The sequence below is a fragment of the Streptomyces amritsarensis genome, from assembly GCF_001953875.1.
GTDB lineage: Bacteria > Actinomycetota > Actinomycetes > Streptomycetales > Streptomycetaceae > Streptomyces > Streptomyces amritsarensis.
In genome coordinates, this window is the sequence record NZ_MQUR01000061.1 from 1 (window position 1) to 48,311 (window position 48,311).

43 protein-coding genes and 1 pseudogene are annotated in these 48,311 nt (G+C 71.0%); 27 read left to right on the forward strand and 17 right to left on the reverse strand.

Features of this window, described 5'->3' with window-relative positions; all coding sequences use genetic code 11:
* Positions 1–53 precede the first annotated feature (53 nt).
* Positions 54–458, reverse strand: a complete 405-nt coding sequence (locus AVW11_RS23510) for a hypothetical protein (RefSeq protein ID WP_076045732.1) — start codon at positions 456–458, stop codon at positions 54–56.
* Complete coding sequence (locus tag AVW11_RS23515; protein ID WP_076045734.1) at positions 458–1,600, reverse strand: molybdopterin-dependent oxidoreductase; 1,143 nt, start codon at positions 1,598–1,600, stop codon at positions 458–460. Before AVW11_RS23515 ends, AVW11_RS23510 begins: the two co-directional genes overlap by 1 nt.
* Positions 1,601–1,714: 114 nt before the next feature.
* Between AVW11_RS23515 and AVW11_RS23520 the strand changes: the two genes are divergently transcribed.
* The 5 genes from AVW11_RS23520 (at position 1,715) to AVW11_RS23540 (ending at position 6,607) form a co-directional block, all read left to right on the forward strand.
* Positions 1,715–3,130: a glycosyltransferase 87 family protein gene (locus AVW11_RS23520; protein ID WP_167389243.1), complete on the forward strand. Its 1,416-nt coding sequence runs from the start codon at positions 1,715–1,717 to the stop codon at positions 3,128–3,130.
* 42 nt (positions 3,131–3,172) lie between these two features.
* Positions 3,173–3,616 (forward strand): SRPBCC family protein, encoded by a 444-nt coding sequence (locus AVW11_RS23525; protein ID WP_060177361.1) that lies wholly within the window; start codon positions 3,173–3,175, stop codon positions 3,614–3,616.
* 132 nt (positions 3,617–3,748) lie between these two features.
* Entirely contained in the window at positions 3,749–4,966 is a 1,218-nt protein-coding gene (locus AVW11_RS23530) for an NAD(P)/FAD-dependent oxidoreductase (RefSeq protein WP_076045736.1), read from the forward strand.
* Between the two features lie 117 nt (positions 4,967–5,083).
* Positions 5,084–5,515: an NfeD family protein gene (locus tag AVW11_RS23535; RefSeq protein WP_030844095.1), complete on the forward strand. Its 432-nt coding sequence runs from the start codon at positions 5,084–5,086 to the stop codon at positions 5,513–5,515.
* A 3-nt stretch (positions 5,516–5,518) separates the two neighbouring features.
* Positions 5,519–6,607 (forward strand): SPFH domain-containing protein, encoded by a 1,089-nt coding sequence (locus AVW11_RS23540; RefSeq protein WP_079250746.1) that lies wholly within the window; start codon positions 5,519–5,521, stop codon positions 6,605–6,607.
* Between the two features lie 190 nt (positions 6,608–6,797).
* Here AVW11_RS23540 and AVW11_RS23545 read toward each other — a convergent pair whose 3' ends face one another.
* The 3 genes from AVW11_RS23545 to AVW11_RS23555 form a co-directional block, all read right to left on the reverse strand.
* Complete coding sequence (locus AVW11_RS23545; protein ID WP_076045738.1) at positions 6,798–7,355, reverse strand: hypothetical protein; 558 nt, start codon at positions 7,353–7,355, stop codon at positions 6,798–6,800.
* Between the two features lie 638 nt (positions 7,356–7,993).
* Positions 7,994–8,491: an RICIN domain-containing protein gene (locus tag AVW11_RS23550; protein ID WP_060177338.1), complete on the reverse strand. Its 498-nt coding sequence runs from the start codon at positions 8,489–8,491 to the stop codon at positions 7,994–7,996.
* Between the two features lie 128 nt (positions 8,492–8,619).
* Complete coding sequence (locus AVW11_RS23555) at positions 8,620–9,255, reverse strand: NlpC/P60 family protein (protein ID WP_076045740.1); 636 nt, start codon at positions 9,253–9,255, stop codon at positions 8,620–8,622.
* Between the two features lie 393 nt (positions 9,256–9,648).
* Here AVW11_RS23555 and AVW11_RS38545 point away from each other — a divergent pair.
* Positions 9,649–9,864: pseudogene (locus AVW11_RS38545) on the forward strand (helix-turn-helix domain-containing protein); the annotation flags it as partial.
* A gap of 186 nt (positions 9,865–10,050) precedes the next feature.
* Positions 10,051–10,512, forward strand: coding sequence for an RICIN domain-containing protein (locus tag AVW11_RS38550; protein ID WP_060177336.1), 462 nt, complete (start codon positions 10,051–10,053; stop codon positions 10,510–10,512).
* Positions 10,513–10,560: 48 nt separating this feature from the next.
* Here AVW11_RS38550 and AVW11_RS23565 read toward each other — a convergent pair whose 3' ends face one another.
* Both AVW11_RS23565 and AVW11_RS23570 read right to left on the reverse strand, forming a co-directional pair.
* Positions 10,561–11,925, reverse strand: coding sequence for a family 43 glycosylhydrolase (locus AVW11_RS23565; RefSeq protein ID WP_079250747.1), 1,365 nt, complete (start codon positions 11,923–11,925; stop codon positions 10,561–10,563).
* A 78-nt stretch (positions 11,926–12,003) separates the two neighbouring features.
* Positions 12,004–13,281 (reverse strand): cation:proton antiporter, encoded by a 1,278-nt coding sequence (locus AVW11_RS23570; protein ID WP_076045744.1) that lies wholly within the window; start codon positions 13,279–13,281, stop codon positions 12,004–12,006.
* A 204-nt stretch (positions 13,282–13,485) separates the two neighbouring features.
* Between AVW11_RS23570 and AVW11_RS23575 the strand changes: the two genes are divergently transcribed.
* Positions 13,486–13,806 carry a hypothetical protein gene (locus tag AVW11_RS23575; protein WP_143568882.1) on the forward strand — a complete coding sequence of 107 codons (321 nt, stop codon included), beginning with the start codon at positions 13,486–13,488 and terminating at the stop codon, positions 13,804–13,806.
* Positions 13,807–13,967: 161 nt separating this feature from the next.
* Here AVW11_RS23575 and AVW11_RS23580 read toward each other — a convergent pair whose 3' ends face one another.
* From AVW11_RS23580 to AVW11_RS23590, 3 genes are all read right to left on the reverse strand, one after another.
* Positions 13,968–18,830, reverse strand: a complete 4,863-nt coding sequence (locus tag AVW11_RS23580) for a DNA repair ATPase (protein ID WP_076045784.1) — start codon at positions 18,828–18,830, stop codon at positions 13,968–13,970.
* A gap of 97 nt (positions 18,831–18,927) precedes the next feature.
* Complete coding sequence (locus AVW11_RS23585; RefSeq protein ID WP_076045748.1) at positions 18,928–20,988, reverse strand: flotillin family protein; 2,061 nt, start codon at positions 20,986–20,988, stop codon at positions 18,928–18,930.
* Positions 20,989–21,049: 61 nt separating this feature from the next.
* Positions 21,050–21,655: a hypothetical protein gene (locus AVW11_RS23590; RefSeq protein WP_060177331.1), complete on the reverse strand. Its 606-nt coding sequence runs from the start codon at positions 21,653–21,655 to the stop codon at positions 21,050–21,052.
* A 196-nt stretch (positions 21,656–21,851) separates the two neighbouring features.
* Between AVW11_RS23590 and AVW11_RS23595 the strand changes: the two genes are divergently transcribed.
* Positions 21,852–23,345: an FAD-dependent monooxygenase gene (locus AVW11_RS23595; protein WP_076045750.1), complete on the forward strand. Its 1,494-nt coding sequence runs from the start codon at positions 21,852–21,854 to the stop codon at positions 23,343–23,345.
* Positions 23,346–23,379: 34 nt separating this feature from the next.
* Positions 23,380–23,967: a TetR/AcrR family transcriptional regulator gene (locus tag AVW11_RS23600; RefSeq protein WP_076045752.1), complete on the forward strand. Its 588-nt coding sequence runs from the start codon at positions 23,380–23,382 to the stop codon at positions 23,965–23,967.
* A gap of 59 nt (positions 23,968–24,026) precedes the next feature.
* Here the strand turns inward: AVW11_RS23600 and AVW11_RS23605 are convergent, their stop codons facing one another.
* Both AVW11_RS23605 and AVW11_RS23610 read right to left on the reverse strand, forming a co-directional pair.
* Positions 24,027–24,401 carry a hypothetical protein gene (locus AVW11_RS23605; RefSeq protein ID WP_076045754.1) on the reverse strand — a complete coding sequence of 125 codons (375 nt, stop codon included), beginning with the start codon at positions 24,399–24,401 and terminating at the stop codon, positions 24,027–24,029.
* Positions 24,398–24,985 carry a TetR/AcrR family transcriptional regulator gene (locus AVW11_RS23610; protein WP_076045756.1) on the reverse strand — a complete coding sequence of 196 codons (588 nt, stop codon included), beginning with the start codon at positions 24,983–24,985 and terminating at the stop codon, positions 24,398–24,400. Before AVW11_RS23610 ends, AVW11_RS23605 begins: the two co-directional genes overlap by 4 nt.
* A 324-nt stretch (positions 24,986–25,309) precedes the next feature.
* On the opposite strand from AVW11_RS23610, the gene AVW11_RS23615 reads away from it, so the two are divergent.
* A complete protein-coding gene (locus AVW11_RS23615; protein ID WP_076045758.1) occupies positions 25,310–25,597 on the forward strand; it encodes a hypothetical protein in 288 nt (95 codons plus the stop codon).
* Positions 25,598–25,829: 232 nt separating this feature from the next.
* Here AVW11_RS23615 and AVW11_RS37175 read toward each other — a convergent pair whose 3' ends face one another.
* Both AVW11_RS37175 and AVW11_RS23625 read right to left on the reverse strand, forming a co-directional pair.
* On the reverse strand, positions 25,830–26,048 hold the full coding sequence (locus tag AVW11_RS37175; protein ID WP_143568883.1) for a multidrug efflux MFS transporter: 219 nt from the start codon (positions 26,046–26,048) through the stop codon (positions 25,830–25,832).
* 32 nt (positions 26,049–26,080) lie between these two features.
* The gene (locus AVW11_RS23625; RefSeq protein WP_076045762.1) at positions 26,081–27,157 is read right to left on the reverse strand and encodes a class I SAM-dependent methyltransferase; all 1,077 of its coding nucleotides are present in this window, start codon (positions 27,155–27,157) and stop codon (positions 26,081–26,083) included.
* 812 nt (positions 27,158–27,969) lie between these two features.
* On the opposite strand from AVW11_RS23625, the gene AVW11_RS23630 reads away from it, so the two are divergent.
* Positions 27,970–29,214 (forward strand): NAD(P)/FAD-dependent oxidoreductase, encoded by a 1,245-nt coding sequence (locus AVW11_RS23630; RefSeq protein WP_076045764.1) that lies wholly within the window; start codon positions 27,970–27,972, stop codon positions 29,212–29,214.
* A gap of 118 nt (positions 29,215–29,332) precedes the next feature.
* Here AVW11_RS23630 and AVW11_RS23635 read toward each other — a convergent pair whose 3' ends face one another.
* Together AVW11_RS23635 and AVW11_RS23640 are read right to left on the reverse strand one after the other, a co-directional pair.
* A complete protein-coding gene (locus AVW11_RS23635; RefSeq protein WP_030844164.1) occupies positions 29,333–29,542 on the reverse strand; it encodes a hypothetical protein in 210 nt (69 codons plus the stop codon).
* Positions 29,543–29,544: 2 nt separating this feature from the next.
* Positions 29,545–29,937: a carboxymuconolactone decarboxylase family protein gene (locus AVW11_RS23640; RefSeq protein ID WP_030844167.1), complete on the reverse strand. Its 393-nt coding sequence runs from the start codon at positions 29,935–29,937 to the stop codon at positions 29,545–29,547.
* Between the two features lie 549 nt (positions 29,938–30,486).
* Here AVW11_RS23640 and AVW11_RS23645 point away from each other — a divergent pair.
* The 9 genes from AVW11_RS23645 to AVW11_RS23685 all read left to right on the forward strand — a co-directional run bounded on the left by AVW11_RS23645 (position 30,487) and on the right by AVW11_RS23685 (position 42,625).
* Positions 30,487–31,488 carry an ABC transporter substrate-binding protein gene (locus AVW11_RS23645; protein ID WP_060177322.1) on the forward strand — a complete coding sequence of 334 codons (1,002 nt, stop codon included), beginning with the start codon at positions 30,487–30,489 and terminating at the stop codon, positions 31,486–31,488.
* 64 nt (positions 31,489–31,552) lie between these two features.
* Positions 31,553–33,112 (forward strand): sugar ABC transporter ATP-binding protein, encoded by a 1,560-nt coding sequence (locus AVW11_RS23650; RefSeq protein ID WP_076045766.1) that lies wholly within the window; start codon positions 31,553–31,555, stop codon positions 33,110–33,112.
* Positions 33,109–34,221 (forward strand): ABC transporter permease, encoded by a 1,113-nt coding sequence (locus AVW11_RS23655; protein ID WP_076045768.1) that lies wholly within the window; start codon positions 33,109–33,111, stop codon positions 34,219–34,221. The genes AVW11_RS23650 and AVW11_RS23655 overlap by 4 nt, the downstream gene beginning before the upstream one ends.
* The gene (gene yjfF, locus AVW11_RS23660) at positions 34,218–35,306 is read left to right on the forward strand and encodes a galactofuranose ABC transporter, permease protein YjfF (protein ID WP_234330964.1); all 1,089 of its coding nucleotides are present in this window, start codon (positions 34,218–34,220) and stop codon (positions 35,304–35,306) included. The genes AVW11_RS23655 and yjfF overlap by 4 nt, the downstream gene beginning before the upstream one ends.
* A gap of 82 nt (positions 35,307–35,388) precedes the next feature.
* Positions 35,389–36,435: a LacI family DNA-binding transcriptional regulator gene (locus tag AVW11_RS23665; RefSeq protein ID WP_060177319.1), complete on the forward strand. Its 1,047-nt coding sequence runs from the start codon at positions 35,389–35,391 to the stop codon at positions 36,433–36,435.
* A gap of 488 nt (positions 36,436–36,923) precedes the next feature.
* Positions 36,924–38,630: a ribulokinase gene (gene araB / locus AVW11_RS23670; RefSeq protein WP_076045770.1), complete on the forward strand. Its 1,707-nt coding sequence runs from the start codon at positions 36,924–36,926 to the stop codon at positions 38,628–38,630.
* A gap of 105 nt (positions 38,631–38,735) precedes the next feature.
* Entirely contained in the window at positions 38,736–40,244 is a 1,509-nt protein-coding gene (gene araA / locus AVW11_RS23675) for an L-arabinose isomerase (protein WP_076045772.1), read from the forward strand.
* Between the two features lie 35 nt (positions 40,245–40,279).
* Entirely contained in the window at positions 40,280–41,029 is a 750-nt protein-coding gene (gene araD, locus AVW11_RS23680) for an L-ribulose-5-phosphate 4-epimerase AraD (RefSeq protein ID WP_076045786.1), read from the forward strand.
* Positions 41,030–41,149: 120 nt separating this feature from the next.
* Positions 41,150–42,625 carry a non-reducing end alpha-L-arabinofuranosidase family hydrolase gene (locus tag AVW11_RS23685; RefSeq protein WP_076045774.1) on the forward strand — a complete coding sequence of 492 codons (1,476 nt, stop codon included), beginning with the start codon at positions 41,150–41,152 and terminating at the stop codon, positions 42,623–42,625.
* Between the two features lie 127 nt (positions 42,626–42,752).
* Here the strand turns inward: AVW11_RS23685 and AVW11_RS23690 are convergent, their stop codons facing one another.
* Positions 42,753–43,718, reverse strand: a complete 966-nt coding sequence (locus tag AVW11_RS23690) for a pirin family protein (protein ID WP_076045776.1) — start codon at positions 43,716–43,718, stop codon at positions 42,753–42,755.
* A 104-nt stretch (positions 43,719–43,822) separates the two neighbouring features.
* On the opposite strand from AVW11_RS23690, the gene AVW11_RS23695 reads away from it, so the two are divergent.
* From AVW11_RS23695 to AVW11_RS23720, 6 genes are all read left to right on the forward strand, one after another.
* The gene (locus AVW11_RS23695; protein WP_076045778.1) at positions 43,823–44,173 is read left to right on the forward strand and encodes a tetratricopeptide repeat protein; all 351 of its coding nucleotides are present in this window, start codon (positions 43,823–43,825) and stop codon (positions 44,171–44,173) included.
* 80 nt (positions 44,174–44,253) lie between these two features.
* Positions 44,254–45,447 carry a methyltransferase gene (locus AVW11_RS23700; RefSeq protein WP_078096415.1) on the forward strand — a complete coding sequence of 398 codons (1,194 nt, stop codon included), beginning with the start codon at positions 44,254–44,256 and terminating at the stop codon, positions 45,445–45,447.
* 28 nt (positions 45,448–45,475) lie between these two features.
* Complete coding sequence (locus AVW11_RS23705; protein ID WP_240528243.1) at positions 45,476–46,267, forward strand: MerR family transcriptional regulator; 792 nt, start codon at positions 45,476–45,478, stop codon at positions 46,265–46,267.
* 108 nt (positions 46,268–46,375) lie between these two features.
* A complete protein-coding gene (locus AVW11_RS23710) occupies positions 46,376–47,005 on the forward strand; it encodes a DUF6230 family protein (RefSeq protein ID WP_051699864.1) in 630 nt (209 codons plus the stop codon).
* Positions 46,996–47,583, forward strand: a complete 588-nt coding sequence (locus AVW11_RS38555) for a DUF6114 domain-containing protein (protein WP_240528244.1) — start codon at positions 46,996–46,998, stop codon at positions 47,581–47,583. The genes AVW11_RS23710 and AVW11_RS38555 overlap by 10 nt, the downstream gene beginning before the upstream one ends.
* Positions 47,580–48,230 (forward strand): hypothetical protein, encoded by a 651-nt coding sequence (locus AVW11_RS23720; RefSeq protein ID WP_030844220.1) that lies wholly within the window; start codon positions 47,580–47,582, stop codon positions 48,228–48,230. The genes AVW11_RS38555 and AVW11_RS23720 overlap by 4 nt, the downstream gene beginning before the upstream one ends.
* The last annotated feature ends 81 nt before the right edge of the window (positions 48,231–48,311 follow it).

Here is a 48,311-nt window from a genome sequence, read left to right on the forward strand (position 1 = left end):
GGGGTCCGCTGCTGCGGACCCCACCCCGGCGGTTCTCGTTGCGGAGCCCGTCGTCAGGACCGGCGGCCGGCTCGCCGCGTCAAGGCCCGCAGGGCGGCGGGCGCGACGGTGAACACCGCGACGGCCGCCATGGCCAGCAGCCAGTTGCGCAGGTAATCGAGCGGCAGCACCGTCGGGTTGGCCACGGGGCCGGGGCGCAGGAGCGGAGGGAGTGCGATCACCGTCAGGGAGCCCGCGACGATCAGCGCCGCACGCGGAACTCCCCGCAGGCGCAGGCCCGCGGCGGCGGCGAGGGCCGCGACGGCGAGCACGAGCGGCGCCACGAACCCGTCGTGCACCACGACCGCTCCGCCGAGCCACACGGCGATCCGCCACGGCTCGGGCTGACGGAGCAGCAGCGATCCGCCCCAGGCGGCGCACAGCAGCCCGAGTCCGCCCGTCACGTGTCGGAAGTTCATCACGCGACCTCCAGCCGGCCGACCCACTTGGTCTGGAGCACACCGGGCCGGTTGGGGGCGATGATCCGCGCCGGGTAGCCGTGATCCAGGGACAGCACCTCACCGTTCAGCCTCAGCGCCAGCAGGGTGAGCGGGTCCTGCGCGTACAGGCGTCCCATCTCCATCACCCGGTAGGCGCCCACCGCCTCCAGGGAGACCACCCGGGCTCGGGCGTCCGAGCCCCCGCCCGCCCGCTCCAGGAGGTCCCGTACCCGTACGCCGGTCCAGTGCGCGGACTTGCTCCAGCCCTCGACGCAGGCGAGGGGCAGGGTGACGTCATGCTGGCGCATGGCGCGCAGCTCCTCCAGCGTGAGGGTGTACGGACGCGGCCCGTCCACGGTCAGCCGCCAGTCGGCCAGCGAGGCCCGGGTGACCCCCGCGGCTGCGGCCGTCCGGTTCACGGGCAACCCCTGCACCCCGTGGGACGGGCTGCGCGGGCCGAACAGTTCGAGCGGGCCGAGCGCGGTGACGGACTGTCCGACGGTGGTCAGCGTCACTGCGCCGACCGCGGCCGTGACACCGAGGAGGAGTTGCCTGCGGTCGGGCCCGTCGGCCTCGGGCAGGGCCAGGGTCCCGGGAGAACGGCGTGTGAAGTGGTCCCGGATCCGCGGCCATTGCACGGCTACGTGCAGCAGCAGCGAGCCCAGGAGGAGCCAGGCGACCGCGTAGTGCACGGGAACGAAGTTGAAGGGCCACGGGTACCACTGGAAGGTGTTCAGCAGGCCGGTGAACAGCTCGAACAGTGCGGCCGCCACGAGGACGGCCACAGAGATCCGCTCCAGCGCGTGCCGCAGGGACCGCACCGGCGGCCACGCGAACAACCGCGGGTAGACCGCCCACAGCTTCGCCAGCAGCAACGGGACCGCCGCGATCCCGGACGCGACGTGGAGGCCCTGGGTGAGCCGGTAGCCCCAGTACGGGCGGCTCGGCAGCCGGTCGGCCAGCCACCCCGGCGGGTGCTGCAGGTAATGGCTCAGCACGCCGGTCACGAAGCAGACGACCATGGCCAGGCCGAGCAGGCGGCCGATCGCGGTCGCGGTACGGGCATCGTGCAGGCGCGCCGTGAAGGTGACGTGAGGCGCCGAAGGCAGGGAGAAACGCATGCCCCCATCACACCCCCGACGAGGGCCGCGCACGTGGCGCGAACACCTTACGAAACAGGGACGTCCGAGGTGGCGAGGTCCGCAGGAGGGCCGGTTCCTGCAACGCTTCCGCAGGTGAAACCGCTGACCGCCCTCCCCCCGCGCACCGCCCTCGCGACCCCCGCCCTCGCGACCACCGCCCTCCTTCTCGCCGCACTCACGACGGTGCTCGCCCTCACCGTGCTGTACGGGAGCTACTTCAGCGATCCCGTCGGGCTCTTCGGGTGGTACGCGGTCTGCTGGGCGCTGTTCGCCGTCGCGCTGCTCGCGCTGCGCCGGGTCCCGCCCCGCCGTGCCGCGTGGCTGATCGCCGCGGGGGCCGTCGCCGTCACGGTGACCGGCCTGCTGGGACCCCCTCGGACCAGCACCGACGCGTACCGCTACGCCTGGGACGGCCGCGTCCAGGCGGCGGGTGTCTCCCCGTACGACCATCCTCCGCTGGGCCCGGCCCTCGTCCGGCTGCGCGACCCCTGGCTCTTCCCCACCGGGGCCGCCTGCCAGGGCCCCGACCTCGCCCGGATCCCGGCCACGGACGGTGTGCGCCACTGCACCCGCATCAACAGGCCTGCCGTGCACACCATCTACCCGCCCGTCGCCCAGGCGTACTTCCTGGCGGTGGACCGGCTGTCACCCGCCGGCGCCCGGCACAAACCGCTCCAGTCCGGGGCCGTCCTGCTCTCCCTCGGCGTCACGGGCCTGCTCCTGGTGATCCTGCGGCGGCGCGGTGAGGACCTCCGCAAGGCCGCGTACTGGGCCTGGTGCCCGGCCGTTCCACTGGAGGTGGTCAACAACGCGCATGTGGACGTCCTGGGTGTGCTCCTCGCGGTCGCCGGACTCGGCCTCGTCGCGTCCCGGGCCCTGCCCCGGCGGGCAGCGGGCGGCGTGCTGATCGGCGCCGCCATCGCCACGAAGCTGATGCCGGCCGTCGTCCTCCCCGGCGCGCTGTCCGGGGTCCGGCGGGTTCGTGACGCGGCTGCGGTACTGCTGCCGGCGGCAGCCTTCACGTTGCTCTCCTACGTCCCGTACGTCCTGCTCTCGCGCGGCTCGGTCTTCGGCTACCTCGGCGGCTACGTCGACGAGGAGGGCTACGACGACCCGTCGTCCGGGTCCCGCTACTCGCTCCTGCGCCTGGTCCTGCCGGACACCTGGGCGTTCCCGGTACTGCTCGTCATCATCGCGGCGGTGTCGCTGTACGTGATGTGGCGCGGGGATCCGCGGCGCCCCTGGAGCGGCGCCCTCCTGGTCACCGGCTGGTCCTTCCTCCTCCTCACCCCCGGCTACTCCTGGTACGCCCTGCTCCTGATCGCCCTCGTCGCCCTGGACGGACGCTGGGAATGGCTCGGCATCCCCCTCGCGGGGGCCGCCGTCTACGTATTGGCCCCGGCGCTCCACTTCCATCCGGCGCTGAGCAACATCGCGTACGGGGCTGCAGCAGTTCTCGTCCTCGTGATGAGCCGGGTACGACGCGGAGCCGCCGCGAAGACGGTCTGACGACCCGGCTGCGGCCCTGTTCGCGTGGTCTAAGGTGCTTCCATGAAGGTCGACGTGCTGACCGAGACCGTGATCGCCGCCCCGTGCGAGCGCGTCGCCGCCTACGCCGCCGACCCCGTCCACGCACCCGAGTGGTACGCCAACATCGAGTCCGTGCAGTGGCTGACCCCGCCACCGGTGGGGGTCGGTTCCCGGGTCGCATTCGTCGCCCGCTTCCTCGGCAGGCGCCTGGCCTACACCTACGAGGTCACCGCCTACGAGAGCGGCAGCCGCCTGGTCATGCGCACGGCCGAGGGCCCCTTCCCCATGGAAACCACGTACACCTGGGAGCCGTACGGCGAAGGGGCGGCCCGAACCCGCATGACACTGCGCAATCGCGGCGAGCCACGGGGATTCGCGTCCGTGGGCGCCGCCGTGATGGCGGCGGCGATGCGCCGAGCGCAGAAGAAGGATCTGGCGGCGCTCAAGGCACTCATGGAGCGCTGAGCGGGGTCGTACGCCCCGTAGGATCGCCGCTACCGCGCCGTGACCCACGTCACATGCGACTTCTGTCAGGAATCGGTGCGCTGTTCCGCTCAAGTCACCGACACCAAGCGGACCGACCGACAGGAGCAGCACATGAAGCACCGCATCGTCGTCCTCGGCGCCGGCTACGCCGGGTCCTACGCAGCCGGGACCCTGGCCCGCCGCCTGTCCCCGGCGGACACCGAGATCACCGTGGTCAACGCCGAGCCGGACTTCGTCCAGCGGCTGCGGCTGCACCAGCTCGCGGCCGGCCAGGAGATCGAGGCCCCGCAGCTCGCCGACGTCTTCGCGGGCACGGGGATACGGCTCCGGGTGGCTCGTGTGACCGGCATCGACCCCGAGCGCCAGGTCGTCGCCGTGGCCGACCCCGGCTGCCGCGGTGAGCTCGGCTACGACACGCTCGTTTACGCGCTCGGCAGCCGCGGCGCCGACCACGGCGTCCCCGGCGTGGCCGAGCACGCCTTCGACATCGCCGCCCGGCCCTCCGCGATGCGCCTGCGCGAGCGCCTGGACAGCCTGGACAGCCCGGACGGGCGGGACGGGCGGCAGGCAGGCGGGAACGTCCTGGTCGTCGGCGACGGACTGACCGGCATCGAGACCGCCACCGAGATCGCCGAATCACGGCCCGGCCTGTCGGTGACGCTCATCGCCCGCGGCGAGCTGGGCGCTCCGCTCTCCGCCGGAGCCCGCAGCCACCTGCGCCGGGCCTGCGACCGGCTGGGCGTCACAGTCCGGGAACACACCCACGTCGAAGCTGTCGAAGCGGCACGGGTGCTGTGCGCCGACGGCACCGTTCTGGCGTCCGACGCGACCGTGTGGACGGCCGGCTTCGCGGTCGCACCGATCGCCGCCACGAGCGGGCTGGAGGTCACCGGGAACGGCCGGATCGCCGTCGACCGCACCATGCGGTCGGTCTCCCACCCCAACGTCTACGCCGCCGGGGACAGCGCCTACGCCATCGGCGACAACGGGCAGCCACTGCCGATGTCCTGCGCCTCGGCCGGCTACACCGGCCGCCAGGCCGTGGACGCGATCGTGGGACACCTGACCGGCCGCGAGATCCCGAACGGCACGCTGGAGTACGTGGGCAACCACATCAGCCTGGGACGGCGGGACGGCATCCTGCAGATGGTCGACGGCGAGGCGGAGGCGAAGCCGAAGTACCTGGGCGGCCGGAAGGCCGCACGGATCAAGGAGGGCATCCTCAAGATGTCGCTGTGGGCCACCTCGCACCCGACATTCGGCCTGCCCAAGCGCAGGCACCGCCTGGCCGCCGCGCCGAACGTGCCCGCCGAGAGGGCGGCCGCGTAGCCCGCCGCCGGGGGCGCTGGGGGACCCTGACTCCGATTCCATCCGGACAAACTGGGTAAAATGTTGCAAAAGCGACGGAAGCGGCGTTCTCCTTTACCCGTCGGGAGGCGTAGGGCGATGGATCCTTGGCTGATCTGGTTGATCACCGCGGCTCTCCTGGGTGTGGCGGAGATCTTCACTCTCACCGCCGCACTCGGGTTGCTCGGCGGCGCCGCGCTGGTGACCGCGGTCCTCGCGGCGATCGGACTGCCCCTCCCCTGGCAGCTCCTGGCCTTCACCCTCGTGGCGACGGTCGGCCTGGCGTTCCTGCGCCCGATCGCCATGCGCCGCCTGATGCCACGGGAAGTCGCGCGCTTCGGCGTGGAGGCCCTGGTCGGAGGGGCCGCGTACGTGACTGCCGAGGTGACGGGATTGAGCGGCAGGGTCCGCATCGGCGGCGAGGAGTGGACGGCCCGCGCCTACGACGAGACGCAGGTCATTCCCCCCGGAACAACCGTCGACGTCATCGAGATCAAGGGCACCACCGCGCTGGTCTACCCCCGGGAGTGAACCATGGAGATCTCGGCGTTCCTCATCGCCGGCCTGCTGGTCGCTGTCTTCGCCGTCTTCACCGTGATCCGCGCGGTCCGCATCGTCCCGCAGGCCCGCGCCCGCAACGTCGAGCGGCTCGGCCGCTACCACCGCACCTTGAAGCCCGGGCTCAATGTCGTCATCCCGTACATCGACCGCGTCTACCCGGTGATCGACCTGCGCGAGCAGGTTGTGTCGTTCAAACCGCAGCCGGTCATCACGGAGGACAACCTGGTGGTCGAGATCGACACCGTCCTCTACTTCCAGGTCACCGACCCGCGTGCTGCCGCCTACGAGATCGCCAACTTCCTGCAGGCGGTGGAACAACTGACCGTCACCACACTGCGCAACGTCGTGGGCTCCATGGACCTGGAGAAGACGCTGACCTCCCGGGACACCATCAACAACCAGCTGCGCGGCGTGCTCGATGACGCCACCGGCAAGTGGGGTCTGCGGGTCAACCGGGTGGAGATCAAGGCCATCGACCCGCCGCAGTCCATCAAGGACGCGATGGAGAAGCAGATGCGGGCCGAGCGGGACAAGCGGGCCGTCATCCTCGGGGCCGAGGGGCAGCGCCAGTCCCAGATCCTGACCGCGGAAGGCGAGAAGCAGGCCGCGGTACTCCGCGCGGAAGGCAACCGGACCGCAGAGATCCTCAAGGCGGAGGGCCAGGCACGCGCCATCGACGAGGTCTTCCAGGCAGTCCACCGCAACGACCCCGACCCCAAACTCCTCGCCTACCAGTACCTCCAGACGCTCCCCCAGCTCGCGCAGAGCCCGGGAAACACCTTCTGGGTGATCCCCGGCGAGGTCACCTCCGCTCTCCAGGACGTCTCCCGCGCCTTCAGCGAAGTCCTCCCCCAGTCCGCCGCCACCCGCCGGACGTCATCGGACGACCTGGCCATCCAGGCCGCGAACGACGCGGCGAAGGCGGCAGAAGCCGCTGCGGAAGCCCTCGCCGACGCGGCGGAAGCCGACGCCGCCACCACGACCGGCGCGCTGCCGCCCCCTCTCGAAGCCACCGAGCGTCACCCCCAGCCGGAGACGCCACCTGCCGGCCCCCCGGACTGAAGGCCCGGCAGAGGATCCCGTCTCTCGTACAGACCTCGCCCGGAGCCGTCCTGGCGGGTGCAGGGTCGGTCGGATACGCGGTCGCCTTGCAGAGGGCCGGACCGGGTACGCGGTGGCCGACGCCGAGCGGGCTGCATCGGTAGGTGAGGACCCGCTGAGAGGACATCTCGCGGGTACGCACGGGAGATCCTCAATCGATGGTGAAGCCCCAGAAGATGCCGACTTCCGTGGCGGAGACAGCAATCACACCACAATCCATCACGTGGCTGGTGAAGCCCTCATAGGCGCCCTCGCGACGGAACATGTCGGCATGGGGATTCTCTCGCGCCGTCGCCGCATTGGTAAAAAATAGCGCGTCCTCCCCGAATCTTTCCAGGATCGTTCTCGCGTGCGAGGTCAGCTCAGCCTCTCGCGCATCGAAATCCGGAATGTCCTCTGTTTGGAACCACTCACCCTGGAGAGTGACCAGGATTTGTTCGGTGCCCCTCCTGGACACAGGGAAGGCCGTGCTGAAGTCTCCTGGCGTGACAGCACTGAACGGGCTGTCCGGGCCGGTGCCGTAATCGCCCCCTCCCGGTGCCGCGGCAACCTTCGACCAGCCACGCGGATCGTCCGTCCGCAGCTGCATGACGTCGAGGGCGTCCAGGCGCCAGTCATCGCGCCGCCGCGCCCCCACGGCCGCGAACATGCCCTCCCCGAATAGGGCCCGCAGGGAACGGCTCCACGAGGTGGCGTCAATCCGAGTCATGGGCCTTACCTCAGTTCTCCACGTGCGCACTACGGGTGCTGGGTCTTGTCGGTGGGCATGGAAGTGAGAACGACGAACGGCGGGTGGCTCCCCGGGTTGGGTCTCAGAACGACCCATACATTGGTCACGTCACGCGCAGCGGTGTCGCCCCGGTCCCACGACCTGGAGCGTGACGAGTTGGGTCCAGGGTTACCCGCGAGCCAATTATCGATCTTCCTCTGATTGTTCGGTTCATCCAGGGCTGCCTGAGTATACCGCTGCGCGTCTGTAAGGCTCCCGAACGCCGAAACGGCCTCGGGTCGGATGCCGGAAGGCCTGACGATGTCACAGGTCTTGACCATCACGTCCATGACAGGGTGGCTGCTGGCCTGACCCGGCTGCGCCGAATCATGTTGGCGGTGGTCTGCGGCAGCCTGTACGTCATCTTCAAGAAGCGCGACTGGCTGTAGGCCAGGGCCCATGAGGCCTAACGGATTTCCGATTGCCGACGCATTCGAGAGGCCGCTCCAGCCCCGCGGGTGGCGCTTCCACGCCGGTCGCGTGTCCAGGCGGCAGCGATCCTGGCCGCCGCGGGGCCGGTGTCCGGCCTGGGCCGGCCGGCGCCGCCCCCGCCGCCAGGATCGCTGCCGCCTACCCGCTCAGCGCCAGGTCTGGTACGGGCTCTTCTGGGTGTGGGTCCCGCACGGGAAGGTACGGAGGTGGTGGGACGGGCTGTCGTCCAGGCACAGGCCGGTCTGCTGGTTCTTCAACTCGACGGCCCCGTCGGGGTAGCGGTGCACGATCCAGCTCTGGTCCTTGGCCTTGTCGCACGGATACGGCTCGACCTTGCCCCCGGGGCTGCCGGTCAGGCACCTGCCCGTGTTGATGTTCCGCAGTTCACGGGTGCCGTCGGCCCACCGGTGGACGTTCCACTTCTGGTGGTCGTTGCCCAGGCACGTGTACGTACGGATCCCGTGCTCGCTGTCGTCCAGGCAGGCCGACGTCGCATCGTTGCGGAAACTCTGGACGCTGTCGAGCGCGCTCGTCGGGGCCGCGTCGGCCTCGTGCGTGGCGGTGGCCGTAGCCAGGCCCGCGGCGAGCAGCACGCACGCGACGGTTGCCCGGAGCCTCTTCGTGGTCGTCGGAACGGTGTTCATGACTCTCTCCTCGGTGACTGGGAGGGGGTTCTGCGGAGGGTTGCGCGGGGCGGGGCACCGCCCCGCCCCGCGCGGACGGATAGACGGATGGACGGATGGACGGATGGACGGCTGGTCTGATGGACGGATCAGCCCACGATGTTGACGGGCCGGTAGGCGTGGTAGCCGTCGCGGCCGTTCACCCCGTAGGAGTGCTGCTTCCAGCGGGTACCGACCCCGCCCGCCTGCTCGTAGGACTTGTAGGCGGTGCGGGCCTTGTTGGCCCAGCCGTCGAAGATGACGACGTGGCGGTTGTCGGGGTTGTTGCTGTTGGCCTTGATGACCAGGTCGCCGGGGGCCAGGTCCTTCATCGCGATCCGGCGCGTGAACCCGTCGTTCTTCAGCGAGACGGTGTTGGGGCCGGGCTTCGACAGTCCCAGCGCCATGGAGACGTAACCGGAGCAGTCCTGCCGGTATCCGTCCTTCCACCGCTTGTTCTGGCTGTAGGGGACGGGGCGGCCGTTGTTCGCGGTCAGCCAGGTCTTCGCCCGTGCCAGCACCTGGGCGCGGGTGATACGGGGAGCCGCCTGGCTTGCGGGGGCCGATTCGGCGTGCTCGGCCCAGGGCGCGAGGGCACCGCCCGCCTCGGCGGTCGCCCACGCCGCGGACGCAGCGGATACGGAAGGAGCCGCAGGCGCGGACGGCGCCGTCAGGACGACGGACCCGGCGCACAGGACCGCTGTCAACGCTGCCATACCCCAACGGCGGGTGATCTTCTCGGACATGTGGATTCTCCTGTTTCTGTGTTCTCGCTCATGGCGGATGGAGGCGCCGGTCCACGCGGCCGGGCAAGGGCGTCAGGACTCCATGCCGATACGGGCCGGTTCAGGCCGTGCCGGTGAAGGCTGCGAAGCCCTGGAGTCCGGGTTGGGGAGGGACGGTTCGGTCGCCCTCGGTGACACCCGTGCCGGAGATGCGAGGCCGCCATGCGGCGCTTGCCCGGGTTGCCGGGCCGGACGAGAAGGAGTCTGCGGGCGGCGATGCGGCCCGGGCAAGGCTGTCCCGTTTGCTTCACCGATGTCGGGATCCCTAAGGTTCTGACCTGCTGGGACATGACCATCCCGGGACATGGAGCGGCCTGCGGGACATCAGTGTGCGGCCGTCGGAAGGAGGCGAACATGACAGGCCTCGGCGGACTGAACGGCAGTGCGGCGCAGCAGTTGGGGAGTGCGCTGAAGGCTTTGCAGCGGCGATCCGGTCGCACGCTGCGTTCACTGGAGTCCGAGGTGATGATCAGTGATTCGTCACTGTCTCGCTACTTGCGGGGCAGCACGGTCCCGCCGTGGTCGACCGTCCGCGACCTGTGCCGGGCCTTGGGCGCGGACCCGTCCGAATACCGCGCCCTGTGGGAGGCGGCGGACCGGTGCCAGCCGAAACCGCCCGCGGACGCGGGTCCGCCCGCCGCTGCGGAGGGTCGGTGGCGCCGTTGGCGGCGTACGGCTGGTCTCTGGGCATCGCACCGCTGGGTGTGGGCCGCGTGCGGTGCGTGCGTCGGCCTCTTGTGCGGCTGCGCTCTGGCGTTGTTCGGTCCGTGGCCGGAGGGTTCCTCACTGGGGCAAGGCGCACCGGGTCGGCAGGCGGCGTCCCCCAAAGCAGACGGAAAGGCCGGACCGCGGCTCGACGACTACAGCCGGATCTTCGTCAACCGGGTCACGGGCAACTGTCTGGACCACAGCCTCGACAAGGGCCTGCGTTCCTTCGAGCCCAACGGAATGAGTTACCAGAGGTGGACGGTCCACCCGTATCCCGACGGCACCAGCGAACTGCGCAACCACGCCACAGGCGCCTGCCTGGACAGCGGCGACTCCGCGCTGCAGGGCGCTTCCTGCACCAAGGCCCCCACGCAGAAGTGGGTGGTCACGGCCTTGGCTGACGCCTCGGTAGAGATCAAGAGCCGGACCACCGGAGCCTGTCTGGACGACAGCGACCAGGGGCTGCGGACCGTGCCCTGCGACGGCTCGAATCACCAGAAGTGGGGCTGAGGTGATGGAGGGTCCGCCCCACCACCACCCGCACCGGCTGAGGCAGGCTCAGGCCACTTCCACGCAGTCGAGTTCCGCGTAGTACTCGCCCTTGGTCAGGCGTACGGTGTTCCAGCCCCGGCGCAAGGAGACAGGCACGCTCACCTGCTGCCAGTTGTCCCATCCGGTGTGCGGATAGTCCACCCGCCCGTGGGCCGGGGCCTGCCCGTTGACGGTGAGGCCGTGGGAGGCCGGTACCCGCCCGCCGGCGCCGTCCCGGGAACCGTTGCCGTAACGGACCGTCAGCGTGTGCGGTCCCGCCGAGGCGGCGAAGACGGAGAACTCGACGAAGCTGTCGGGGTGGTCGATCCCGCCGACCGCCCGACCGTCCAGGGCCTTTGCCGCATCACGGACCACCGCCCGGTGCACCCGGGCGCTCTCCGCCTGATGGAGTACCTTGCTGCCGCGGACGACCGGACGGCCGTCCGCGAAGCCGAGGTCGGCGGCGTACAGGAAGCGTCGCTCGGAGCCGTCATGACTCCAGCCGTGGAAGAGGATCCGGTCCTGCCCGTCCGGCCCGGTCACGACATCCTGCCCTCCGGGGCCGCGGACCGCGCCGCCGAAGGACTCGGTGGACATCAGCGGCGCCGTCGCCTTGACGTAGGGGCCGGTCAGCCGAGTGGCCACCGCGTAGCTCGTCTTGTAGTGGTGGTCGCCGTAGAAGCCGGCCGAGTAGAACAGCACGTAGCGGCCGTCACGGCGCACGAGGGTCGGGGCCTCGACCAGTTTCCCCTCCCACTCGCGGTCCTGCCCGATCAAAGCGACGGGCTCACCCGTCGTGCGGGTGCCGTCCCAGGAGACGGGCTGCAGGTAGATCCGGGTGGCCAGCTCGCAGCAGTTCCCGTCGTTCTTCCAGAGCAGGTACCGCCGGCCGTCCTCCGTATAGCTTGCGGCGTCGATGGCGCCCCCCTGTTCGGCCGGGCAGACCAGCGGTCCCTCGCCGGTGGGCAGGAACGGGCCGTCGGGTGAGGACGAGAGGGCGACACCGATGCACTGCTTGCCGCTGGCCCGGTCACGAGCGGTGTAATGCATGGTGAATCCACGCCCGTTGGCGAACACCTCCGGCGCCCACACGAGTAGACGCGCCGGCTCCGCCCAGCTCCCGAGGCGGGGCAGGGGGTCCGTCTCGACCGGGGACCAGTGGACCAGGTCCGTGGACGTGGCGTGCTGGATGTTCGCCGTCTCACCGTTGGTCGCGTAGGCGTGGTAGGTGCGGCCCACCTTCACGACATCCGGATCGGGGAAGTTCCGGCCCAACACCGGCTCCGCCGTGTCGGCTCCGGCGGGCGGCGCAGCGAGGAGGCATGCGGCGAGCAGTCCGGTGGCCGTGACGGCGACCGACCTCCAGAACCGGGGTACGACTGTGGGGAACACCTGTCTTCTCCTTGGAGCCGAGGAGTTGCATGCGAGGAGGCTGCGCCGTCCGTTTCGATGGACTAACGCCCTGGACAGCTACCGGTTGCGGAAGCCGGCGAGCTGGCCGCTCCGGCGATTCCCCTTCCGGTCATCGGCGACCGTCGGGTGGGAGGGCTCCGGCGATCCGGCGGCAGGAATTCCGGCGAGGTCGTCGACGTGGAAGAGGCGGGCGATCGGTACGTCGGTGCTGCTGTGGGCGATGATCGAGAAGGCGATGCAGATCGCGATGAGGGTGTACGCCTCCTCGCCCTGCGGGATGCCTGCTTGCAGGACCAGCAGGCCGTAGACGACGGATGCGAAGCCCTTGGGGCCGAACCATGCGGCGACCAGCCTCTCCCGCCGCTCCAGCCGGGTACCCAGCAGCGACAGCAGCAGCGAGGCCGGGCGGATCAGGACGATCGCCAGGATCACGGCCGCGTACCCGCCGAGGGACAGGTCACCGAAGAGCTGGGGTGTGAGCAGGGCGCCGAAGACGAGGAGGGCGGCGAACTTCGCGAGCTCCGCCAGCGCTTCACCGAGCGGCTCGAACACCGTCTTGGCCTCGGGCGACACGCGGGCCAGGACGGCGCCGGCGGAGAACGCTGCCAGATAGGGGTTGGCGTGGGTGAGGTGGCACAGGCCGTAAAGGATGATGCCGGTCGCCAGGGGCAGCAGCGGCTGAAGCTTGGGTTCCGCGCCCAGCAGCCGCAGCCGCACCAGGCCGGCGACCGCGAGCGGGAGGACGATCCCGAAGAGGAGGCCGAGCCCGAGCTCCAGACCGATCATCGCGGTGGATGCCGGCAGCTGACCGGAGGTCGGTCCCGCGACGGCGATGAGGATCAGTACCACCGGAAGAGCGAGACCGTCGTTGATGCCGCTCTCCACGTTGAGCAGCTGGCGCAGCTTCGCCGGAACCTCCTTGCGTCCCACGATGGCCGAGGCGAACACCGGGTCCGTCGGTGCCAGCACCGCGCCGACCAGGAAGGACGTCGTCCAGTCCAGCCCGACGAGGTAGTGGGTGATCAGAGCCATGCCGACCATGGCCAGCGGCATGCCGAGTCCCAGGGCGCGGGCCGGGTTCTTCCAGTTCTCGCGCAGCTTCGGGAAGGAGACGTGCATGCCGTCGGTGAACAGCACGGCGAACAGGGCCAGATCGGCGGTGACAGCGACGATCGGGCTGTCGGCGGTGATGTGGATCAGCCCGAGGAACCCGTCACTGACCAGCGCCCCGCCCACGAGGAAGAGCAGCGAGGTCGACAGTACCGTGCGGGCGGCGAGCCCGGAGAGTAGGACCGCGATCAGCAATGCCACACCGAAGACAGCGACGAGCACCATGGCAGAAGCCCCCGATTCCAGAAGAGATGTGTTTCGTATCCGCCGACCAGGCTTCCCGGCACTCCGCCGGCTACTTTACGTATCCCTTACGCCGTCTTGACGGGGTCCTGACGGCAGTCCGGACGGCCACACGTTGCCGGGCTCCGGCATGAATGCGTCGCCTGTCGGCCGTTTATCGTGGGCGTACGCGTCGGAGAGGTGTCCATGAACGGAAATCCCCTGTACCACGGCATCGCGCTGGCGGTGGGCACACTGCTCGTGCTGCCGCTGCCGTTGGCCATGCTCAAGGGCTGGACGCCACGCGGGCTTCGCGGCCGGCGGCCGGCCGTCCGCCCCTACGCGGCGGCCTTCCTCTGCCTCTATGCCGTGATGCCCCTGAACGCCGTCCCCCGCATGATCGATGCCCCGTCGGGCGCCGTGACGGCCTGCACGGGGCTGGGTTTCGGCTTCGTGGCGGCGGCCGCGATGTGCTTCCTGCGCGCCGAGCGAACCTCCCGCCGTACGGACTCCCGCGCGGAGAGCTGACCGCCGTGCGTGGAGGCAGACTCGTCGGGGGGCGCGGCGCAACCTCACGGGGCGGCCACGGCTGACGTGCCGTTCAGCGCGGAGGCGATGGCCTGGCGTTCGGGCAGGTCTTCGACGGCTTCGCAGCCGATCACGGACGCCGCTTCGGTGCCTGACGCACCTCACTCCTCTCGGGCTGCGTGCCTGCCGTGGGGGCGGACGAGCAGGTGGCGGGGGTCGGTGGCGCGGGTGATGGCGCTCTCCACGGCGGCCACCCGGTCGGCGAGCAGGCCGAGGGCGGCCACCGCCCGGCTCAGGGGGTCGTCGCCGGTGCCGCCGAGGGCCTGGGTTCGGACGTACGAGGCGGTGATCTCGGCCCAGCGGGCCTTCTGGGCGTCGGTGAGAGCGCCGCGGAGGGAGGCGAGCTTGAGGAGGTTGGCCTCGGCTCCGGTGGTGAGGGTCTGGGCCTCCGCGGTGTAGTGGTCCTCGACCAGCGCGGCCAGTTCCGCTTCGTTCATCGCCGGGGAGATGCGAGCCGCGATCTTGTTCATGTTCCGGTAGGAGCCCTGGAGTTGGAAGGGCGGCTCGGTGCGGCTCACGTCGGTCTGCGCCGCGGACGCGATGTAGGCGTCGTTGACCGCGAGGACGGTCTGCCGGGCGGTGAGCAGGTGGCGCAGGACGGCGAGGATCCGGTCCAGTTCGGCCGGGGCGTAGGGGTGGGTGAGCCGGTCGCGGCGGGCGGTGGGGTCGTCGGCCGCGAGGCGTACGAGCAACTCCAGGTCGGCGCGTTCCCGGGCGGCGAGCGGGGCGAGGACCGGGTTGGAGGTGAGTGCGTTCTCGACGAAGCTGAGGGCGAAGGCGTCCTCCTGGCCTGTCAGGACGTCGCCGAGGTTCCAGACGTCGGCGCGGTTGGCGAGCATGTCGGGGATGCGGAAGCGCTGCCCGGCCTCGGTGTACGGGTTGCCTGCCATGCAGACGGCGAACCGCTTTCCGCGCAGGTCGCGCCCGCCGAGGGTGCGGGTGGCGTCGCACAGCGGAATGAACTTCTGGAGGAGCTCGGGCGAGGTGTGCTGGATGTCGTCGAGGTGGAGCAGGACGTTGTTGCCGGCTGCGAGCGCGAAGGCGATCTTCTCCAGTTCGCGGCGGGCGGCGGCATCCGGGGCCTCGGCCGGGTCGAGGGAGGTGGTGTGGTGCCCGAGAGCCGGTCCGTCCACCTTGACCAGGAGCAGCCCGAGGCGCTCGGCGACGTACTCCAGGAGCGTTGTCTTGCCGTAGCCGGGCGGTGAGACGAGCAGGAGCAAGCCGCTGCTGTCGGTTCGCTTGGCGTCCCCGGCCGCACCGAGCTGCTTGGCGAGGTTGTCACCGATGAGGGGAAGGTAGACCTCGTCGACGAGCCGGTTGCGGACGAAGGAGGACATGACCCGGGGCCGGTACTCCTCGACGCGCAGTTGGGTGTGCATCGACGCGAGGAGGGTGCTGCGGCGCTGCTGGTAGGTGCGAAAGCCCGGGACGGCCTCGGCCGCAAAGTCGGTGGTGCGGGAGAGGAATTCGTGCAGCTGTAGGTTCAGGGAGCGGCCGGTGATCCGCGGGTGGGTGCCGAGCAGCCCGGTGACGGTCGCCGTGGTTTCGCCGGTGACGTCGTAGCGCTCCAGGGAGGGGCACAGTTCGACGGCGGCGGCCTCGGCGATGTGGCCCGCGTCCACGTCCTCGCCGCAGGCCGCCGCGTAGGAGGTGAGCCAGCCCTCGACGAGGTGCCGGCGTACGGGCAGGTCGGGCAGGGATGCCAGGTCCTGGTCGTACGGGGACGCTCCCACGCTGCGGTGGAACTTCTCCAGAAGGGTACGGGCCGGGGCGGACACCGCGAATCCGGCGGGAGCGGAGACCAACTCCTCGAAGAGGTATTCGGCGGCGCGGCCGGCATCGGCCGCACCGTCGGTGAACCGGTCGAGCTCGCAGGCGAGTTCGGCCAGCAGTGCGTCGATGGCGGGGGCGAGCCCGAAGGTCTCGCGGGCCGTCGCCAGGGACACCGCCCGGCGAGCGAAGGTGTCACGGAAACCGTCCGTCGTGCCGTGCGCCCAGAACAGCGTGGCCGCCGCGCGCTCGCGCGGCGGGTAGCGCAGCAGTCCGGCGCTCTCCCAGAGCCGCAGCAGCACGCCCAGGATCGCGGTGGCGTCGTGATCGTGCACTCCCCGCTCGTGGCCTTCGTCGTACGCCGCTTCGACTGCCTGCCGTACGAGGGTGGGCAGGTCGGCGGCGGCGAGGGCATCGGCTCCGTGCTCGGCCAGCAGCCGGGAGGCCGCATACTCGGCCCGGTACACCTGCGGGGACTCGGAGGGCAGCTGCCGGTCCCAGTAGGGCCGGGTGGCGGCGAACTCCGGGTCGGTGACCGGGCTGCGGTAGTCGGTGCCGGTCAGCGCGAAGGCCAAGCCGTCCTGGTGCGGTACGAGGGTCAGCTCGGGGGCCTGGCGGGTGACGGCGAAGCGGTGGCGGCCCAGGCGGATCGTGTCGCCGCCGTCCGTGAACAGCTCATCCCGGTCGCGCAGGGCCCGTCCGGCCTCCTGGCGGGCGGCCAAAAGGCGGCCCTCCAGTTCCTCCGCCCGGACCGGATCGCCGAGCCGGCGCAGCTCGTCGGCGGTGCGGCGGACTTTGGCCGCCATCGGGTCGGAGGCGAAGCAGGTGTTGATCGCGTCCAGGCTCTCCAACCCCGATGCCCGGCGTGTGACGGTCTCCAGGGCCCGGCGCGCGGAGTCGGCGAGGGCTTCGGCGCGCCGGGCGCGGGCATCCCTGAGGGTCTGCTGGCGCGAGGTGAACGCGTCGTGGACCTCGGTCCGCTTCTGGGTGATCTCGGCGAGGAAGCCGTCGTGTTCGGCGAAGCGCGACTCCATGTTCTCCAGTTGGAGCAGCAGCCGGGCGAGCTGGGCCTCGCAGTCCTCGGGCGTGTCGGCTGCGGCCAGGGCGCCGGTGACGGCTTGGCCCAGGAGCGCGAACTCCGCCGCGAACGCGGCCCGGCCCTCCCGGTCGAGGAGTTCTCGGCGGCGGGCGGCGAGGGTGGCGCGGGCCCGGTTCAGGGACCCGAGGACCTCGGCGATCCGCTCCAGGATGGTGGTGCGTACCGTCGCGTCGGCGATGTCCAGGCCCGCGATGATCTCGACGAGGGTCTGGAGGCCGAAGGTCCGCTCAGCCAGCCGCTCCTCGACGGGGGCGGCTGCGACGGCGGTGGTGATGGCCTCGGCGTCGGCGGTGAGCTGTTCTGCCTCGGCGTGGTAGGCGGTGAAGGCGTCCTCGCGGTGCAGGAAGGCGACAGCGCGCCGGGCCGCGGAGGTGATGTCGCCCTCAACGTCCGCGGCCAGGGTCTTGATGCCGTCGGTGTCCGCGTACCGCATTTCCTGGAGGGTGACCACATGCCCTTGTGCCTTGCGCAGTTCGGTGATGCGGTCGATCCACTCCTCGGCGGTGGCCGGGGCCTCGCCGCGGATACGGCGGACCAGCCGTGCGATCGACTGGGCGGATTCGGCGAGGGCTTCGGCAGCCTGCCGGGTGAGGTTCTGGACACTCTCGAATTCCTCCAGCACCTGCGCGGTGGTGGACCGGACCTCGTCCAGGGGCCCGTGCAGATCTCCGGTCTCGGCGTCGCCGAGCCAGGGGAACCGGTCGGCGGCCCGGACGCAGGCGGCGAGCAGCGTCTCGTACACCGCCCCGGAGGATGTGGCTCCGGTCTCTGTGGCCTGCCGGGCGATGGACAGGCAGTCCGCGATGCCCCTGACCAGGTCGGCGTTGCCGATGCGGGCGAGCGGGCCGTTCGAAGAGGAGGAGGCGTAGGTGTCTGAGGTGTAGGGAGTGCGCCAGATCTGCACGGGGTGCACACGGGCGGGCTCCGCGGCCTCGGCGCGCAGGACGACGAGGGTGCCGTCGTCGAACAGGGCGTGGCCGTGGCAGGAGATCGGGGCGGCGACCTCCTTGCGGATCAGGTTGTAGGAGAGCAGCAGGCCGCGCCCCTCGGCGCGGGCGTGGAAGGTGAACAGGACGTCCTCTCCGTTGGGAGAGCGCACGGCCTTGACGAATTCCAGGTCCGTCGTGTCCGCGCCGCTGGTGTCGAAGGTTTTGACGGTTCCCGAGGCGAGGCAGTAGCCGCCGGGGAAGACGATGCCCTCGTCGTCCGGCAGCCGGCGGCAGGACTGTCCGATGCCGTCGAGGCGGACGACGGTGTTCGTGACGGTGTTGAAGACCAGGTGGCGCCTGGTCTCTTCCTTGTAGGGGCGGATCCGGAGCAGGATCAGCGCGCCCACGGTGGCGTAGGCGACCTCGGCGTCGGCCAGGGACTGCAGCGGCTCGTCGACCGGCTCGCGGTGGATGCCTTCACTGGTTTCGGTGTCGTTGTCGGTCTTGACGGTGAGCGCACCGCCGACCGTGGAGACGAAGAGCCGCCCGTCGACGGAGGTGTGGGGGTGGCGGCCCAGGACGTGGTCGTCCCGGGTGGTCTCCCGCCACTCGACGTCGTGGGCGGGCGGGAAGAGGTGGTCGCGCTCGCCCTGGGCGTCCAGGAACCGCGTCTCGCCGGCTGGGGTGAGGGACCAGCGCAGGACGCGGATGTCGTCGGCCTGCTCTCCGGTCCGGAAGACGGCCAGCAGCCTGCCGTCGATGCGGCGGAGCTGGAGCAGGCGCGCACCCTGGTAGTAGCGGTGCAGCGCCCCGAACTCCCGCACGAAGCCCGGATCGTCGAGCAGACCCGGCACCGCGCCGTCCGGAAGGGGGCTCAGGTCGCGGTCGTACAGGGCGAGCACGTCCCCGACGGACCTCTCGCGGCCCTGGCCGGTGGCGCCGTTGAAGCCGAGGAGCAGCACGTCCCCGACGGCGACGATGTCGCGGGGTACGCGGCTGTGCTCGGTGCGGATGCGCTCGGAACCGGAGAGCGTGAGTCCGGCTCCGCCGAACTCGGCGACCCGGGCGGTGTTGAGGGCCTCCGCACGCCGCGCCAGCTCACCGGCCTGCGTCGCCAGCCGGTGGCGCAGCACCTCGTACGTCCCCGCGTCCAACCCCGTCGTCATCTGCTCCAGCTCCCTCGTGTACCAGGTGGTGTGCGGTTGCGGAGCCGCCATCGCCTGCTCGGCGGCTCCGCAACCGGTGACCGCACCCCCGTGGCGGTCAGTTCTTGGCGGTGCCGTTGCGGACGGCGCCCTTGGGCCCGGCGAGTTCGCTCACCGGAAGGTCGGCCAGGCCGAGCTGGCGGGCCTTGGCCATCAGCTCGTCCAGTTGTCCCGAGCCGGTCGGCATGAGCTTCATCAGGAGGGCCGAGACGGTCAGGTTCTGCACGTCGGACGTGGACACCGAGCCCAGGACCGCAGTGAGGTCTTCGGTGAAGGAGGCGGAGCCGTCCAGCCAGGGTCCGGCCAGGGTCTGGGCGGTCTGTGAGTTCTCCATGAACCCGTCCACGGCGCGGCCCATCGACATCGCTCCGACGATCCGGTCGAAGAACGCCGACTCGCCGCCGATGATGCTGATGTCGGCGCTTTCCAGGCCCGTTGCCAGCACCGTGGCCTGCGCCTCGGCGACCTGCCGCCGCATGTCCAGCCCGGCGAGCCGGATCTCCTTCTCCGCCTCCAGCCGCAGCCGGTACTCCTCGTGGGCGCGCGAGGCCTCGTCCAGCGCGGCCATCGCCGCCGCCTTCTCCGTCAGCCCCTCCGCCTCCGCCTTCAGCTTCTCGCCGATCGCGGTCGCCTCGGCGAGCGCCATCTCGCGGGCACCGTCGGCCTCCGCCTTCAGTCGCGCCGCCGTCGCCCCTGCCTCGGCCAAGCCGGCCTTCTCGATCGCGTCCGCCTCCTTCTCCCGTACGGCGACGGCCGCCAGGCCCTCGGCGGCGGCCTCCGCCTGGATGCCCTCGGCGAGGCGGATCTTGGCGCGGGCGTCGAGGTCGGCCCTCTTGTTGCGGGCCTCGGCGAGGGTGAGCTCCTCGGCCGCCCGGTGGACGGCCGCCTGCTCGGCGGCCTCGGCCGCCTTGATGTCCTTGACGAGCTTCTCCTGCGCCTGCGCCTCCGCGGCGATGATCACTGCTTGCCGCTCCCGCTCGGCCTCCTCCACCGTCCGCAGCCGCTTGATGGACTCCTCCTGCTCGGCGACCGTACGGTCCACCGCGATCCGCTCCCGTACGACCTCGGCGATGTCCCGCTTCTCGGTCTCGACCTCCTTGTCGGCGGCGATCCGGGTCAAGGAGGTCTCCCGCTCCCGGGCGATGACCTCCAGCAGGCGGTCCTTCTCGATCCGTTCGTTCTCGATGGCGATGACCCGCTCGCGGTTCTTCTGCGCCACGGCCACCTCGCGGGCCTGGTTCTCGCGCTGGATGCCGAGCTGCTCCTCCGTCTTGAGGAAGGCGCTCTGGGCGCGCAGCCGCTCCTCCTCCACCACCCGGGCGGTCTCGGCCTCCTCCCGGGCCCGCACCGTCTCGATCTCGCGGCGCTGCCTGCTCTCCGCGTCGGCCTGTCGGCGCTCCAGCTCCAAGATGGCCTCCCGGGCGTCGACGTTCTGCCGGGTGAGCTCCTTCTGCTCGTGCTGGCGGAACTCGTTGGTGCGCACGCTCTCGACCGCCGTCAGCTCGGTGATCTTCCGGATGCCCTGGGCGTCCAGGATGTTGCCGGCGTCGAGCTGGGAGAGCGGCGTCTGCTCCAGGTAGTCGATCGCCGCGTCCTCCAGGCTGTAGCCGTTCAGATCGGTACCGATGACGTTGATGATCCGGTCCCGCAGCTCGTCGCGCATCGTGTAGAGGTCGGTGAAGTCGAGCTGCTTGCCGACCGTCTTGAGCGCCTCCGAGAACTTGGCGTTGAACAGCTCCTGCAGGGTCTCCTTGTCCGAAGCCCGCTGGGTGCCGATGGCCTGGGCGACCTTGATGACGTCCTCGACGGTCTTGTTGACACGGACGAAGAACGAGATCCGGATGTCGGCGCGGATGTTGTCCTTGCAGATCAGGCCGTCACGGCCGGTGCGGGAGATCTCGATGGTCTTCACCGAGATGTCCATGATCTCGGCTTTGTGCAGCACGGGCAGGACGACCTGACCGGTGAAGGTCACGTCGACCTTCCGCATCTTCGAGACGATCAGCGCCTTGCCCTGCTCGACCTTGCGGAACAGCCGGGTCAGTACGAGCAGGACGGCGACGACGAGAACGAGTACGACGATGACGAGCACGGCAAGGCCCGCCGAGATGGCATCCATGAGAAATCCCCACGTGAGGAGTCGGGCTGAGAGCCCGTGAAGGACTGGGTCAGGCGGCGGATCAGCCGCGCGGGTCGAGCGCCTGGTCGAACGGCGCGACCCAGAAGAACTCGCCGGCGTCGTCGTACGCGTAGAGCAGCGCGGTGCTGCCGTATACGAGCGGATCACTGCCGTGCTGGCGGACCTGGACGATCGCGGTGGCGCCGTCCGCTGCCGTGACCTCGGCCTGACCGAAGCCGGCGTCCACCCGCCCCGTGCGGATGACGCAGGTCTGACCGACGAAGTCCAGCCGGGACGGCCCGGGTTCATCAGGAAAGAGCTTGGCCAGGGGCCGTACGAGGCGTCGCGTCACGAGCCATGACAGGCACATCGAGGCGAACAGCACGGCGGCGCCGAGGAAATGGACCAGGGCACCGGGCCATCCCGTACGGGCGAGAAGCACGGAGCCGGTAAGGCTGGTGAACCAGGCCAGGCTGATCAGCAGCGAGGCCGACACCGTGACAGGCACCCCACCGATACCGAGGGCAACGCTGCCGGAATCGGCACCGACGCCGTCGTGATCGGCGGCCCCGCACAGCACGAGCAGCCAGAACCCGAGGACACCGACCAAGGCGGCTGTGAACAGCACGGTGGGGAAACCCAGTGCGGCTCTCATGAACTCGTCCACGCCTCCCCCTCGCTTCCGGCACCCGGCATCAGGTGCGTGGGCCGTCGCGGCCTCGGCTCATCCTGCCCGGCCGCATGCCCCTCGCACATTGCCGATCACCGGCAGTCTTTACGCCTCTTTGACGCCGCGCAGGGGTCGACAGCCGGAATTGGAGTTACTCTCTAACTTAAGTTAGTCACTAACGAAAGGTGCCGCTATGCGCTCGCCGACGGTTGCGGTGGTCGGCGCCGGGCCGACGGGGCTGGCAACGGCCTGCGGACTGCGCGCGGCGGGAGTCTTCGTCCGCGTCCTGGACCGGGCGGCTGGGCCGGCGGCGACCTCGCGGGCCCTGGGCCTTCAGCCTCGCGGGGCGGAGGTGCTGGACCGCCTCGGGGCGCTCGGCGACCTGCCCGAGCGATCGGTCCACATCGCCCACGTCGTCACGCACGTCGACGGCAGGCCCCTGGCGAGGCTCCGGGTGGGACAGCGCACGAAGCTGGTGACCAGGCCCGGCTTGCTCATGTCCCAGGCGGAGGTCGAGGCTCGGCTGCGGGACCGGCTGGCCGGACTCGGCGTCGACGTCGAATGGGGCCGGGAACTGCTGGACGTGCGGCAGGAATCGGACCGGGTCGTCCTCAGCCTCGGCGACGGCGAGGAGCAGGCCGACTGGCTGCTGGGATGCGACGGCGCGCACAGCCGCGTACGCAAGGCCGCCGGGATCGGCTTCCCAGGTGTTCCCGTCGTCGAGCGCTTCCTGCTGGCCGATGTGACGGCCCGTCTGCCGATCCCCGCAGACACGGTCGCGGTCTGGCTGCGCGGGGACACGATGCTCGGGGCGTTTCCGCTGCCGGGGCAGGACGTGTGGCGCCTGATGGCGCCCGCACCGGCCGGTTCCGCCGACGACCCGGTCGAGACGCTGACGGAGCTTCTCCGACGCGAGGCGGGCATGGCCCGCAGTGCCGTGCGCGAGATCCTCTGGACCTCCACGTTCCGCATTCATCGACGCCTCGCCTCGTCCTACCGTCACGGCCGGATCCTGCTCGCCGGCGACGCCGCGCACATCCACAGCCCCTTCGGCGGCCAGGGCATGAACACCGGCCTGGGCGACGCGGAGAACCTGGCCTGGAAGCTGGCCCTGGTCGCCGCAGGGCGGTCTTCCGACAGCCTGCTCGACACCTACGAGGCCGAGCGCAGGCCCATCGCCCGCGAGGTGCTGGCATCCACCACCGCGATGACCGGCATGCTCCTCGGACGAACCGCGTGGGCGCGGGCCATGCGTGATCACGTCCTCGTCCCCCTGCTCGACCGGCCCGCCGTCCAACGCCGGCTCTGGGAGAAGTCCTCCCAACTGACCCTCACCTACCGCAAAGGCCCCCTCGGCACCGGCGGTCAGCTCCCCCGCTCGGCCCCGCGCCCCGGCGACCGGGTACCCGACCGCGCCTGCGTCCGCCAGGACGGCACCCCCGCCCGCCTGTACGAGGAACTGCGCACGGGCTGGGCCCTGCTCACACCCGCGGCGGTACCTGCGGCCCTTGAGGCCGTCGCCGTGCGGCACCTCGGCGTCGGTGGCCTGACCACGCTCACCACGCCGGAAAGCGGGCAGCACGGCCTGCTGGTGCGCCCTGACGCCCACCTGGCATGGCGCGGAACCTCGCCGACCGACCTGGACAGGGCGCTGGCACGCATACTCGGGGACGGCACAATGCAGTGAGCGAGCACCGAGAACGCCCGGAGGCGGCAGATCCATGAGTACGCCCACACCGGCCCCCGGACTGCGCGAACGCAAGAAGGCGCAGACCCGCCGGACGATCCAGGAGGAGGCGCTGCGCCTGTTCCTGGCCAAGGGGTACCAGAACACCACCGTCGAAGAGATCTCGGCGGCCGCCGGGGTCTCCCACATGACGTTCTTCCGCCACTTCCCCACCAAGGAAGCCGTCGTGGAGTCCGACGACTACGACCCGCTGATCGCCCGCCTCATCCAGGAACGACCGCCGCACGAGGACAGCCTCACCGCCCTCCGCAACGCCCTCGGCCGGGGACTGGAGGCGGTGTACGCCACCGGCAAGGACGCCCTGCTGGCCCGCACCCGGCTCATCTTCGAGACACCGGCGCTCCGCGCCCGAACCTGGGACAACCAGTACGCCACCCAGCAGCTGTTCGTCGAGGCCCTCAGGTCACGCACCCCCGACGAGAGCGCCCTCTCGACCCGGGTCGTGGCGGCGGCCGCACTCGGCGCCGTGACCGCGGCCCTCGCCGCCTGGGTGGAAAGCGACGGCGACCTCGATCTCCCCTCCCTGGTCGACGAGGCGTTCCGTGCCCTGCGCCCATTCTGAGAGGTGCCGTCCAGGGTGCCCCACCCTGGGTGCCCGCAGGCCGGCGTGGCCAAGAAGGCTCACACGGTGCTGATGAAGGAGCAGACGGAGACCGGCAGCAACAGCGTCCACTGCGGCAGTCGGAGCAGCGGCCGGGGCCAGCTCGCGGTGAGGGTGACGGCCAGGAACGCGAGCGTGTAGGCGAGGTACTGGGCGGCGATGAACAGCACCAGCGCCGTACTCGGTGCGCGCGTCCAGGCCATGGCCAGCAGCGCAAAGGCGCTGAGCAGCAGGTCGGCGGTGACCAGGTGCCATACCGCGTGAAGGGTGCGTCGGGGTTCCGCGTCCAGAGGGCCGGCCAGGAGCGGGTGGACGACGCTGCGGCCGCCTGCGCCGATGTGGATGACCGCGGTGGCCGTCGCGAGACCTCCGGCGGTCAGGAGCCAGCCGTTCACCGGACCTCGATTCCCTTGACGATCATCGCCGCGATCCGCGCGGCCAGATCCGGGTCCGGCTGTTCGCCCATGATGCCCAGGTGGAAGAAGACAGCCCCGGCCAGCGTGTCCAGCGCAAGGTCGGCGGGGACACCCGAGTCCGTCTCGCCCCGCCGGGCGGCCCGGTCGAACACGGCGACCAGCCGCTCCTTGGCGGGGGCGAGGAACCGGGATCGGATGGCCGCACGCAGCTCGGGTACGGCAGCGAAGTCGGCGAGCAGCCCGGGCAGGGCCGCGGCGGCAGCGGGCTCGGAAAATTCCTCGACGAGGGACTGGACCACCGCAGTGAGGTCGCCTTCCAACGTCCCCGTGTCGGGGAGGTCGGCGGTGTCGGCGGTGGTGAACACCGTCTCGTAGACCAGCTCCGCCTTGCCGGACCACCGCCGGTAGATGGTGTCTTTGCCGACGCCCGCCCGGGTGGCGACCGCACCGATGGACATCGCCGCGTACCCGCTCTCGGCCAGCAGTGCAGCGACCGCATCGGCGATCGCGGCATCCGACCGCGCATCTCTGGGACGCCCTCGCCTTGCTGAAGAGGAAATCATGACCCTTATTTATCATACGGGTCGACTCGTATGGAATATGGGGGATGCGCCCGCAGGGGGTGAGGGCGAGGTCGGCTGCTTTCCGGGGCAGGGAGTTCGGCCTCCGGAAGGGCGTGGGCGTGGACCTCGGCGATGCCGAGGGCATCGGCCAGGACTTGGGCGGTCTCGGGTGCGTCGCCGGTGAGCAGGACGACGCGTTGGCCGCCGATGTCGCGTAGTCGCCGGATGACGGTGCCGGCGCCTGCGCCTGCGCCTGCGCCTGCGCGGACACCGTCGGAGACACCGAGGAGGCCGATGACGTAGGCGTCGTGGGCACGGCAACAGATGGCCGGCGCTCACCGCCAGGGCGAGCAGCAGCCGGGAGCAGCCGAGGAGAGCGGCGGTGAAGTCCCGCGGATCGGCGCCGAGCAGGGCTACGAGGAGCGCGCCGAGTACGGCGACCCCCAGGGCACTCGCGAGCTGGTTCGCGGTCAGTACCAGTCCCGATCCCGCCCCGGCGCCTCCTCGGCGGACGGTGGCCAGGACCACCCCGATCAGCGGCGCCGAGACGATCCCGCCGACGAGGAGCACGCGGCTGCCGTACCGGGCGGTGAGCCGGCGGCTGGCCAGTGACGCACCAGCGAACGCGACGCCCGAGGCTAGTGGCGACAGGTGCAGGCCGGCGTGGAACAAGAGCGCGGCGGGACGAGCGGCGCTCCGCCGGCGCTCTCCCGCCGACGCTCCACTCGCCACAACGCGACCAGGGCCAGGGCCGACGCCGCGAAGGCCGGCCAGACCCAGACGGGCCAGCCGTCGGCGCCGCCCCGGATCAGCGGGAAGATCAGCGGCGTCATGGCGGCCGCGGTCAGCAGCAGGCCCCGGATGTCCAGGGGCTCCGCTCGGCCAGCCCCTGCCGGGGCAGCGTGGCGGATGCGCATCTCGCGTCCAGGTCACGCTGGATGGACGGGGCGGCGACGTTGACGATCAGCACGTCCAGGATGCCTGTGAACGCCGCCAGCAGCAGGACGGCCGGCGCCCCGTGTCGCCGAGGGCCGGGCGGCGGCCCGGCGGGGACTTCCGTCACGGTGCGCGCCTCATCCGATCCATCGGACCCGCTCACACGCGTGCGAGGCGCAGCGGTACGACGTGCCAGTGGGTTTCGACCGCCTCCGGGTCCGCGGCGACGCGAGAGCGCATCCCGACGGCGAACGCCTCCGCCACGGCGTCGGCCTCGGCGGGGGCACGGCCCGGATCCAGCACGCTGAACAAGGAGGGTTGGAACGCGGCCTGGAAGAAGGCTGTCACCTGCTCGGCGAAACCCTTGACGTCCCCTGTCTCCCGGAGTCGGTCGAGGAGGAGGTCGGGCAGCACCACGAGGTCGTACTCCTCGACCCGCAGGGCCTGTGCCAGCGGCCCCTCCCGGAGAGGGGCGAGGAACTCCTCCCTGGTCCGGTTCCAGGTCGGAATCGTCATCCTCGCGTACTCGGCCGGCGTGATCAGGCCCTGGCGTACCACGTCGGCCAGCACGGCCTCGGCGGCGTCCATCAGGCCGTCGGCCCCGCTGGAACCGTCGTCGGCTGCCGCCCCGCCCAGGACGACGAGCTGCCCGCCGGAGCGCAGCTCCCGGGCCCGGTGGGCGAGGAAGGTCTCCCAGTCGGACCGGGACTGCTCCTTCAGGGCGCGGCGTGCGCTACCGGTGGCCCGCGAGCAGTAGATGTGACCGGGGATGGGTCCGGGCACCCGCGACAGCCAGTGCACGGCGATGGCGCTCCAGGCCAGGTGCAGCTCCGCGGCCGGGAAGAGCGGCTCGTAGAAGGAACGGGCCTCGGCCTGGGCGAAGACCTGTGGCAGCTTCGCGTAGGAGCCGGGCGTCTCCATGATCGTCGCGAGCAGGGCGTTGAAGTCGTTCGCGGGGATATCGGTGTGGACCACCGTCACCGGGGTTTCCTCACCGGTACGCCCGCGGATCCCGTCCACCACGGCACGCATCGGGTCCAGGGAGTTGGAGCCGGCTGCGGCGCCCAGATCCGCCACCCGAAAGGGCGTGCCGTCCTCCGGCAGGACCACCGCGTCCACGGCCCGCTGCAGCAAGGGCAGCCCGAAGTCGCCGGCGCGGTGCTGGACCCGGGAATGGCGGGCGTAGCCCTGGCCCATGGCGCCCTCGGCGCTGCGAGGGAAGGCCGATCCGCTCATCGAGACCTCGCTGAACGACAGTCGGGGGCACCCCCTCCGACCACCATAGCCGCGGCCTGTGGAGCCGCCACCGCTGTCCTGCCGGCCGCACGGAAGTGGCCCTCTGGTCCATGGCGGACCTGGCGTGCCGGGCAGTTCCGGAGAGCCGGCTCCACTTCTTTGCCGTTGCGGGGCCGTCACGGCCACAGGGTGCTCGTAGGTGAAGGAGGGCGCTGCGGCCGCGTGAGGCCCACCCACGTGTCCCGGGCAGGTGAAGGGCATGCGAGACCTACGGGGCCTGGCCTCGAACCGGGAGGCCGGCCTCGGCATCGCCATCGGCGCCGGGCACCGGTGTCGCCATCGAGACCGCCGACCACGTAGTCCCTCGTCGCCCAAGCCTCTGCCTGGACATTGCGCCCCGCCGGAGGCCGCCCGCCCTGGATCGTCCCCGCGATCGGCCTGGCCTTCGCGCGACGCCTTCCCTGTCCTCGGCCTTTGCCGGGGGTAGGCGTAGTCGCCGCCGGAGCTGCCGCCGACGGGGTGCGGCGCGCGCTCTCCCGCCACGGATGGCACCGCTCTGAGACGGCCCATGGCTGACGTCGCGCGGCGCGGCTCCTTCCCGGACCGGCGCGCTGTGGAGATGGCGAACCCCGGCCCCGCCGTAGGCGTACGTGATCACCTCGGCCGTGCGGCCGGGCAGGGCGGTCGCTCATGGCTCGGCGGGAACGGGGGGCGGGCCGGGGCTAACGTGGACACAGAGGCACCGCATCACAGACCGCGTCCGCCCGCGGACGATTCCGCCAGGCGGTGTGCTCGATCGGCAGGTGAGGTCCATGACCAGCACGGCCGGCACGTCCGGTGCCGAAACCCGCCCTTACGACGTGATCGTGGTCGGAGCCCGGTGCGCGGGGGCCCCGACCGCCATGCTTCTGGCCCGTCGCGGTCACCGGGTCCTCCTCGTCGACCGGGCGACGTTTCCGAGCGACACGATCTCCACCCACCTGATCCATCCGCCCGGCCTGGCCGCGCTCCAGCGCTGGGGACTGCTGGACCGAGTGGTCGCCACGGGCTGCCCCGCCATCGACACCTATGCGTTCGACATGGGCCCCTTCGTCATCGCCGGGTCCCCTGCCGGTGAGGGCTTCGACGTCTCCTACGCCCCGCGCCGCACGGTCCTGGACAAGATCCTGGTCGACTCCGCCGCGGAGTCGGGTGCCGAGGTTCGAGAGGGTTTCACCGTCGAGGAGATTCTGTTCGACGGTGGGACGGCCATCGGCATCAAGGGGCACGGCAAGGACGGCAGGACGGCCACCGAGCACGCTCGGATCGTCGTCGGCGCTGACGGACTCCACTCGTCCGTCGCGAGGGCGACGGGAGCCGTCGGCTACGCGGAGAAGCCGAAGATCAACGCCTACTACTACACGTACTGGGCCGGTCTGCCGATGGGCGGGACGTTCGAGGCGTACGACCGCGAGGACCGCGCCTTCGCCGCATGGCCGACCAACGACGACCGGACGCTGGTCATCTGCGCCTGGCCCATGCACGACTTCGAGGCCAACCGCGGTGACATCGAAGGCAATTACCACGCCGTGCTGGCCCGCGCGCCGGTCTTCGCCGAACGGATCTCGAAGGCCACTCGGACAGACCGGTTCGTCGGCATGGCCATCCTCAACTACTTCCGCAAACCGTACGGTCCCGGCTGGATCCTCGTAGGCGACGCCGGATACCTCAAGGACCCCATCACCGCGCAGGGCATCCAGGACGCCTTCCGGGACGCGGAGCGGTGCACCCTGGCACTCGACGACGTGCTCGCCGGCCGTCGGCCTTTCGACGAAGCCATGCGGGCCTGCCAGGAGGCGAGGGATTCCGAGGTCATGAGCATGTACGAGTTCACGGCCGACTTCGCCACGCTGGAACCGCCGCCCCCCGAAGTGCGGGAACTCCTCCTCGCCGCTTCCCGCAGCCGCTCGGCGCAGGACGAGTTCGCCCGGGTCACGGCCGGCGTGACGCGCCCGGAGGAGTTCTTCGGACACATGCGGGAGCGCATGGAGCACCAGCCGCCTCACGTGAATCGGTGAGGGGCCGCGGGCGGGTCGCGGAGCACCGCGTCCGGCGCCGCGTGAAAAGCTGCCGCGGCCGTGAAAGGCTTGCCGCGGCCGCGGCCGCCGGACCGAGCACCGCCCGGCGGCGGATGCGTCAGGCCCCTTCGGGGGGAGGCCGGTCCCGCAGATGGCGTGCCTGGGTGTCGTAGTCGCCGAGGACGTGTCTGAGCTGTTCCAGCGATTCCTCGGGGATGTCGGAGGGAGCGGACTCGGCCACGAAGCGGGCGGCGGCCACCAGGGCCGCGAACTCGAAGGCGTGGCCGGTCGCGCGCAGGACCCCGGGCCGGGCCCACTCCAGGTGCACGGTCAGCCCTTCGAGGCGAGGTAGTTCTTGATCTCACCCAGTTCGCGCTCGAAGTCGTCGTAGTCCTCACGGACGCCGTTGAGGTACGCGCTCCAGCCGAGGCTGTTCTTCGCGTAGTGGACGGCTTCCTGGATCTCCTCGTCGGTGGCCCCGAACAGCTTCGCGGCCTCGGTGTGGAAGAGCGTGCAGTAGCGGCACTTCGTTTCGGAGTGCAACGCGATCCCGATGAGCTCCTTGTACTTGTTCGGGATGAGCGTCTCGCCGAGCTCGAGCTTCTTGAAGATCTCCCACTCGTAATCCATCAGGTCGTCGGGGATGCGGGAGAAGAAGTGAGGCACAAGGCCCAGGGTCTCCTTGATCTCCGCCTCGACCTCGCTCCGCGTACGGCCCGCCATGGCGATCACTCCTCTCGGCCGAGCGAAACCGACACCCCTCCTTCCACGCTAGAGCGCGCCCCCGTCAGCTGCGACCGCTTTGCCGCGTCGCCTGGACGAAGAGCCGCGTCCCGGGCCGTGCGACAGCGGCGTCCACCATCGGCGAGACCGACCCCTCTGCGCGGACCGGAGTGTTAACGCTCACAATGACTGAGGTTTTCCGCCGGGTTGTTGCGCCGGGATGTGGGGGCGTCGAGAGCCCCGACGGGGGCTCCACATGCAGCCGACGCCTTCGTCAACTGCCAGCTTCTGTGGACGCCGGAGCGCCCCACGTCCCCCAACTCCGTATCTCCCTGACGCATCAAGAACCGGTAACGGTCGTAAGAGCCCTTGAGTTACAAGTCTGTTAGCGCTCACAATGTCTCGCGTTCGCCAGCCGCCGCTCGTGGGGGCCGACGCTCCACTCTGCCTCCGCACGGCTCAACCCCCGCTGCGCAGCGATGCCTTCGCCGGACCCATCTCCCTGAGGGCTCCGCCTGGTACGACGCACGTCCCGAGAGGATCCACGACATGGCCCACAGAGCCCTCCGCATCATCGCCGCCACTGCCCTGGCCGGCAGTGTGCTGACCGCCTGCACCACCGAGCCCGCGTCCACCGGCGGCCCCGGCGGCGCCGGCAAAGGCCCCTCCGACGGCAAGCTGGTGATGGGGTTCGCCCAGGTGGGAGCCGAGAGCGGCTGGCGCACCGCCAACACCAAGTCCGTCCGCGAGGCGGCCGAGAAGGCCGGCGTCACCTTGAAGTTCTCCGACGCGCAGCAGAAGCAGGAGAACCAGATCAAAGCGATCCGCACCTTCATCCAGCAGAAGGTGGACGTCATCGCCTTCTCACCGGTGGTCGAGTCCGGCTGGGACACCGTCCTGAAGGAGGCGAAGAACGCCGGCATCCCGGTGATCCTCACCGACCGCGCCGTCGACTCGCAGGACACCTCCCTCTACCGGACCTTCCTCGGTTCCGACTTCGTCAAGGAGGGCCAGGAGGCCGGCAAGTGGCTCGTGAAGGAGTACGAGGGAACCTCCGAACCGGTCAACATCGTCGAACTCCAGGGCACCACCGGCTCCGCCCCCGCCAACGACCGCAAGGCGGGCTTCGCCGACGCCGTCAAGGGCGACCCCAAGTTCAAGGTCGTCGACTCCCAGACCGGGGACTTCACCCGCGCCAAGGGCAAGGAGGTCATGCAGGCCTTCCTCAAGTCCCACAAGGACATCGACGTGCTGTACGCCCACAACGACGACATGGCGCTGGGTGCCATCCAGGCCATCGAAGAGGCCGGCAAGAAGCCGGGCACCGACATCAAGGTGATCTCCGTCGACGGGATCAAGGACGCGTTCGTCGCCATGCAGGAGAAGAAGATCAACGTGGTGGTGGAGTGCAACCCGCTCCTCGGCGACCAGCTCATGGAACTCGCCAAGAAGGTCGCGGCGGGCGAGAGCGTCCCGCGACGGGTCGAGGTCAAGGAGGGTGTCTTCACCCAGGACCAGGCCGCGGCCGCCCTCCCCGGCCGCCAGTACTGACCCCCGCCCGCACCAGACCGGGGGCGGCCCTCGCGCCGCCCCCTCCCTCAGGAGAGGAGGGCGGATGGCAGCCCCACCTGGCCCCCGCACACCCACCCGCACCGACCAGCCGGTCCTGCAGGCCCGCGGCATCCGCAAGGCCTTCCCCGGCGTCCTCGCCCTCGACGGGGTGGGCCTGCGCCTCTTCCCCGGCGAGGTCCACGCGCTGATGGGCGAGAACGGCGCCGGCAAGTCGACCCTCATCAAGGTACTCACCGGCGTCCACCCGCCCGACGAGGGATCGGTCTCCGTCGACGGCAGCCTCCAGAGGTTCGCCGAACCCCTGGAAGCCCAGCACGCGGGAATCAGCACGGTCTACCAGGAGGTGAATCTGTGCCCCAACCTCTCGGTCGCCGAGAACCTCCTCGTCGGCCGTGAACCCCGGCGCCTGGGACTGATCCACTGGTCGGCCCTTTACGCACGCGCGGCCCGACTCATCACCGAACTGGAACTCGACCTCGACGTCCGCCTGCCGCTGAGCGCGTACTCCCTGGCCGTCCAGCAGCTGGTCGCGATCGCACGGGCCGTGGACCTCGAGGCGAAGGTCCTCATCCTCGACGAGCCCACCTCCAGCCTCGACCGGGACGAGGTCGCCCAGCTGTTCTCCTTGGTGCGCCGGCTGCGCGACCGGGGCGTCGCGATCCTCTTCGTCACCCACTTCCTCGACCAGGTCTTCGACCTGTGCGACCGGGTGACCGTGCTGCGGGGCGGCCGCCTCGAAGGCGAGTACCGGATCGACGAGCTGACCCCCGTCACCCTCGTACACCGTATGGTCGGCAGCGAACTGCGCACGCTCGACGAACTCGCGGAGACCTCCCGCACCGCGAGCGCCGCCCCCGTCCCTGCCGAAACCCCTTTCCTCAGCGCCCGCGGGCTCGCCCGGTCCGGTGCCGTCCAGCCCTACGACCTGGACATCCACCGCGGCGAGGTCATCGGCCTGGCCGGACTGCTCGGTTCCGGACGCACCGAGGCGGCCAGGCTGCTCTTCGGAGCCGACCACGCCGACGCCGGAGGGCTACGGATCAACGGCGAACGTACCGACCTGCGGTCCCCACGGGCCGCGATCGCCCGCAGGATCGCCTTCTGTTCGGAGAACCGCAAGGCGGAGGGGCTGATCGCCGAGCTCACGGTCCGCGAGAACATCGTGCTCGCCCTCCAGGCCGCCCGCGGCTGGGCCAGGCCCCTCTCTCGCGCCCGCCAGGACGAGATCGCCGCCCGGTGGACCGAGGTTCTCGACATCCGTCCGGCCGATCCCGAGGCCCAGGTCCGCAACCTCAGCGGAGGCAACCAGCAGAAGGTGCTGCTCGCCCGATGGCTGCTCACCGACCCGGAGCTGCTGATCCTGGACGAACCCACCCGGGGCATCGACATCGGCGCCAAGACGGAGATCCAGAAACTGGTCACCCGCCTGGCCTCGGAAGGCACCGCGGTGGTGTTCATCTCCGCCGAAATCGAGGAAGTGCTGCGGCTGAGCCACCGCGTGGGCGTCCTGCGCGACCACCGACTCGTCGCCACCCTCCTCAACGACCCGCCCCTGACGCCCGACCGCATCCTGGGCACCATCGCCACCGGAGCCACCTCATGACACCACCTGACGACATCGGCGCCGGGGGAAGGCGGCCGGCCCGGGCGCCCGGCGCCCGCCGGCTCACCAGGCACCGCCTGTTCTGGCCCGCCACCTTCCTGGCATCCCTGCTGCTGGGGAACGTCGCGTTCACCCATGACTTCTTCGCCGTCCGCGTCCAGAACGGACACCTGTACGGCAGCCTGATCGACATCCTCCAGTTCGGCGCCCCTCTGATCCTGGTGTCGCTCGGCATGACGCTGGTCATCGCCACCCGGGGCATCGATCTCTCGGTCGGCTCGACAGTCGCCATCGCCGGCGCCCTCGCGTGCGAGCACATCGCCACCGCGAAGGACCCCGGGAGTCTGCCCACCGTCCTGTCGGCGATCACCCTGGCGGTCGGAGTGGCCGCGGCCATCGGACTGCTCAACGGCCTCCTCGTCGCCCGGCTATACGTCCAGCCCATCGTCGCCACACTGGTCCTCATGGTCGCCGGGCGGGGCGTGGCCCAGCTGATCACCGACGGCCAGATCATCAGCGTGTCCAGCAGCGCCTACAAGATGATCGGCGGCGGCTACTGGCTCACCCTTCCCTTCGCCGTCCTGCTGGCCGCGGCCCTCGTGGCCGTCACCTCCTTCGTCACCCGGCGGACCGCGCTCGGCATGCTCATCGAATCGGTGGGCGGCAACCCGGTCGCGAGCCGGCTCGTCGGCGTCAGGGCGGCCGGCCTTCTGGTCATGGTCTACGTCGTCAGCGCCGTGTGCGCCGCGGTGGCCGGCCTGATGATCAGCTCCAACGTGTCCAGCGCCGACGGGAACAACGCGGGCCTGTGGATCGAGCTGGACGCGATCCTCGCCGTGGTCATCGGCGGCACCGCCCTCACCGGCGGCCGCTTCTCCGTCGGTGGGACGGTCCTGGGCGCGCTGATCATCCAGACCCTCTCGACCACGATCTACACCCTCGGCGTACCGCCCGAGACCACCCTCGTCTTCAAGGCCCTGGTCGTCATGGCCGTCTGTCTCGTCCAGTCGCCCGCGTTCCGCGCGCGACTCTCACGCCGTCGCCGCCCGGCCGCCTCGGCCCCTGCGGTCGGCGACGCGGGAGTCCGCCAGCAGGAGGTCCACCCGTGAGCACCACCCTCAGCTCCCCCACCAGGCCGCTCCAGCCGTTCTCGGTGCGGCATGCCGCCCGTCTGCCGCTCATGGTCACGGCGACTCTGCTGATCGCCATGTTCCTGATCGGCTCCCTGCTGTACGAGGGCTTCTTCTCCGGGCAGGTCCTGCTCAACGTCCTGATCGACAACGGCTTCCTGCTCGTCGTGGCGATCGGCATGACGTTCGTCATCCTCACCGGCGGAATCGACCTCTCAGTCGGCTCCATGGTGGCCTTGTCGACCATGCTGACGGCGTGGCTCGTCGAACAGAACGGCGCGCCGCTCGCCCTGGCGGCGCCGCTGGTGCTGCTGGTGGGAGCAGCAAGCGGGGCCCTGATGGGCTGGGTGATCCACACTTTCGAGATCCAGCCCTTCATCGTCACCCTCGCGGGCATGTTCCTCGCCCGCGGCCTCTGCTACACGATCAGCACCGACTCGATCTCCCTCACCGACCCGACGACCACGCGGATCGCCCAGACACGGGTGCTCCTGCCCGGAGGTCTGTTCATCTCACCCGCCGTGGTCATAGCCGTGATCGTGCTGGCTCTCGCCTTCGTCGTCCTCCACCACACCCGCTTCGGCCGCACCGTGTACGCCATCGGCGGCAACGAGGCCTCGGCCCGTCTCATGGGCCTGCCCGTGGGACGCACCAAGGTCGCGGTGTACGCCGTGAGCGGTCTGTGCTCTGCCCTCGGCGGTCTGCTGCTGACGTTCTACATGCTGTCCGGCTACGCCCTGCACGCCGTCGGCATGGAACTCGACGCCATCGCGGCCGTCGTCATCGGAGGGACGCTGCTGACCGGGGGCTCCGGGTTCGTCCTCGGCACCGCCCTGGGCGTGACGGTCCTCGGCCTGATCCAGACCATCATCAGCTTCCAGGGCACGCTGAGCTCGTGGTGGACGCGCATCGTCATCGGCGGCCTGCTGTTCGTCTTCATCCTCCTCCAGCGGCTCTTCGGCGGATCCCGCCCGGCGCTTCGGCGTGTCCTCGGATCGGGCCGGACGAGGCCGCGGCGTCCGGGCGGCGAGGGCGTCGGCGCCCTCGCCGAGCGAGATTGTTAGCGTTCACAATGGCGTGCCGCGGGAGACGCTAAGGTTCTCTCGCACCGATGAACAGCCGTGAACAGGGAGAAGGGAGGCGAACGTGGCACATCCCGCGGAAGACGTCCGCCCGCCGACGATGGCCGACGTCGCGCGCGAGGCGGGGGTCTCCCACCAGACCGTCTCCCGGGTGCTGAGCGGCCATCCCAACGTACGCGCGGCCACCCGGGAACAGGTCACCCGGGCCGTCGAGCAGCTGGGCTACCGCCGCAACTCCGCCGCACGCGCCCTGGTGACGCGCAGGACGAGGACGCTGGGCGTCATCGCCGTCAACACCGCCCTGTACGGACCCGCAAGCACTCTGACCGGCCTGCAGGAGGCGGCCCGGGAGCAGGGCTACCTCGTCTCCACCGTCAGTCTGCGCACCGGCGAAGGGCAGGGCCTCAAGAGCGCCATCGACCACCTCGCGTCCTGGGGCGTGGAGGGTGTCGTCGCCATCACCCCGCAGCGCTCGCACGTGCAGGCGCTCGCCGAACTGGACGCACCCTTCCCCGTGGTCACCGTGGAGGGCGGTCATCAGCTCGACCTGCCGGGCGTCTCCCTCGACCAGGAACTCGGGGCCCGCATGGTCACGGAGCACCTGCTCGCCGCCGGGCACAGCACCGTCTGGCACGTGGCGGGTCCCGACGACTGGCTGGAGAGCGAGGCCCGCACCGCCGGATGGCGCGCGGTCCTGGAGGAGAGCGGCATCACACCTCCGCGCGTACTGACGGGGGACTGGAGCCCGTTGTCCGGATACCGGGCGGGACAGGAGCTCGCCGGGTTCGCCCTGGCCCGTCGGGGAGCGACACCGGTCACCGCCGTCTTCGTCGCCAACGACCAGATGGCCCTCGGTGTCCTGCGGGCTCTGCGCGAGGCGGGGATCCGCACTCCGGGACAGGTGGCCGTGGCCGGTTTCGACGACATCCCCGAAGCCGAGTACTTCCCTCCACCCCTGACCACGGTCCGCCAGGACTTCGCCGCCATCGGCCGCCGGAGCATCGGACTCCTCGTCGACCACATCGAGGGGCGCGCCCGGAAGGCCGAGCACCTCCTCGTGGAACCGCAGCTCATCATGCGCGCGAGCACGCGCCCTTCAGGCGACGACTGACGCACGGGGCGGCTCTCGCCACCGCCTTCCGACGGCCGGCGGCGGGCCTCGCGCCGGCCGTCCGGCGGCGCACGGCCGCCGATGCGTCGGCGCCGGCACGGGCACCGGCACCGCCGCCGGCTCCGCCTTGCCGCTGCCGCCCACCGACCCGCTGCCGGACCGGTCGCGGCCCCGGGGCCGCGTCCTGCATCCGGCCCTGTGACGGAAAGGCTCACGGGCACGCGACGCCGGCACGGCTCCGGCACGGCCGGGCGCCGCAGGTACGCCCAGTACGGGCCGCGCCCTGCGCCCTGCAAGGCACCGCACCGGACACCCCGCGCATCGGCGACAGCACTCCGGCCACGGCAGTGAGTGCGCGCACACATCAGAGGCCCCATTCCTTGCCCGATGCTCGAAAGAACCGTCCCAGGCCCTTGTCCAACAGAATTGTGAGCGTTAACAATCAGAGGGCTTCTCCGACCGCTGCCCATGACGAGAGAGACCGCATCGTGACCCCTCACGCGCTTTCCGGCCCCGCAGCCCGCCACCATCCCGAGGCCTGCACCATCGGCGTCGACTTCGGCACCCTCTCCGGGCGCGCCGTCGTGGTCAGGGTCCGGGACGGCGCCGAACTCGGTTCATCGGTCCACGAGTACCGGCACGCCGTCATCGAGGACCGCCTTCCCGCCACCGGCGTCCCCCTGCCCCCCGACTGGGCCCTGCAGCACCCGGAGGACTGGCGCGAGGTCCTGCGTACCGCCGTTCCCGCGGCGGTCGCCGACGCCGGCATCGACCCGGGCCGCGTCATCGGCATCGCCACCGACTTCACCGCCTGCACGGTCCTGCCGACCACCCCGGACGGCACCCCGCTCGCCCTGATCCCGCAGTGGGCCGACCGCCCGCACGCCTGGCCCAAACTGTGGAAGCACCACGCCGCCCAAGGGCAGGCCGACCGCATCAACGCCCTCGCCCACGCCCACGGCGAGAAGTGGCTCGCACGGTACGGCGGCAAGATCTCCGCCGAATGGCAGTACGCCAAGGCCCTGCAAGTCCTGGAAGAGGACCCCGCCGTCTACGCCGCCTGCGCCCGCTGGATCGAGGCGGCGGACTGGATCGTCTGGCAGCTGACCGGGGAGGAGTCCCGCAACACCTGCACCGCCGGCTACAAGGGCATCCACCAGGACGGCTCCTACCCCTCGCCCGACTTCCTGGCCCGGCTGCACCCCGACTTCGCCGACTTCCCCGCCACGCGCCTGGAGCACCCGCCGGCACCACTGGGCTCCCGCGTCGGCACACTCGGCGGGCGGGCCGCGCGCTGGACCGGCCTCCCCGCGGGCGTCGCCGTCGCCGCGGGCAACGTCGACGCCCACGTGGCCGCGCCCGCGGCCGGCGCCGTCGAGAACGGGCGGATGCTGGCCATCATGGGCACCTCCACCTGCCACGTCCTCAACGCCGCCACGCTCGCCGAGGTCCCCGGCATCTGCGGGGTCGTCGACGGCGGCATCGTCCAGGGCGCCTACGGCTACGAGGCCGGCCAGAGCGCGGTCGGTGACATCTTCGCCTGGTGGCTCCGGCAGTGCGTCCCGGACCACTACCGGGCCGAGGCGGCGGCATCGGGCGAGGACCTCCACCAGCTCCTGACCCGCAAGGCCGCGGCCGGCCCGGTCGGCGCGCACGGTCTGGTCGCCCTGGACTGGATGAACGGCAACCGCTCCCCCCTGGTCGACCACCACCTCTCCGGAGTCATCGCCGGCCTCACCCTCGACACCCGGCCCGAAGACGTCTACCGGGCCCTGCTCGAATCCACCGCCTACGGCACCCGGATGATCGTCGAAACCTTCGAGGGCGCCGGGATCCCCGTCGAGGAGTTCATCGTCACCGGCGGCCTGAAGAAGAACGCACTGCTCATGCAGATCCACGCCGACGTGCTCCGCCGCCCCGTCTCCCTCGGCACCTCCGACCAGGGGCCGGCGCTCGGCTCGGCCATCCACGCCGCCGTCGCCGCGGGCGCCTACCCCGACGTCCGCTCCGCCGCCTCCGCCATGGGAAGCGTCAAGCGCCACGCGTACGTCCCCGACCCCGCACGGGCGGACGCCTACGACGCCCTGTTCAGCGAATACCGCGCCCTGCACGACCACTTCGGCACCGGCGCGGACCTGCTCCTGCACCGCCTGCGCCGGATCCGCAACACCGCACGCCTCGCCACCGCCCGCTGACCCGGACCACCACCCGCCCCGGCCTCCATCGGCCCGGCCTCCATCGCCCTGGCCTCCATCGGCCCGGCCTCTCCGCCCGAGCACCTCCGAGGAGCACACCCCGTCATGACCCCTGCCCAGCCCGAGCGCGAGATCTGGTTCCTCACCGGCAGCCAGTCCCTCTACGGCGACGACACCCTCGCCCAGGTCGCCGACCAGTCCCGCGCCATCTGCGAAACCCTCGCCCGCCGGCCCCAGATGACCGTGCGCCTCGTATGGAAGCCCGTCCTCACCGACGCGGCCGCCATCCGCGCGGTCTGCCTGGCGGCCAACGCCGACGACCGCTGCATCGGCCTGATCGCCTGGATGCACACCTTCTCCCCGGCCAAGATGTGGATCGCCGGCCTCGACGCCCTGAGCAAGCCGCTGCTGCACCTGCACACCCAGGCCAACCGCCAACTGCCCTGGTCCACCATCGACATGGACTTCATGAACCTGAACCAGGCCGCCCACGGCGACCGCGAGTTCGGCTTCGTCCAGACCCGGCTCGGTGTACCGCGCAAGACCGTGGCCGGCCACGTCTGCGCCCCCGACGTGGTCGACCGCATCGCCGGATGGGCCCGCGCCGCCCTCGGCCGCTGCGAACTGACCACCCTCAAACTCGCCCGCTTCGGCGACAACATGCGCGATGTCGCCGTCACCGAAGGCGACAAAGTCGAGGCGCAGCTGCGGTTCGGGGTCTCGGTCAACACCTACGGCGTCAACGACCTCGTCGCCGCGGTCGACGCCGCCCCCGAGGACACCGTGGACTCCCTCGTCAAGGAGTACCAGGACCTCTACGCCATCGCGCCCGAGCTGCGGCCGGGCGGCGAGCGCCACGCCTCCCTGCGCTACGCCGCCCGTATCGAAGCCGGTCTGCGCACGTTCCTCACGCAGGGCAACTTCCGCGCCTTCACCACCAACTTCCAGGATCTCGGCGGCCTGCGCCAGCTTCCCGGGCTCGCCGTGCAGCGCCTGATGGCGGACGGCTACGGTTTCGGCGGCGAGGGTGACTGGAAGACCGCCACCCTGCTGCGCGCCCTCAAGACGATGGCCCGCAGCCTGCCCGGCGGCACCTCGTTCATGGAGGACTACACCTACGACCTCACGGCCGGCCAGGAGCTCGTCCTCGGCGCCCACATGCTGGAGGTCTGCCCCTCCCTCACGACGGCCACGCCCGCCTGTGAGATCCACCCGCTCGGCATCGGCGGGCGCGAAGACCCGGTCCGCCTCGTCTTCGACGCGGATCCCGGTCGGGCCGTCGTCGTCGGGCTCGCGGACATGGGCGACAGGTTCCGCCTCGTCGCCAACCACGTCGACGTCGTCGGCCCGCCCGAGCCGCTGCCCCGGCTCCCCGTCGCACGAGCCGTCTGGCGCCCCCGCCCCGACCTGCGCACGTCCACCGAGGCCTGGCTGACGGCCGGAGCACCGCACCACACCGTCCTGACCACCGCTCTCGGCGGCGAGGAGCTCGAAGACCTCGCCGAGATGCTCCGTACCGAACTCGCCGTCATCGACGAAGACACCACCATCCGGCGCTTCACGCGCGAGCTGCGCTGGAACCAGGCGTACCACCGTCTGGCCCAGAGCCTGTGAGCGACCACGCCGCCGCACCCGCCCCGCAGGGCGCCGTGCACACCTCCACCCGCACCAGGACGGAGCCCACCGTGAGCACCGCCGTTTCCAGGGAACTGCGCCGAGAGGTGTGGGAGGCCAACCTCCGCATCCCCCGAGCCGGCCTGGCCACCCTCACCTGGGGCAACGTGAGCGGGGTGGACCGGCAGGCCGGCGTCTTCGTCATCAAGCCCTCGGGGGTGGCCTACGACGTGCTGAGCGAGGAGGACCTGGTCGTCGTCTCCCTGTCCGACGGCAGTGTCGTCGAAGGCCGTCTGCGACCGTCCACCGACACCGAGACGCACCGCAGCCTCTACCTCGCCTTCCCCTCCATCGGAGGCGTGACCCACACACACTCCACCCACGCCGTCGCCTTCGCCCAGGCACGGCGCCCGATACCGGTGCTCGGCACCACCCACGCGGACACCTTCAACGGTCCCGTCCCCGTCACCGCGCCCCTCACCCCCCAGCAATGCGCCACGGACTACGAGTACAACACCGGCCAGGTCATCGTGGACCTGCTGGGCCGTGACAACACCCGGGCCGAGGAGGTCCCCGGCGCCCTCGTCGCCCACCACGGCCCCTTCACCTGGGGCGCCGACGCCGCCACCTCCCTGGAGCACGCCGTCATCTGCGAGGCGGTGGCCGAGATGGCCCTCCACACCATCGCCCTGGGCACCGTGGAACCCCCGCAGCACGTCCTGGACCGACACTTCACCCGCAAGCACGGACCGAACGCCTACTACGGCAATCCCCCCTCCGCCTGACCACATCTGCCTGACCACGCCGTCCCCGCCGCGCCGTGCTGGCCGCGCCCCGACACGACGCGGCCGGCTCCGTGGACCCGCGGGGTCGCTGTCCCCCCACCTCCCGAAGGAGATCCTTTGATGTGGATTCGCCATCGGCCGCCGGCCGGCCTGACGCGCCTGGTCGCCTGCCTCGTGCCGTTTCTGCTCATGGCAACCCTCTTCAATGCCCAGCCCGCCGGTGCCGCGACCGTCGACACCAACGCCTGGTACGTCCTGGTCAACCGCAACAGCGGCAAGGCCCTGGACGTCTACAACCTGGCGACCGGCGACGGCGCCCGCATCACCCAGTGGGCCAGGAACGACCAGAACCAGCAGCAGTGGCAGTTCGTCGACTCCGGCGGCGGCTACCACCGCATCAAGTCCCGCCATTCCGGCAAGGTGCTGGACGTCCACAACGGATCCACCGCCAACGGCGGCCCGGTCGTCCAGTGGGCCGACCGGAACGGCACCAACCAGCAGTGGAGGCTGGTCGACAGCCCGGACGGCTACGTGAGGCTCATCGCGCGCCACAGCAACAAGGCCCTCGAAGTGCAGGGGGGCTCCACGGCCGACGGCGCGAACATCGTCCAGTACGACGACTGGGGCGGCGCCAACCAGCAGTGGCAGCTCGTCAAGGTCGGCGGCGGCAACCCCGGCGCGTGCGCCCTTCCCTCTGCGTACCGTTGGACGTCGACGGGCCCGCTGGCACAGCCCAGGGCCGGGTGGGCCTCGCTCAAGGACTTCACCGTCGCCCCCTACAACGGGAGGCAGCTCGTCTACGCGACGACGCACGGCGCGGCGGGAACCGGGGTCGGCTGGCGTTCGATGAACTTCACGCCGTTCACCGACTGGCCGGAGATGGCCTCGGCCGGCCAGAACGCGATGGCGAGTTCCGTCGTCGCACCCACCCTGTTCCACTTCGCGCCGAAGAACATCTGGGTGCTCGCCTACCAGTGGGGCAGGACCGCCTTCTCCTACCGGACATCGACCGACCCCGCCAACCCGAACGGCTGGTCGGCGGAGCAGGAGCTCTTCTCCGGAAGCATCGCCGGCTCCGGGACCGGGCCCATCGACCAGACGCTCATCGGTGACGGGACGAACATGTACCTGTTCTTCGCCGGTGACAACGGCAAGATCTACCGGGCCGGTATGCCGATCGGGAACTTCCCGGGCAGTTTCGGCGCGACCTCAACAGTGGTCATGAGCGACACGACGGACAACCTGTTCGAAGCACCGCAGGTCTACAAACTCCAGGGCCAGGACCGCTACCTCATGATCGTCGAGGCGATCGGCTCGCAGGGCCGGTACTTCCGCTCGTTCACGGCCACCAGCCTGAACGGCTCATGGACGCCCCAAGCCGCGACCGAGAACACCCCGTTCGCCGGCAAGGCCAACAGCGGCGCCACCTGGACCAACGACATCAGCCATGGCGAACTGATCCGGACCGGCCCCGATCAGACCATGACGGTCGACCCCTGCAACCTGCGGTTCCTCTACCAGGGACGCGATCCCAACTCCGGCGGCGACTACGGACAGTGGCCCTACCGGCCAGGTCTGCTGACGCTGCACCGCTGACGACGTGGTACTGCCCCGAGGGCGGGGCAGGCACCCACTGCTCGTCAGCAAAGTCGGCGACTGCAACCGAAGGCGCAGGGCCGGGCGTGAGCACGGCACCCGGCCCTCGTCCGCACGAACCAGCAGGTCAACGCACGCGACCCCTGGGCTTCAGGTGGGTCGGAGGCAGCTCAGGGGAAGGAATCGGAGGCCCGTCGTAGCCCTTGACCTCGCCGTAGCGGGTGCCGTTCGTCCAGTCCTCGCGGAACTGGGCGATCTCCTCGTGGGACCGGCCGATCCAGTTCCAGAACATCACGATCTCCTCCTCGAACGGTTCGCCGCCCAGGAGCATCAGGCCCGCGTCCGACGCCGCGCGCAGGGGGAGTTCCGTGCGGCCGCAGCCGAGGTAGAGCATCGAGCCGGGGAGGACCGGGACGCCGTCGACGTGGGCCTCGCCGGACATCGACAGGACCGCGTACTCGAAGTCGGGGTCGAGCGGGAGCCGGGTCTCGGTGCCCGCCGCCAGGGCCAGGTCGGCGCCCACGATCGGGGTGTACGCCGTGCCGGGCGAGGTCGCCGTGTCCAGGGTGCCGAGGATGACCGTCGCCGTCAGGCCCGGGGCCGTCACCCGGGGCAGGTCCGCGTGGTGCTGGAAGTGCGGTTCCACGTTGCGGTGGGCGTCCGGCAGGGCCACCCACAGCTGGGCGCCGTGCAGGAAGCGGGCGTGCGGGCGCGGGCTCTCCTCGGAGTGGCTGATGCCGCGGCCCGAGGTCATCAGGCCGAGCTCGCGCGGGCGGATCGTCTCCAGGCTGCCGACGCTGTCGCGGTGCAGCACCTCGCCCTCGTGGAGCCAGCTGACGGTCTGCAGACCGGAGTGCGGATGCGGCGGGACCTGCATGCCGGGCTCGTCGGCGATGTCGTCCGGGCCGTAGTGGTCCACGAAGCACCAGGCGCCCACCATGCGGCGGCCCAGGTTCGGCAGGAGTCGGCGTACCTCGGTGGACTCCCCGAGCCTGACCGTGCGCGGGCTGAGGAGCTCGCGCACCGGTTCGGCGACGACGAAGCCGCGGCCGCCGCAGGCGGAGAGAGCGGGCTGGCGATCGAGATTGCTCATGGGCACAACCTAGCCCCGAGGGGGCGGTGGTGTTCAGTGGAATGTTCCGGCGGCCATGCGTGTTGGAGCAGCGGACGAACCACCTGAACGGCGGAAGGGACGCGATGAACGCGCCGACGGAGTACTACGAGCACGGGACGGCAGCCGAGCGCTGGGCGCGCGCCCAGCTCTTCTTCGACGCGCGGGAGTACGCGACGGCCGCCCGCATCCTGGAGCCGCTGGCGGGCGAGGCCCCCGAGCAGCTGGCTCCGCGGCTGCTGCTGGCCCGTGCCTACTACCACTCCGCGCAGCTCTCGCGTGCCGAGCGCGAGCTGCGGGCCGTGCTGGAGCGGTGGCCCGTGGAGGACTACGCCCGGCTCATGCTCGGGCGCACCCTGGAGCGTATGGGCCGGCCCGACGAGGCCCGTCCCCACCTGCGGATGGCGGCCGCGATGGCCGGCGAGTTCCCCGAGTAGCGGCGCACGCGGGCGGCCCCGGCCCCGTGTGTGCGGGGCCGGGCGGCGGCCTCGGTTAGCCTGGGGGCACGATGAACCGTCTGACCACGCCTTTCGGCTCCTACGAGCTCACCCGCTTCCCCGAGGACCCGCGCGACCGGCTCCGCGCCTGGGACGCCGCCGACGAGTACCTGCTGCGCCACCTCGACTCCGGTACGGGGGAACGCGGTCCGGTGGACCTGGCCGGCGCCGGGCAGATCACCATCCTCGGTGACCGCTGGGGAGCGCTGACGACGGCACTGGCCGCGTACCACCCGACGCAGATCACCGATTCCTACCTCTCGCGGGCGAGCACCGCGGCGAACCTGGACCGGGCCGGTATCGGCACCGCCAAGTCCACGGTGCGGCTGCTGACCACGCAGGACCCGCCGCCCGAGCGGATCGACGTCCTCCTCGTACGGGTGCCCAAGAGCCTGGCGCTGCTGGAGGACCAGCTGTACCGGCTGGCGCCGCACGTGCACCCGGGCACCGTCGTCGTGGGCACGGGCATGGTCAAGGAGATCCACACCTCCACCCTGAACCTCTTCGAGAAGATCCTCGGCCCGACGAGGACCTCGCTCGCCGAGAAGAAGGCCCGGCTGATCTTCTGCACGCCCGGCGCCACGGCGACGCGGGGCGAGGACCCGTGGCCGGTCACGTACAAGCTGGACCAGGAAGCGGGCTCGGGTGCCGGGCTGACGGCCGTCAACCACGCCGGGATCTTCTGCGCGGACCGGCTCGACGTGGGCACGCGCTTCTTCCTGCAGAGCATCCCGACCAACACCGACGGCGCCCGCGTCGTGGACCTGGGCTGCGGCAACGGCATCGTCGGCACCGCCGTCGCCGTCGCGGACCCGCGCGCGGAGATCGTGTTCACCGACGAGTCGTACCAGGCGGTCGCCTCGGCGAAGGCCACGTTCCGCGCCAACGTGCACCGTGAGCGCGAGCGGGCCGACTTCCTCGTGGGCGACGGCGTCGCGATGCTGGACCCGGGCTCGGTCGATCTGATCCTGTGCAACCCGCCCTTCCACTCCCACCAGGCCACGACGGACGCGACGGCGCTGCGCATGTTCGCGCAGTCGCGCAAGGCGCTGCGGCCGCGCGGCGAGCTGTGGGTCGTGGCCAACCGGCACATGGGCTACCACACCCACCTGCGCCGGCTCTTCGGCAACAGCGAAGTCGTCGCGAGCGAGCCGAAGTTCGTGGTGCTGCGGGCGGTCAAGCAGGACCGTCCGCGCGACACGCGCCCCATGTGACCTGCCGGTACGTCCTACACTCTGGCGCGTGAGCAGCCAGGTGGGAGACGGAAGCGGTCAGGTGGGGGACGCAGGCGGTCAGGTGGCGGACGCAGGCGGCGTGCGCTACCGCCGGGAGGACGTGGCCCGGGCGGCCGGCGTCAAGGTGCGCAACCTGCGCTACTACCAGGAGCGCGGGCTGCTCCCACCGCCGCGCCGGGAGGGCCGGATCGCCTGGTACTCCGACGACCACCTGACCCGGCTGCGCCTGATCAGCGACCTGCTGGGGCGCGGCTACACGGTCAACGGCATCGCGGAGCTGCTGAACGCGTGGGAGGAGGGCGGCGGCCTGTCCCAACTGCTGGGCCTGGAGCGGGAGATGACCCGTGACTGGGTGCAGGAGGAGCCGGTGACGCTGACCCGGGCCGAGTTGCGCGAGCTGTTCGGCCCGACGGCCACCGCGGCGGACACCCGGCGGGCGGCGGAACTCGGCTACGTCACGGTCGACGGGGACCTCGTCACCTATCCGAGCCGGCGGCTGCTGGAGGCGACGCTGGCGCTGGTACGGCAGGGGGTGCCGCTGGCGGAGATCCTGGACGCCGGGGAGTTCGTCCAGGCGCAGGCGGCCGCGCTCGCGGACCGGTTCGTCGGCCTGTTCCGGCGGCACGTGATCGGCGCCGAGGGGCTGGAGCTGCTTTCGGCCACCCAAATCCAGCACGTCACGGCGGCGGTGACGGCCCTGCGGCCGGTCGCCGGCGAGGTCGTGGCCACCGAGTTCGCCCGGGCGATGGCCCGGAGGGTGGACGCGGAGGTCGCGGAACTGCTGCGTACGGAGCAGTAGGAGTCGGCTCAAAGGGTGCGCTCGCACAACCTTGCCAACCACCATTGGCACTCTTACATTCAACTCGTCGGTAACAACGGTGCACAGCCGAAAACAAGGGACGACCCCATGACCGGTTCCCCCCATTTATCCGACGATCACAGCGACTCCGGCCGTGTCCGCTGGCGCCGGTTCGCCGTTCTGACCGTCCCCGCCGTCGCGGTGACCGCGGGCCTCGGCGTCGCCCTCGCCCAGGGCGCGCTGGCCGCCTCGTTCGCCGTGTCGGGGCAGCAGTTCAAGGTGTCGGCGAGCAGCCTGGAGGGCGAGGGATTCGCCCAGTACGGCGGCGTCGACGTCAACGCGCGCGAGGAGCTCATCCCGGTGGCCGTCACCGCCATCCGGGAGGCGAAGCTCAACAACCTCTGCCAGTCCGTGGTCACCACGCTCCCGGTGATCGGGGACATCTCGCTCAACCTCACCGCGGGCAAGAAGACCCCGGTGGAGGCGAGCAACCTCTTCGTCGACGCGACCCAGCTCGCCGGTGACGCCGTGTTCAGCAACATCGAGATCGGACGTGACGCCTCCACCCTCGACAAGGGGCCGGCCGACGCGCAGGGCATGCAGGACCTCTTCGCCCAGCAGGCCGACACGGTCCGCATCACCGGTCTCCAGCAGACGGCGTGGGCGACGAACGCCGGCACCTTCAAGCTCTCCGGTCTCAGCATGAACGTCAGCAAGGGCAAGAAGGAATGCTTCTGAGCCGCCGCCGGCGCTGGCGTCGGTGGCGGCTCAGCAGGCCCTTCTGGGGCGGGCTGTTCGCGATCCTGGCCGGGGCGTGGATCTGCGTCCTCCCGCTGGCGCCGTTGAAGGTCATGCTCCAGCAGGGTGTGGCGGGGATCCCGTCCGTCCTGATGGGCATCGTGATGGTCGTGCTCGGCCTTACCGCCTGGTTCTCACCGTCGCAACGCGCCCTCTCGGGTGTCCTCACCACCCTGATCGCCACCGCCGCGCTGGTCCTGTCGAATCTGGGCGGGTTCCTGATCGGCACCCTCCTCGGCATCCTCGGCGGCGGCCTGATGTTCGCCTGGCAGCCGTACGCCGCCCAGCGCGCCGCAGGCGCGGCGCCGGCCGCCGATCCGGACCGGACCGCGGACGGACCCACGGACCGGACCGCGGGCCCGGACCCCACCCCGGGCCCGGCCCCCACCCCGGACCGGACCGCAGACCGGACCCCGGTCACGGGCATGGTCCGGGCCCCGGTCACGGCGCCGGCCCCGCCCCGGAACGCGCCCCCTCCCCCCACCCCGCACTCCGATCCCCAAGGAGCACAGCCATGAGCCGCACGCGCACCGCGCTCGCCCTCGGGACGGCCGCCGCCGGAGCCATAGCTCTCGCCTCGGTCACCGCCTCCGCCACCCCCGCGCCCCTGGCCGGGTCGACCACCGTCACCCCCGCCGGCCACGACTTCAAGGCCGTCCTCAGCGGGAAGGCCACCCTCAAGGCCGGGTCGGTGACGGTGACCTGCACGGTCTCCGTCTCCACCGGCACGGTGCCGGCCGCCCCCGGCAACAGCAACCCGGCCGGGCCCGTGTCCTCGCCGATCTCGCCGCCCACATACAGCTCCTGCACCTCCAGCATGCCGGGAGTGACCCCGACGGTCACGACGAGCGGCGCGTGGGCGGTGTCCATGCAGGACGGATCGCCGATCACCGCGACCATGACCGTGCCCATCGGCGGGCTGGTCCTCAAGACGACCGGGCTCGCCTCGTGTACGGTCACGGCCGCGCCCACGGCCCCGGCGAGCGTCGCCGGCACCTGGGTCAACGGCAGCCCGTCGAGCCTGACCTTCACCAACGCCTCCGTCCCGGTCAAGGTCACCGGCGGGTTCGGCTGCCCGACGAGCGCGACTGCCTCCGTCTTCAACGCGGTCTACAAGGTCTCCGACGTCACCGACCCGGCGCAGGACATCACTGTCGGCCCCTGATCCTCCGGCAGCCGTACGAGAGCGGGCCCGCCCGGCTCAGGAGTCGTCCGGAGCCGGGCGGGCCCGCCCGCCGCAGGGCGG

Excerpts from the sequence above, each read along its gene's own strand:
- AVW11_RS23710 (WP_051699864.1), top strand. The coding sequence starts at position 46,376 with ATGACCGGTTCCCCCCATTTATCCGACGATCACAGCGACTCCGGCCGT.
- AVW11_RS23555 (WP_076045740.1), bottom strand. The coding sequence starts at position 9,255 with ATGTCCGAGAAGATCACCCGCCGTTGGGGTATGGCAGCGTTGACAGCG.
- AVW11_RS23550 (WP_060177338.1), bottom strand. The coding sequence starts at position 8,491 with ATGAACACCGTTCCGACGACCACGAAGAGGCTCCGGGCAACCGTCGCG.
- AVW11_RS23695 (WP_076045778.1), top strand. The coding sequence starts at position 43,823 with ATGAACGCGCCGACGGAGTACTACGAGCACGGGACGGCAGCCGAGCGC.
- AVW11_RS23525 (WP_060177361.1), top strand. The coding sequence starts at position 3,173 with ATGAAGGTCGACGTGCTGACCGAGACCGTGATCGCCGCCCCGTGCGAG.
- AVW11_RS23690 (WP_076045776.1), bottom strand. The coding sequence starts at position 43,718 with ATGAGCAATCTCGATCGCCAGCCCGCTCTCTCCGCCTGCGGCGGCCGC.
- AVW11_RS23570 (WP_076045744.1), bottom strand. The coding sequence starts at position 13,281 with ATGGTGCTCGTCGCTGTCTTCGGTGTGGCATTGCTGATCGCGGTCCTA.
- AVW11_RS23530 (WP_076045736.1), top strand. The coding sequence starts at position 3,749 with ATGAAGCACCGCATCGTCGTCCTCGGCGCCGGCTACGCCGGGTCCTAC.
- AVW11_RS23685 (WP_076045774.1), top strand. The coding sequence starts at position 41,150 with ATGTGGATTCGCCATCGGCCGCCGGCCGGCCTGACGCGCCTGGTCGCC.
- AVW11_RS23600 (WP_076045752.1), top strand. The coding sequence starts at position 23,380 with ATGAGTACGCCCACACCGGCCCCCGGACTGCGCGAACGCAAGAAGGCG.
- AVW11_RS23655 (WP_076045768.1), top strand. The coding sequence starts at position 33,109 with ATGACACCACCTGACGACATCGGCGCCGGGGGAAGGCGGCCGGCCCGG.
- AVW11_RS38555 (WP_240528244.1), top strand. The coding sequence starts at position 46,996 with ATGCTTCTGAGCCGCCGCCGGCGCTGGCGTCGGTGGCGGCTCAGCAGG.
- AVW11_RS23640 (WP_030844167.1), bottom strand. The coding sequence starts at position 29,937 with ATGGCGGGCCGTACGCGGAGCGAGGTCGAGGCGGAGATCAAGGAGACC.
- AVW11_RS23595 (WP_076045750.1), top strand. The coding sequence starts at position 21,852 with ATGCGCTCGCCGACGGTTGCGGTGGTCGGCGCCGGGCCGACGGGGCTG.
- AVW11_RS23585 (WP_076045748.1), bottom strand. The coding sequence starts at position 20,988 with ATGGATGCCATCTCGGCGGGCCTTGCCGTGCTCGTCATCGTCGTACTC.
- AVW11_RS23650 (WP_076045766.1), top strand. The coding sequence starts at position 31,553 with ATGGCAGCCCCACCTGGCCCCCGCACACCCACCCGCACCGACCAGCCG.
- AVW11_RS23535 (WP_030844095.1), top strand. The coding sequence starts at position 5,084 with ATGGATCCTTGGCTGATCTGGTTGATCACCGCGGCTCTCCTGGGTGTG.
- AVW11_RS23575 (WP_143568882.1), top strand. The coding sequence starts at position 13,486 with ATGAACGGAAATCCCCTGTACCACGGCATCGCGCTGGCGGTGGGCACA.
- AVW11_RS23610 (WP_076045756.1), bottom strand. The coding sequence starts at position 24,985 with ATGATTTCCTCTTCAGCAAGGCGAGGGCGTCCCAGAGATGCGCGGTCG.
- AVW11_RS23720 (WP_030844220.1), top strand. The coding sequence starts at position 47,580 with ATGAGCCGCACGCGCACCGCGCTCGCCCTCGGGACGGCCGCCGCCGGA.
- AVW11_RS23630 (WP_076045764.1), top strand. The coding sequence starts at position 27,970 with ATGACCAGCACGGCCGGCACGTCCGGTGCCGAAACCCGCCCTTACGAC.
- AVW11_RS23545 (WP_076045738.1), bottom strand. The coding sequence starts at position 7,355 with ATGACTCGGATTGACGCCACCTCGTGGAGCCGTTCCCTGCGGGCCCTA.
- araA (WP_076045772.1), top strand. The coding sequence starts at position 38,736 with ATGACCCCTGCCCAGCCCGAGCGCGAGATCTGGTTCCTCACCGGCAGC.
- AVW11_RS23645 (WP_060177322.1), top strand. The coding sequence starts at position 30,487 with ATGGCCCACAGAGCCCTCCGCATCATCGCCGCCACTGCCCTGGCCGGC.
- AVW11_RS23515 (WP_076045734.1), bottom strand. The coding sequence starts at position 1,600 with ATGCGTTTCTCCCTGCCTTCGGCGCCTCACGTCACCTTCACGGCGCGC.
- AVW11_RS23615 (WP_076045758.1), top strand. The coding sequence starts at position 25,310 with ATGGCCGGCGCTCACCGCCAGGGCGAGCAGCAGCCGGGAGCAGCCGAG.
- AVW11_RS23580 (WP_076045784.1), bottom strand. The coding sequence starts at position 18,830 with ATGACGACGGGGTTGGACGCGGGGACGTACGAGGTGCTGCGCCACCGG.
- AVW11_RS23625 (WP_076045762.1), bottom strand. The coding sequence starts at position 27,157 with ATGAGCGGATCGGCCTTCCCTCGCAGCGCCGAGGGCGCCATGGGCCAG.
- AVW11_RS23510 (WP_076045732.1), bottom strand. The coding sequence starts at position 458 with ATGAACTTCCGACACGTGACGGGCGGACTCGGGCTGCTGTGCGCCGCC.
- AVW11_RS23540 (WP_079250746.1), top strand. The coding sequence starts at position 5,519 with ATGGAGATCTCGGCGTTCCTCATCGCCGGCCTGCTGGTCGCTGTCTTC.